This window comes from Phyllobacterium myrsinacearum, from assembly GCF_002980555.1.
GTDB lineage: Bacteria > Pseudomonadota > Alphaproteobacteria > Rhizobiales > Rhizobiaceae > Phyllobacterium > Phyllobacterium myrsinacearum.
The window spans coordinates 280,296-329,919 of record NZ_PVBT01000007.1 but is presented as its reverse complement, the minus strand read 5'-3'; the positions used below and the strand labels follow the sequence as shown (position 1 = coordinate 329,919).

Annotated in this window: 51 protein-coding genes (1 of these 51 running past the window's edge); 27 read left to right on the top strand and 24 right to left on the bottom strand. The window is 58.6% G+C overall.

Features of this window, described 5'->3' with window-relative positions:
• From C5750_RS21990 to C5750_RS21965, 6 genes are all read left to right on the top strand, one after another.
• A partial coding sequence (locus C5750_RS21990; RefSeq protein ID WP_105736807.1) for a helix-turn-helix domain-containing protein occupies positions 1-382 on the top strand: 382 nt, incomplete at its 5' end.
• Positions 383-546: 164 nt separating this feature from the next.
• A complete protein-coding gene (metK, locus tag C5750_RS21985) occupies positions 547-1,812 on the top strand; it encodes a methionine adenosyltransferase (protein ID WP_199537979.1) in 1,266 nt (421 codons plus the stop codon).
• 22 nt (positions 1,813-1,834) lie between these two features.
• Positions 1,835-2,542: a tRNA (guanine(46)-N(7))-methyltransferase TrmB gene (gene trmB, locus C5750_RS21980; protein WP_105736805.1), complete on the top strand. Its 708-nt coding sequence runs from the start codon at positions 1,835-1,837 to the stop codon at positions 2,540-2,542.
• Positions 2,543-2,778: 236 nt separating this feature from the next.
• A complete protein-coding gene (locus C5750_RS21975) occupies positions 2,779-3,729 on the top strand; it encodes a Bug family tripartite tricarboxylate transporter substrate binding protein (protein WP_105736722.1) in 951 nt (316 codons plus the stop codon).
• Positions 3,726-4,208: a tripartite tricarboxylate transporter TctB family protein gene (locus tag C5750_RS21970; protein WP_105736720.1), complete on the top strand. Its 483-nt coding sequence runs from the start codon at positions 3,726-3,728 to the stop codon at positions 4,206-4,208. Before C5750_RS21975 ends, C5750_RS21970 begins: the two co-directional genes overlap by 4 nt.
• A 14-nt stretch (positions 4,209-4,222) precedes the next feature.
• The gene (locus C5750_RS21965) at positions 4,223-5,740 is read left to right on the top strand and encodes a tripartite tricarboxylate transporter permease (protein WP_105736718.1); all 1,518 of its coding nucleotides are present in this window, start codon (positions 4,223-4,225) and stop codon (positions 5,738-5,740) included.
• Between the two features lie 28 nt (positions 5,741-5,768).
• On the opposite strand, the gene C5750_RS26665 is transcribed toward C5750_RS21965, so the two are convergent.
• Positions 5,769-5,933: a hypothetical protein gene (locus tag C5750_RS26665; RefSeq protein WP_165403430.1), complete on the bottom strand. Its 165-nt coding sequence runs from the start codon at positions 5,931-5,933 to the stop codon at positions 5,769-5,771.
• A gap of 412 nt (positions 5,934-6,345) precedes the next feature.
• On the opposite strand from C5750_RS26665, the gene rimP reads away from it, so the two are divergent.
• The 6 genes from rimP to truB all read left to right on the top strand — a co-directional run bounded on the left by rimP (position 6,346) and on the right by truB (position 13,654).
• The gene (gene rimP / locus C5750_RS21955) at positions 6,346-7,008 is read left to right on the top strand and encodes a ribosome maturation factor RimP (protein ID WP_105736714.1); all 663 of its coding nucleotides are present in this window, start codon (positions 6,346-6,348) and stop codon (positions 7,006-7,008) included.
• Positions 7,009-7,071: 63 nt separating this feature from the next.
• Positions 7,072-8,673 carry a transcription termination factor NusA gene (gene nusA, locus C5750_RS21950; protein WP_105736712.1) on the top strand — a complete coding sequence of 534 codons (1,602 nt, stop codon included), beginning with the start codon at positions 7,072-7,074 and terminating at the stop codon, positions 8,671-8,673.
• Between the two features lie 31 nt (positions 8,674-8,704).
• The gene (locus tag C5750_RS21945) at positions 8,705-9,346 is read left to right on the top strand and encodes an RNA-binding protein (RefSeq protein ID WP_105736710.1); all 642 of its coding nucleotides are present in this window, start codon (positions 8,705-8,707) and stop codon (positions 9,344-9,346) included.
• Positions 9,343-12,114: a translation initiation factor IF-2 gene (gene infB / locus C5750_RS21940; RefSeq protein WP_105736708.1), complete on the top strand. Its 2,772-nt coding sequence runs from the start codon at positions 9,343-9,345 to the stop codon at positions 12,112-12,114. The genes C5750_RS21945 and infB overlap by 4 nt, the downstream gene beginning before the upstream one ends.
• A 94-nt stretch (positions 12,115-12,208) precedes the next feature.
• Positions 12,209-12,679, top strand: coding sequence for a 30S ribosome-binding factor RbfA (gene rbfA / locus C5750_RS21935; RefSeq protein WP_105736706.1), 471 nt, complete (start codon positions 12,209-12,211; stop codon positions 12,677-12,679).
• The gene (gene truB / locus C5750_RS21930) at positions 12,680-13,654 is read left to right on the top strand and encodes a tRNA pseudouridine(55) synthase TruB (protein WP_105736704.1); all 975 of its coding nucleotides are present in this window, start codon (positions 12,680-12,682) and stop codon (positions 13,652-13,654) included.
• Here truB and C5750_RS21925 read toward each other — a convergent pair.
• Together C5750_RS21925 and C5750_RS21920 are read right to left on the bottom strand one after the other, a co-directional pair.
• Positions 13,651-13,998 carry a gamma-glutamylcyclotransferase family protein gene (locus C5750_RS21925; RefSeq protein ID WP_105736804.1) on the bottom strand — a complete coding sequence of 116 codons (348 nt, stop codon included), beginning with the start codon at positions 13,996-13,998 and terminating at the stop codon, positions 13,651-13,653. The genes truB and C5750_RS21925 overlap by 4 nt on opposite strands.
• Before the next feature lie 38 nt (positions 13,999-14,036).
• Positions 14,037-14,804 carry a class I SAM-dependent methyltransferase gene (locus tag C5750_RS21920; protein ID WP_105736702.1) on the bottom strand — a complete coding sequence of 256 codons (768 nt, stop codon included), beginning with the start codon at positions 14,802-14,804 and terminating at the stop codon, positions 14,037-14,039.
• Positions 14,805-15,110: 306 nt separating this feature from the next.
• Here C5750_RS21920 and rpsO point away from each other — a divergent pair, with 306 nt between their 5' ends.
• The 3 genes from rpsO (at position 15,111) to C5750_RS21905 (ending at position 18,892) form a co-directional block, all read left to right on the top strand.
• Positions 15,111-15,380 (top strand): 30S ribosomal protein S15, encoded by a 270-nt coding sequence (gene rpsO / locus C5750_RS21915; protein ID WP_105736700.1) that lies wholly within the window; start codon positions 15,111-15,113, stop codon positions 15,378-15,380.
• A 215-nt stretch (positions 15,381-15,595) separates the two neighbouring features.
• Positions 15,596-17,740 carry a polyribonucleotide nucleotidyltransferase gene (pnp, locus tag C5750_RS21910; protein WP_105736698.1) on the top strand — a complete coding sequence of 715 codons (2,145 nt, stop codon included), beginning with the start codon at positions 15,596-15,598 and terminating at the stop codon, positions 17,738-17,740.
• A 132-nt stretch (positions 17,741-17,872) separates the two neighbouring features.
• Complete coding sequence (locus C5750_RS21905; protein ID WP_105736802.1) at positions 17,873-18,892, top strand: class I SAM-dependent methyltransferase; 1,020 nt, start codon at positions 17,873-17,875, stop codon at positions 18,890-18,892.
• Here C5750_RS21905 and C5750_RS21900 read toward each other — a convergent pair whose 3' ends face one another.
• From C5750_RS21900 to fabA, 4 genes are all read right to left on the bottom strand, one after another.
• Entirely contained in the window at positions 18,893-19,246 is a 354-nt protein-coding gene (locus tag C5750_RS21900; RefSeq protein ID WP_105736695.1) for an NIPSNAP family protein, read from the bottom strand. It abuts the gene before it with no gap.
• Between the two features lie 108 nt (positions 19,247-19,354).
• The gene (fabI, locus tag C5750_RS21895; protein ID WP_105736693.1) at positions 19,355-20,170 is read right to left on the bottom strand and encodes an enoyl-ACP reductase FabI; all 816 of its coding nucleotides are present in this window, start codon (positions 20,168-20,170) and stop codon (positions 19,355-19,357) included.
• An 11-nt stretch (positions 20,171-20,181) separates the two neighbouring features.
• Positions 20,182-21,411, bottom strand: a complete 1,230-nt coding sequence (fabB, locus tag C5750_RS21890; protein WP_105736691.1) for a beta-ketoacyl-ACP synthase I — start codon at positions 21,409-21,411, stop codon at positions 20,182-20,184.
• A gap of 37 nt (positions 21,412-21,448) precedes the next feature.
• Complete coding sequence (gene fabA / locus C5750_RS21885) at positions 21,449-21,964, bottom strand: 3-hydroxyacyl-[acyl-carrier-protein] dehydratase FabA (protein ID WP_105736690.1); 516 nt, start codon at positions 21,962-21,964, stop codon at positions 21,449-21,451.
• A 223-nt stretch (positions 21,965-22,187) separates the two neighbouring features.
• Between fabA and irrA the strand changes: the two genes are divergently transcribed.
• Positions 22,188-22,619, top strand: a complete 432-nt coding sequence (gene irrA / locus C5750_RS21880) for an iron response transcriptional regulator IrrA (protein ID WP_105736688.1) — start codon at positions 22,188-22,190, stop codon at positions 22,617-22,619.
• 75 nt (positions 22,620-22,694) lie between these two features.
• Here irrA and C5750_RS21875 read toward each other — a convergent pair whose 3' ends face one another.
• Positions 22,695-23,252: an SH3 domain-containing protein gene (locus tag C5750_RS21875; protein ID WP_425350503.1), complete on the bottom strand. Its 558-nt coding sequence runs from the start codon at positions 23,250-23,252 to the stop codon at positions 22,695-22,697.
• Between the two features lie 185 nt (positions 23,253-23,437).
• On the opposite strand from C5750_RS21875, the gene C5750_RS21870 reads away from it, so the two are divergent.
• Positions 23,438-24,439 (top strand): 2-hydroxyacid dehydrogenase, encoded by a 1,002-nt coding sequence (locus C5750_RS21870; protein WP_105736798.1) that lies wholly within the window; start codon positions 23,438-23,440, stop codon positions 24,437-24,439.
• A 26-nt stretch (positions 24,440-24,465) separates the two neighbouring features.
• Here the strand turns inward: C5750_RS21870 and C5750_RS21865 are convergent, their stop codons facing one another.
• From C5750_RS21865 to C5750_RS21795, 15 genes are all read right to left on the bottom strand, one after another.
• On the bottom strand, positions 24,466-24,879 hold the full coding sequence (locus C5750_RS21865; RefSeq protein WP_105736686.1) for an aconitase X swivel domain-containing protein: 414 nt from the start codon (positions 24,877-24,879) through the stop codon (positions 24,466-24,468).
• Entirely contained in the window at positions 24,876-26,132 is a 1,257-nt protein-coding gene (locus C5750_RS21860; protein WP_105736684.1) for an aconitase X, read from the bottom strand. The genes C5750_RS21865 and C5750_RS21860 overlap by 4 nt, the downstream gene beginning before the upstream one ends.
• A 21-nt stretch (positions 26,133-26,153) precedes the next feature.
• On the bottom strand, positions 26,154-26,936 hold the full coding sequence (locus tag C5750_RS21855) for a molybdopterin-synthase adenylyltransferase MoeB (RefSeq protein WP_105736682.1): 783 nt from the start codon (positions 26,934-26,936) through the stop codon (positions 26,154-26,156).
• Positions 26,937-26,985: 49 nt separating this feature from the next.
• Complete coding sequence (sugE, locus tag C5750_RS21850; RefSeq protein ID WP_105736796.1) at positions 26,986-27,300, bottom strand: quaternary ammonium compound efflux SMR transporter SugE; 315 nt, start codon at positions 27,298-27,300, stop codon at positions 26,986-26,988.
• Positions 27,301-27,580: 280 nt separating this feature from the next.
• The gene (locus tag C5750_RS21845; protein WP_105736680.1) at positions 27,581-28,285 is read right to left on the bottom strand and encodes a glutathione S-transferase N-terminal domain-containing protein; all 705 of its coding nucleotides are present in this window, start codon (positions 28,283-28,285) and stop codon (positions 27,581-27,583) included.
• Between the two features lie 140 nt (positions 28,286-28,425).
• A complete protein-coding gene (gene recF / locus C5750_RS21840) occupies positions 28,426-29,589 on the bottom strand; it encodes a DNA replication/repair protein RecF (RefSeq protein ID WP_105736794.1) in 1,164 nt (387 codons plus the stop codon).
• Positions 29,590-29,609: 20 nt separating this feature from the next.
• Positions 29,610-30,728 carry a DNA polymerase III subunit beta gene (gene dnaN / locus C5750_RS21835; protein ID WP_105736679.1) on the bottom strand — a complete coding sequence of 373 codons (1,119 nt, stop codon included), beginning with the start codon at positions 30,726-30,728 and terminating at the stop codon, positions 29,610-29,612.
• Positions 30,729-30,913: 185 nt separating this feature from the next.
• Complete coding sequence (gene dnaA / locus C5750_RS21830) at positions 30,914-32,464, bottom strand: chromosomal replication initiator protein DnaA (RefSeq protein ID WP_105736792.1); 1,551 nt, start codon at positions 32,462-32,464, stop codon at positions 30,914-30,916.
• An 865-nt stretch (positions 32,465-33,329) separates the two neighbouring features.
• The gene (rpsT, locus tag C5750_RS21825) at positions 33,330-33,596 is read right to left on the bottom strand and encodes a 30S ribosomal protein S20 (protein WP_105736677.1); all 267 of its coding nucleotides are present in this window, start codon (positions 33,594-33,596) and stop codon (positions 33,330-33,332) included.
• 156 nt (positions 33,597-33,752) lie between these two features.
• Positions 33,753-34,526, bottom strand: a complete 774-nt coding sequence (locus C5750_RS21820; protein WP_105736675.1) for an enoyl-CoA hydratase — start codon at positions 34,524-34,526, stop codon at positions 33,753-33,755.
• 13 nt (positions 34,527-34,539) lie between these two features.
• A complete protein-coding gene (gene mutM / locus C5750_RS21815; RefSeq protein WP_105736673.1) occupies positions 34,540-35,433 on the bottom strand; it encodes a bifunctional DNA-formamidopyrimidine glycosylase/DNA-(apurinic or apyrimidinic site) lyase in 894 nt (297 codons plus the stop codon).
• On the bottom strand, positions 35,426-36,661 hold the full coding sequence (locus C5750_RS21810) for a phosphopentomutase (RefSeq protein WP_105736671.1): 1,236 nt from the start codon (positions 36,659-36,661) through the stop codon (positions 35,426-35,428). The genes mutM and C5750_RS21810 overlap by 8 nt, the downstream gene beginning before the upstream one ends.
• Before the next feature lie 99 nt (positions 36,662-36,760).
• Positions 36,761-37,348, bottom strand: coding sequence for a TadE/TadG family type IV pilus assembly protein (locus tag C5750_RS21805; RefSeq protein ID WP_158531259.1), 588 nt, complete (start codon positions 37,346-37,348; stop codon positions 36,761-36,763).
• 80 nt (positions 37,349-37,428) lie between these two features.
• A complete protein-coding gene (locus C5750_RS21800; RefSeq protein WP_105736667.1) occupies positions 37,429-38,028 on the bottom strand; it encodes a TadE/TadG family type IV pilus assembly protein in 600 nt (199 codons plus the stop codon).
• Positions 38,029-38,167: 139 nt separating this feature from the next.
• The gene (locus C5750_RS21795) at positions 38,168-38,560 is read right to left on the bottom strand and encodes a pilus assembly protein N-terminal domain-containing protein (RefSeq protein WP_105736665.1); all 393 of its coding nucleotides are present in this window, start codon (positions 38,558-38,560) and stop codon (positions 38,168-38,170) included.
• A gap of 319 nt (positions 38,561-38,879) precedes the next feature.
• On the opposite strand from C5750_RS21795, the gene C5750_RS21790 reads away from it, so the two are divergent.
• The 9 genes from C5750_RS21790 to C5750_RS21750 all read left to right on the top strand — a co-directional run bounded on the left by C5750_RS21790 (position 38,880) and on the right by C5750_RS21750 (position 47,823).
• The gene (locus C5750_RS21790) at positions 38,880-39,089 is read left to right on the top strand and encodes a Flp family type IVb pilin (RefSeq protein WP_245421200.1); all 210 of its coding nucleotides are present in this window, start codon (positions 38,880-38,882) and stop codon (positions 39,087-39,089) included.
• Between the two features lie 61 nt (positions 39,090-39,150).
• Positions 39,151-39,675 (top strand): A24 family peptidase, encoded by a 525-nt coding sequence (locus C5750_RS21785; protein ID WP_105736661.1) that lies wholly within the window; start codon positions 39,151-39,153, stop codon positions 39,673-39,675.
• A gap of 189 nt (positions 39,676-39,864) precedes the next feature.
• Positions 39,865-40,665, top strand: coding sequence for a Flp pilus assembly protein CpaB (gene cpaB / locus C5750_RS21780; RefSeq protein WP_105736659.1), 801 nt, complete (start codon positions 39,865-39,867; stop codon positions 40,663-40,665).
• A gap of 25 nt (positions 40,666-40,690) precedes the next feature.
• Positions 40,691-42,226 carry a type II and III secretion system protein family protein gene (locus tag C5750_RS21775; protein WP_105736790.1) on the top strand — a complete coding sequence of 512 codons (1,536 nt, stop codon included), beginning with the start codon at positions 40,691-40,693 and terminating at the stop codon, positions 42,224-42,226.
• Positions 42,223-42,921 (top strand): CpaD family pilus assembly protein, encoded by a 699-nt coding sequence (locus C5750_RS21770; RefSeq protein ID WP_245421199.1) that lies wholly within the window; start codon positions 42,223-42,225, stop codon positions 42,919-42,921. The genes C5750_RS21775 and C5750_RS21770 overlap by 4 nt, the downstream gene beginning before the upstream one ends.
• Before the next feature lie 40 nt (positions 42,922-42,961).
• Positions 42,962-44,245 carry a CpaE/TadZ family protein gene (locus C5750_RS21765; RefSeq protein WP_105736657.1) on the top strand — a complete coding sequence of 428 codons (1,284 nt, stop codon included), beginning with the start codon at positions 42,962-42,964 and terminating at the stop codon, positions 44,243-44,245.
• Between the two features lie 18 nt (positions 44,246-44,263).
• A complete protein-coding gene (locus C5750_RS21760) occupies positions 44,264-45,739 on the top strand; it encodes a TadA family conjugal transfer-associated ATPase (RefSeq protein ID WP_105736655.1) in 1,476 nt (491 codons plus the stop codon).
• A 27-nt stretch (positions 45,740-45,766) separates the two neighbouring features.
• On the top strand, positions 45,767-46,780 hold the full coding sequence (locus C5750_RS21755) for a type II secretion system F family protein (RefSeq protein WP_105736653.1): 1,014 nt from the start codon (positions 45,767-45,769) through the stop codon (positions 46,778-46,780).
• A 14-nt stretch (positions 46,781-46,794) separates the two neighbouring features.
• Positions 46,795-47,823, top strand: coding sequence for a type II secretion system F family protein (locus tag C5750_RS21750; protein WP_245421198.1), 1,029 nt, complete (start codon positions 46,795-46,797; stop codon positions 47,821-47,823).
• 63 nt (positions 47,824-47,886) lie between these two features.
• Here the strand turns inward: C5750_RS21750 and C5750_RS21745 are convergent, their stop codons facing one another.
• Positions 47,887-48,714, bottom strand: a complete 828-nt coding sequence (locus C5750_RS21745; protein ID WP_105736649.1) for a tetratricopeptide repeat protein — start codon at positions 48,712-48,714, stop codon at positions 47,887-47,889.
• Positions 48,715-48,860: 146 nt separating this feature from the next.
• Here C5750_RS21745 and C5750_RS21740 point away from each other — a divergent pair, with 146 nt between their 5' ends.
• On the top strand, positions 48,861-49,624 hold the 5' portion of the coding sequence (locus tag C5750_RS21740; protein WP_105736647.1) for a leucyl aminopeptidase family protein. Its footprint extends 610 nt past the window's final position; only the first 764 of its 1,374 coding nucleotides appear in the window; the start codon lies at positions 48,861-48,863; its stop codon lies beyond the right edge, outside the window.

The window sequence follows — 49,624 nt, the reverse complement described above, 5'->3', positions numbered from 1 at the left end:
CCACGTGGGCGCCCGAATCCGTCTGCGCCGGAATATGGTTGGCCTCAGTCAGGAACGACTAGGCGATAGCCTGGGAATTACATTTCAGCAAATTCAAAAATACGAGAAGGGTGTCAACCGGGTCGGTACCAGCCGTCTGCAAGCGATTGGTAACGTTCTCAATGTTCCCGTCACGTTTTTCTTTGACGATATGCCTGATCAGCCGGAGAAGGTGCCGGGGTTTGAGGAAGAAAGCGACAACACATATGTTGTGGGCTTTCTCAACAGCTCCGAGGGAATTCAGCTTGCACGCGCATTCGCCAAAATCGGCGATCCGAAGATCCGCCGCAAGATTCTCGATCTGGTCAGGACATTGAGCCACGAGGAAGATCCCGAAGGCTGAATTCTGCCGGACTGCCGGTCTTTCCGCTCAAACAGCAGAAAAATTCTCCCAATGCTGTTTGTTTGAAAACGAAAGCAATTGACTGAATCCTTGGACCTTGGCAAACACTACGCAGGCTCATTTCCCGTGGAATGAGTGCACGTTTGTTTCAAGAGGGGTTTCCCGTGACACGCAGTTCCTATCTTTTTACCAGTGAGTCTGTATCGGAAGGTCATCCAGATAAGGTTTGCGACCGCATTTCCGATGAAATCGTCGACATGATTTATAAGGAAGCAAAGAAAACGGGCGTTGACCCGTGGACGGTGCGTATTGCTTGCGAAACCTTGGCAACGACCAACCGGGTCGTTATTGCCGGTGAGGTGCGTGTCCCCGACACGCTGCTCAAGAAAGACAAGAACGGCGCCGTGGTTCACGACGCCAAGGGTCATCCGGTCATCAATCCCTCACGCTTCCGCGCTGCCGCACGCCGCGCGATCCGCGATATTGGGTATGAGCAGGACGGGTTCAGCTGGAAGACAGCGAAAATCGATGTGCTGTTGCATCCGCAATCAGCCGACATCGCACAGGGCGTCGACAATGCGTCTGACCGTCAGGGCGAAGAAGGCGCGGGCGACCAGGGCATCATGTTCGGTTATGCCTGCCGCGAAACACCGGACCTGATGCCGGCTCCGATCTATTATTCGCACAAGATCCTTGAACTTCTCGCGGCTGCCCGCCACAAGGGCGAAGGCGAGGCCGGACGGCTTGGCCCGGATGCCAAGAGCCAGGTGACGGTTCGTTACGTCGATGGTGTTGCGGCGGAAGCAACCCAGATCGTTCTTTCCACACAGCATCTGGATGCCAGCTGGGATTCCAAGAAGGTTCGCAAGGTCGTTGAACCCTACATCCGTGAAGCGCTGGGCGATCTCAAGATTGCCGACAATTGCGTCTGGTACATCAACCCGACCGGCAAGTTTGTCATCGGCGGACCGGATGGTGACGCAGGCCTGACAGGCCGCAAGATCATCGTGGACACCTATGGTGGCGCGGCTCCCCATGGCGGCGGCGCGTTCTCCGGCAAGGACACCACCAAGGTTGACCGCTCGGCTGCCTATGCGGCACGCTACCTCGCCAAGAATGTTGTTGCGGCCGGCTTTGCCGATCGCTGCACGATCCAGCTGTCCTATGCCATCGGCGTAGCCCAGCCATTGTCTGTCTATGTTGACCTGCACGGGACAGGCAAGGTGAATGAAGATGCCGTGGAAGCTGCCCTGCGCAAGGTCATGGACCTTTCGCCGACGGGTATCCGCAAGCATCTTGACCTGAACAAGCCGATCTACGCCAAGACCTCCGCCTATGGCCATTTTGGCCGTAAGCCCGGTCGTGACGGCTCGTTCTCCTGGGAAAAGACCGATTTGGCCAAGCAGTTGAAGAGTGCGCTGGCTGCGTAAGCGGCCGGTGTGATTGATGATGATGACAGATACAGAAGAGCCCAGGCGCGAGCGTTCAACGGAAGCTTTTTTCGGCAGACGCAATGGCAAGACGCTGCGGCCCCTGCAACGCTCAATCCGTGACGAGTTGCTGCCGCTGCTGAAACTGGATCTGTCGGAACCTGCACCCAGCGACCTTCGCAGTCTTTTTACTGCGGAGGTCGACAAGGTCCGGCTGGAAATCGGCTTTGGCGGCGGCGAACATCTGCTGCATGAAGCTGCCCGGTTTCCCAAATCCGGTTTTATCGGCGTCGAGCCCTTCGTCAACAGCATGGCAAAGCTCGTCGTCGACCTGCATGAAAATCCCCTGCAGAATATCCGCCTGTATGACGATGACGCAACGCAGGTCCTGGACTGGCTGCCGGACGCGTCACTCGATGGTATCGATCTGTTTTATCCGGACCCTTGGCCGAAAAAGAAACATTGGAAGCGCCGTTTCGTCAGCCAGAAGAACCTGGACCGTTTTGCCCGTGTGCTGAAGCCGGGCAGCCCGTTCCGTTTTGCATCGGATATCGATACTTACGTCAACTGGACATTGCAGCATTGCCGCGCTCATGGCGCGTTCGCCTGGCAGGCTGAAACATCCGCCGACTGGCATACGCCCTATGAGGCCTGGCCCGGCACCCGCTATGAGCAGAAAGCGCATCGCGAAGGGCGTGTCGGCGCTTACCTGACTTTTTCACGCTGCTGATGCGCCAATCCGGCTGATATTGGCCGGTCTTCCCCGATACGTGACAGCTTCCAGACAGTTTTCTCCTGTCAATCTGAGCATGAGGAGACCGCTGGGAGGCTGTCCTATAGTTTATGGGTATACGTTGAATTGCGCGCTTGGCGTCAATTCATGGCTTTGACTGTTGCCGCCTCCCGGCTTCTTCAAAGATCCAGCAAAAACAGACGGCGGAATGCTGTCACGGGAGGATTTCTACAATGCGTAAAATGTTGCTTGCTTTCGCTGCTGCCGGCGCGATGATTGTGTCGGGTTCGGCCTTTGCTGCCGATTACAAGATCATGGCACCTGCTGCCCCTGGTGGCGGCTGGGATCAGACCGCCCGCACCATCCAGTCCGTGCTGCAGGATGAGAAGATTTCCGGAAGCGTTCAGGTGGTCAATGTTCCCGGCGCTGGCGGCACCATTGGTCTTGCCCAGTTTGCCAATTCGGCGAAAGGCGATCCGGCGCAGCTGATCGTTGGCGGTTACGTCATGGTCGGCGCCATCCTGACCAACGCGTCGCCAGTCAATCTTAGCCAGGTTACCCCCATTGCCCGCCTGACCGGTGAGTTCGAAGCACTGGTTGTCCCCGCCTCGTCGCCGATCAAGAGCATGGCCGATCTTGTGGAAAAGCTGAAGTCCGATCCGGGTTCCGTATCCTGGGGCGGCGGCTCGGCTGGCGGGACGGATCACATCACCGCCGGCCTGATCGCCAAGGCGGCGGGGGTTGATCCGACCAAGGTCAATTACATCGCTTTCTCCGGTGGCGGTGAAGCGCTGGCTGCCATTCTCGGCAATCAGGTGACGGTCGGGATTTCCGGCTATGGTGAATTCGAATCGCAGATCAAGGCTGGCACGCTGCGCATCATCGGTATTTCCAGCGATGCGAAGGTCGAAGGCGTTGATGCGCCGACATTCAAGGAAGGCGGCGTTGACGTAGCGATCCAGAACTGGCGCATGGTTGCTGCGGCCCCCGGCATTTCCAAGGAGCAGGAAGCTGCCATCAGCGCCGATGTCGAGAAGATGGTGAAGTCGAAGGCGTGGCAGGATCAGCTTGCCACCAAGGGTTGGGCCGATACCTATCTTGCCGGTGATGCGTTCAAGACGCAGCTGGCGAAGGATACCGAAGCAACATCGGCAATCCTGAAAGATATCGGCCTGGTAAAATGACAAACACCGTGTCTACATCCGCAACGCGCCGCCCTGACAGGGCGGCGCTTGTCATAGCCGTCGTTCTCGCTCTGGTTGCAGCTGTTATCGTCTACAGCACTGCGACTGCCCACGGTGGAAGCACCACGCGCATCGGCCCCGGCGCGTTTCCCTACGCCATATCCGGCTGTCTTTTCGTGTTGTCCGTCTGGACCGGCATTGAAGCCTGGCGCGGGGATTTCCCCGAGCGCGAAGCGCAGGAATTTGGCCCTGTCATCTGGATTGTCGGCGGGCTTGCCGCACAGATGCTGCTCCTGAACACGGTCGGCTTTTCCATCGCAACCGGCATATTGTTTGCAGCGACAGCCCGCGGTTTTGGCAAAAGGCCGCTGTGGATGACCATTCCAATCGGGATCGTCCTGTCTTTCGTCGTCTGGATCATTTTCGCCAAGGGGCTGCAACTGTCGCTTCCTGCCGGGCCGCTTGAGCACCTCATTTAAAAGGCATCACAGCCATGGATACATTTACACTCCTCGCCCACGGCTTTCTGGTCGCGTTGGAGCCGATGAACCTGTTTTATGCGCTCGTCGGCGTCACGCTCGGTACCGCTGTCGGCGTTCTGCCCGGCATCGGGCCGGCGCTGACGGTGGCGCTGCTCTTGCCGGTCACCTACAAGCTTGACCCGGCGGGCTCACTCATCATGTTTGCCGGTATTTACTATGGCGGCATGTATGGGGGATCGACCACGTCGATCCTTTTGAACACGCCGGGGGAAAGCGCTTCCATCGTCACGGCGCTGGAAGGCAACAAGATGGCCCGGGCCGGGCGCGGAGGGCCTGCGCTGGCAACGGCCGCCATCGGCTCCTTTGTTGCCGGTCTGATTGCAACGCTTGGGCTCGCGCTGATTGCGCCGACAATCGTCAAATTTGCGCTGTCGTTCGGCCCGGCCGAGTATTTTGCCCTGATGATCCTGGCATTCATGACGGTATCTGCCGCCTTCGGTGATTCAACCCTGCGCGGGCTGACGGCGCTCTTTCTCGGCCTTGCCCTTGGATTGGTTGGCATCGACCTGCAGACGGGGCAGGCGCGGCTGGCGTTCGGTATTCCCGACCTGCTGGATGGCGTGGAGGTCACCACCCTTGCCGTCGCCCTGTTTGCAATCGGCGAGACCCTCAGCGTCGCGGCTGCCCGTTACGGCGGGGATGAAAAGATCGAGCCGGTCAAGGGATCGGTGTGGATGAACAGGGAAGACTGGTCGCGGTCGTGGAAACCATGGCTGCGCGGCACGATCATCGGTTTTCCCATCGGCGCGATGCCGGCGGGCGGCGCCGAGATCGGCACATTCCTGTCCTATTCGGTGGAGAAGCAGCTGGCGAAGAAACCGGAGGAATTCGGCCATGGCGCCATTGAAGGTGTTGCAGGTCCGGAAGCTGCCAACAATGCGTCGGCCGCCGGAACGCTGGTTCCGCTTCTGACGCTTGGGTTGCCGACCACGGCAACCGCAGCCATCATGCTGGCCGGTTTCCAGCAATTCGGTCTGCAGCCCGGACCGCTGCTGTTTGCCACGAACCCACAGATTGTCTGGGGGCTCATAGCCAGCCTTCTCGTTGCCAATTTCATGCTGCTGGTGCTGAACCTGCCGATGATCGGGCTCTGGGTGCGCTTGCTGTCCATTCCGAGGCACTGGCTCTATGCCGGGATTCTCGTGTTCGCCACGCTTGGCACCATCGGCGCCAACCCGTCGACATTCGAGCTTGGCATGCTGCTGGCATTCGGTGTCATGGGGTATATTCTGCGCCGGTTCGGTTATCCGATTGCGCCGGTTGTGGTCGGCCTGATCCTTGGGCCGATGGCCGAGCAGCAATTGCGCCGTGCGCTGGCTATCAGCCAGGGCGACGTTACCGTGCTGGTCGGGTCGCCCATTGCGATCATTCTGCTTGTTTTGGCGGTCTGTGCCGTGGTCGTGCCACTGATCTTGCGGGCACGGGGCAAAGGCAAGGTGCTGTCGCAGCTTGCCGCAAACGAAGACTGATCAGCGATCAGCCCAGTCCACCGGGATATTAATTCCGGTGGATTGTGCTGAACTGAACAGGGTCAATGCCAAGATTGCGCAGATCCGACGGGATCGGCTGATGACCGAGGCGTGTTGCAGAAGCAACAGCAACGGCACTGCCGAATACGTTGAGAAAGCGGCTGATCTTGTAAGGCATATGTCTCTTGGTCATGGCTCATTCCTTTCGCAGTTATGTTGCGATGCAGCATAGATAGGCGAGTTAACTCGAAAGGGTTAGGTCCTGCAGCGCACGGCAGCCATGCGAAAATGCATTGCGGCAGCATGAATTCGGCATTTTCGGCCCTTATAAAAGCCTGAATCCGTTTGTCTGGATGATTTTTGACCAGCTCGGCATATCGCAGGTTGAACGGCCGGCTCTTGCCAGGCGGGAAGCGGTATGTGCGGCTGCATGCGGCGCTGAAATCGCAGAACTGCTGCAGACGCGCAGAAATTCGTCACAGAGCTTGAAACTCTCCCCTCATTTCGATATATAGAAGTCATATTCTTGGTCGATAGAACAGGGGTGGGTCCACACAGGTCCCGCTCTTTTTTGTTTCTTGGGGCCGAAACAGGGAAAATTCTGCGTGACAGACGGCACCAAAACAGAACACCAGGCGGTTGAAACAACCGCGCATGAAGAGCGCATTATCACCGAGACGGGCGTCGATGCCCGTATTGCCGGTATTATCGAGCCAGTGCTGGAATCCATTGGTTTCCGCCTTGTGCGTGTTCGGCTTTCCGGACTGAACGGCCTGACCTTGCAGATCATGACTGAACGCTTCGATGGCACCATGACCGTCGAGGATTGCGAACTGGTCAGCCGGACGATGTCGCCGGTTCTCGATGTGGAAGACCCCATCGACCGTCACTATCATCTGGAAGTATCATCGCCGGGTATCGATCGCCCGCTGGTGCGCAAGTCGGATTTCAACACGTGGTCCGGTCATATCGTCAAAGTGGATACCTCTGCCGTTTTGAACGGACGCAAGAAATTTCGCGGCCGCATCGCTGCTGTTACCGATGACAGTGTCACGATAGAAAGCGATCAGGCGAGTTATGGTGATGAGCCTGTGATTGAGGTGCCATTCGAGTTGATCTCGGATGCACGGCTCATTTTGACGGACGATCTTATTCGCGATGCTTTGCGCCGCGACAAGGACTTACGCGAAGGACGGATTCCCGAGGAGGGCGCTGCATCGCCTGACGACACCGAATCCGCTGAGCGGGAACAGACAAAACAGGACTGATCTTCATACGCCGCGGGAGAAGCGGTGCGATGAACCCTCAAGGGGAATTTCAAGGAGAAAGACATGGCAGTCAGTGCAAACAGGCTAGAACTTCTGCAGATCGCCGATGCGGTGGCCCGCGAGAAGTCGATTGACCGCGAGATCGTGATTGCGGCAATGGCCGATGCCATTCAGAAAGCCGCGCGTTCGCGTTACGGTCAGGAAACCAATATCCGCGCCGATATCAATGCCAAGACAGGCGAGATCAAGCTGCAGCGCCTGCTGGAAGTCGTCGAAGATGTCGAAGACCCGGTGACGCAGATCAGCATGGATGCCGCGCGCGACCGCAATCCCGATGCGCAGCCCGGCGATTTCCTTGCCGATCAGCTGCCGCCGATGGATTTCGGCCGTATTGCCGCCCAGTCCGCCAAGCAGGTTATCGTGCAGAAGGTGCGTGAAGCCGAGCGTGACCGCCAGTATGACGAATACAAGGACCGTGTCGGTGAAATCATCAACGGCAGCGTCAAGCGCGTTGAATACGGCAATGTGATCGTTGATCTCGGCCGTGGCGAGGCGATTGTGCGCCGCGACGAACTGATCCCGCGCGAGACATTCCGCTACGGTGACCGCGTTCGGGCCTATGTCTATGACGTGCGCCGTGAACAGCGCGGCCCGCAGATTTTCCTGAGCCGCACCCATCCGCAGTTCATGGCGAAGCTGTTCACCATGGAAGTGCCTGAGATTTACGACGGCATCATTGAAATCAAGTCGGTTGCCCGTGATCCGGGTTCCCGCGCCAAGATTGCCGTGATTTCGCGTGATTCCTCGATCGATCCTGTCGGTGCCTGCGTTGGTATGCGCGGTTCACGCGTTCAGGCGGTTGTCGGCGAACTCCAGGGCGAAAAGATCGACATTATTCCGTGGTCGCCGGAACCGGCGTCCTTCATCGTCAATGCGCTGCAGCCGGCGGAAGTCGCCAAGGTTGTGCTTGATGAAGATGCGGAACGTATTGAAGTTGTGGTTCCGGATGACCAGCTATCCCTGGCAATCGGCCGCCGCGGCCAGAATGTGCGCCTTGCATCGCAGCTGACGGGCTGGGATATCGATATCCTAACCGAACAGGAAGAATCCGAGCGCCGTCAGAAGGAATTCGTCGAACGCTCCAACCTGTTCATGGAAGCGCTTGATGTCGACGAGATGGTCGGTCAGGTTCTTGCATCGGAAGGTTTTGCCAGCGTCGAGGAAATCGCCTATGTGGATGGCGATGAAATTTCCTCCATCGATGGTTTCGATGAGGAGACGGCGAGCGAAATCCAGCAGCGCGCCCAGGAATATCTCGGCCGCATCGAAGCTGAACGCGATGCCCGCCGCAAGGAACTGGGTGTTTCGGATGAGCTGCGCGATCTGCCTGGCATGACGAATGCCATTCTGGTTGCCGTTGGCGAAGACGGTGTCAAGACGGTTGAAGATTTCGCCGGTTATGCGGTGGATGAACTGACCGGCTGGCGTGAGCGCAAGGATGGTGAGACAATCAACCATTCCGGCATTCTCTCGGCCTTCGAAGTCAGCCGTACCGATGCGGAACAGATGGTTCTGACCGCGCGTCTCAAGGCCGGCTGGATCACCGAAGACGATCTGGTTGCCGTTGAAACGGATGAAGTGCCGGACGAAGAGGTCGCTGGCTGAGAGCGAGAGACCTTTGTACGTGGAACCGGAAATGAATGACAGGACATGCATTGTCACGCGCGAAGGCGGTTCTGTCGATGACATGATCCGGTTTGTCGCAAGCCCGGACGGGGCGGTTGTCGCTGATTTGAAGCGCAATCTTCCCGGGCGGGGGTGTTGGGTGAAGGCCCAGCGGCGTTATATTGATGAAGCGGTCAAGCGAAAGCTCTTTCCGCGTGCATTGAAAACCAATGTGACTGTCCCGGATGATTTCGGGTTGGTTGTCGATCAGATGCTGGTAAAATTCGCGCTTGGCAGTTTTGGGTTGGCGCGCAAGGCCGGTGTTGTGGTAACAGGGGCCGCAAAAGTGGACTCCGCTATCCGCAACGGCACCGCAGCGCTGGTTCTTCATGCCCGTGAAGCCGCCGAAGATGGCGTCCGCAAGCTTGACCAGGCCCGCCGTTCGGTAGTTTATGCCGGCGGACCGGAAATTCCCGCCCTTTCATTGTTCGAAAGCAGTGAAATGGATTTGGCATTAGGCGGGGTAAATGTGATACATGCTGCCGTACTCAAGGGGAAGGCAGCTGCCGGGTTCGTCGAGCGAGCTTGGCTGCTACAGCATTTTCGCGATGGCCGTACGGATCTGGCCGACGCTAAAGCGGCATCTGCCGCGAAGGAAACGGAAACGGAATGAGCGATACAAAATCGACAGACGACAAGACGCTTGGCGTCAATAAAAAGACCCTGACCCTGAAGCGGCCTGGCGTTGAACAGAGTACTGTGCGTCAGAATTTCAGTCATGGCCGCACGAAGTCTGTTGTCGTTGAAACCAAGAAGCGCAAGTTTAGCCTTCCGGATCAGAAGCCGGAGGTAACGCCTCCTGCTGCGCCTGCACCGGCAACACCGGCGCCAGCATCTGCGGCACCTGCTCCTTCTGCACCGGTTGTGCGCCCGGCGGCTCCCCAGCCGGCCCCTGCACCCGTACAGGCGGCAACACCAAGTGCTGCGCCTGCGCCAGCGCCGCGTCCGGCGGCTCCTGCGCAAGGTGCATCGGCTGGTTCTGCGTCCGCGAGCGCGCGTCCCGCTGCTCCGGCGCATTCGCAGCGGCCTGCCCAGCAGCCTTACCGTTCATCGCGTCCGAACGACCGTTCGGGCATGGTGCTGAACACATTGTCGTCAGCCGAGCTTGAAGCCCGCCGCAAGGCACTTGAGGGTTCAAAAGTTCGTGATGCGGAAGATCGTGCGCGTGCGGCTGTCGAAGCTGCGCGCCGTGCAGAGGAAGATGCTTTGCGTGCCAAGGAGCGCGAAGAATCCGCCCGCCGCCAGGCCGAAGAAGAAGAGCGCCTGCGCAAGGAAGCTGAAGCCAAGCAGCGTTCGGAAGAAGAAGCCCGCAAGCGCCAGCCTGACACCGCGAAAGCGGCCGAAGAAACCACTGCGCCGAAGGGTCCGGTGCGCAAGGCTGCCGCTGACGAAGAAGAAGAACGTCGTGGTCCTGCAGGTGCCCGCCGTGGCAGCAGCGCTGCTCCGGTCAAGCCGGAAGTGCGCACGCCCAAGGTCGTCAAAGGGGAAGATGAGCGCCGTCGCGGCAAGCTCACCCTGGGCACGGCATTGAACGATGAAGGCCGCAGCCGTTCACTGTCCGCGATGCGCCGCCGTCAGGAAAAGTTCAAGCGCGGCATGCAGCAGGATACCCGCGAGAAAATCGCACGTGAAGTCATTCTGCCGGAGACCATCACCATTCAGGAGCTTGCACAGCGTATGGCCGAGCGTTCGGTCGACGTCATCAAGTTCCTGATGAAGGAAGGCCAGATGATGAAGCCCGGCGATCTGATCGACGCCGACACGGCTCAGCTGATTGCCGAAGAATTCGGTCATACGGTTCGCCGCGTTGCGGAATCCGACGTTGAAGAAGGTATCTTCAACGTGCAGGACGACGAAGGCGCGTTCGAATCCCGTCCGCCTGTTGTCACGATCATGGGTCACGTCGATCACGGCAAGACATCGCTGCTCGACGCCATCCGCAAGGCCAACGTTGTGTCCGGTGAAGCCGGTGGCATCACCCAGCATATTGGCGCCTACCAGGTCGAGCAGAATGGTCACAAGATCACCTTCATCGATACGCCGGGTCACGCCGCCTTTACGGCGATGCGCGCCCGCGGTGCACAGGCAACGGATATCGCTATCCTTGTCGTTGCCGCCGATGACAGCGTGATGCCGCAGACCATTGAATCGATCAACCATGCCAAGGCAGCGGGTGTTCCGATCATCGTGGCGATCAACAAGATCGACAAGCCATCCGCCGATCCGCAAAAGGTCCGCAATGGCCTGTTGCAGCACGAAGTCTTCGTGGAATCGATGGGCGGTGAAACGCTCGACGTGGAAGTGTCGGCGAAAACCGGTGCGGGCCTCGACAAGCTGCTCGAAACCATTCTGCTCCAGGCGGAAATTCTCGACCTGAAGGCCGATCCTTCGCGGACGGCCGAAGGCGTGGTTATCGAAGCCAAGCTCGACCGGGGCCGCGGTTCGGTTGCAACCGTTCTCGTCCAGAAGGGCACATTGCGTCCGGGTGACATCATTGTTGCCGGCAGCGAATGGGGCCGTGTCCGCGCCCTCGTCAATGATCGCGGTGAAACGGTCAAGGAAGTCGGTCCGGCAACGCCGGTCGAGGTTCTGGGTCTTCAGGGCCCGCCACAGGCTGGCGATCGCTTTGCCGTGGTGGAAAACGAAGCCAAGGCCCGCGAGATTTCCGAGTACCGCACGCGTCTTGCCCGTGAAAAGGCAGTGGCCCGTCAGGCTGGATCGCGCGGCTCGCTCGAACAGATGATGAGCCAGCTGCAGGTCACCGGCCTGAAGGAATTCCCGCTGCTCATCAAGGGCGACGTGCAGGGTTCCATCGAAGCCATTGCCGGCGCACTGGACAAGCTTGGAACCGACGAAGTCCGGGCTCGCATCATCCATTCGGGTGCTGGCGGCATCACCGAGAGCGATATTGCTCTTGCCGAAGCCTCCAATGCTGCGATCATCGGCTTCAACGTGCGTGCCAACAAGCAGGCGCGTGACCTGGCTGAGCGTGAAGGCATCGAGATCCGCTACTACAACATCATCTACGATCTGGTGGATGACGTGAAGGCAGCCATGTCCGGCCTGCTGTCGCCGGAACGCCGCGAAACCTTCCTCGGCAATGCGGAGATCCTCGAAGTCTTCAACATTACCAAGGTCGGCAAGGTTGCAGGTTGCCGCGTCACGGAAGGCAAGGTCGAACGTGGTGCGGGCGTGCGCCTCATCCGCGACAACGTTGTCATTCACGAAGGCAAGCTCAAGACGCTCAAGCGCTTCAAGGACGAAGTGTCCGAAGTGCCTGCGGGTCAGGAATGCGGTATGGCGTTCGAGAATTACGACGATATTCGCGCAGGCGATACGATCGAAGCGTTCCGCGTCGAACACATTACCCGCACACTTTGATGCCAAGCCCTTGCGAGGGCAGCATTTAGATCATCGATAACAGGATCGCCGGACCCAAAACCGGCGATCTCCTGTATCTTGGGATACGATAAATATGTCTCGTTTTGCCTCATCGTCCGGCCCTTCACAACGCCAGTTGCGCGTCAGTGAACAGGTGCGTCACGCCGTTTCTCAGGTGCTTCAGCGCGGTGACGTGCGCGATGACACGCTGGAAAACGCCGTTGTCGCCATTTCTGAAGTCCGCATGTCGCCGGACCTCAAGATCGCCACCTGCTTTGTTTCGCCCATCGGCGCGAAAGACAGCGACGCGGTGATTGCGGCCCTGAACCAGCATGCAAAATTCATCCGCGGCCGGGCAGCAGCCTATCTGAAGCAGATGAAATACATGCCGGAATTCCGGTTCCGCATCGACTCGAGCTTTGACAACTACGCCAAGATCGATGCGCTGCTGCGCAAGCCAGAGGTGACCCGCGATCTCGATGATCATCACGATCATGATGATCATGACGATCCCAACCCCGGCGATGTGCCGGGCCATGGCCCCGACGGCAACGGAAACAATTGAATGTCGAGACAGCGCAAGAAAAAAGGCCGGCCCGTATCCGGCTGGCTGATCTTTGACAAGCCGAAGGGCATGGGCTCGACCGAAGCCGTCTCCAAGATCAAGTGGCTGTTCAAGGCTGAAAAAGCCGGGCACGCCGGCACGCTTGATCCGCTCGCATCCGGCATGCTGCCGATCGCGCTGGGCGAAGCGACGAAGACCGTGCCCTATGTCATGGACGGCGCCAAGATCTACCGCTTCACCGTCACCTGGGGGGCTGAACGCACCACCGACGACATGGAAGGCGAGATCACAGTCACATCGGAGCAACGCCCGGACGAGGCATCGATCAAGGCCATTCTTGCCAGATATACCGGTGTGATTCAGCAGATTCCGCCAAAATTCTCCGCCATCAAGATTGCCGGCGAGCGCGCCTATGACCTGGCGCGCGGCGGCGAAGAGGTTGAAATTCCGGCACGGGAAGTCGAAATCGACCGTCTCGAACTGATTGGGCAGCCTGACGCATCCACCGCGATTTTCGAAGTCGAATGCGGCAAGGGCACCTATGTCCGCTCACTCGCCCGGGACATGGGGCGGGATCTCGGCTGCTACGGTCACATCTCCGATCTGCGCCGCATTGAAGTTGCGCCCTTTGACGAGCAGGATTTCGTCACGCTCGAGGAATTGGAAGCGGCCCACCCGCCGGCCCCTGCCGAGGGTGAGGAAGGCGAGGACCGCTCCTACGAAGCCATCGAGGCGCGTTTCTCGGTGATGGATGCATTCCTGATTGATACCGGCGCGGCATTGGAGAGCCTGCCGCAGGTCGCCCTCTCCGACGATCAGGCGCACCGCATCCGCATGGGCAACCCGGTCATCCTGCGTGGCCGCGACGCGCCGGTTGAGGCTGACGAAGCCTGTGTAACGAGCAAGGGCAAGCTTCTCGCCATCGGCTTCATCGAACAGGGCCAGTTCAAGCCCAAGCGCGTTTTCACCGCTTAAGCTTTCACGTAAACCCAGGCATCGATTCCCGATTTCAACCGCACTTCGACGCGCTTGTAATCCGCCACTTCATAGGCGTCCGCTGCGGCGAGTTCACTCACCGTGATCTTGAAAACGGTTCCCGCGACCTCGTCGCCGGAATCGCTGCTTGGCACGACGATGGGATGGAAATTGCTGCCGCTGGCACGGATGACATCGGGATCGGTGATTTCGATCATCGATTTCCTGAAACCTGGCATCGCATCCGGCGTGCCTTGCAAAAGGCGGCCGAAGGAAGACAGCTGGACACCCTCCTGCTGCAGGGTTCCATAGGAAAACAGATGGATCGCCGGTGTGTCATTCATGCTGAGCTCCTCTGGCGCTGCGTCCTTGGTGGCGAGTATCATTCCTTGATGCAACTGTAGGCCGCCGTGTCGTAGGGCAGGGTGACCTCCGTTCTTCCGGCGAGTGTCGGTTCGTTTGCGATAAGGGCGCGAACATCGGCGGCAACCTGTTCCTGTTTTTCCGGCGGCAGGGCGGCGATGAAGCTGGTCGACAGCACGCGGTTGACGATGACATCTTCCGGCGCACCGGTATGGTTGTTGGAAAAATGGTGTTCTCTCAGTGCGCTGAAGCCATTGAACGGAAACGGTTTTTTCCAGTCTCCGGTATGGTGCCGCGGCGTGTCGCCTTCGTAGGGTGCAAAGATATCCGCCAGTTTTGCCACCCAGGGAATGCGTGCATCCCGCGTGTTCCACACCAGCCCGAGGCTGCCGCCCGGCTTGAGGACACGGTGAATTTCCGTGAGTGCGGCCTCGGTGGCAAACCAATGGAATGCCTGCGCACAGACGACCGCGTCCACGGACGCGTCGGGAAGAGGGATCGATTCCGCGGTGCCTGATTTGGCCGAAATCTCGGGATATTCACCGGTGAGTTTTTGCAGCATTTCGGCAACGGGTTCAACGGCGATGACCGCAGCGCCCGTTGTCATGAGCCGGCGCGTAAACTTGCCGGTTCCGGCGCCAAGATCGACAACGGTCTTACCGGGTTCCAGATCCAGTTCATCGCGCAACCATGCATCGAGTGCCGGCGGGTAGTCCGGACGGCCAAGAACATAATTGTCGGCCTTCGCGGCAAAGCCCGCGGCAGCGGCGTGATGAATGGTGTTCATGATTTCACTCCGGATCATTGGCCCCAAACCAGTATGGAAAGGCGGATTGGCGGAATAGAGGCGGGCAGGGGCATGCCACGCTCGTGCCGCAGTTCATTTCTAAGGTAAGATGGCAAAATGAATATGACCGCTTTGCCCCGGGTTCGACAACTGAAAAGCGAGCGAATCATTTGCGGCTGGTAATTTGTCACATTTTCGACTATACGGCCCGCAGCGATAGGCTTTCCCTAGCGCTTTAACCGGCCCCCGCTGGACGACATCCCGGCCGTGGGCATCCCGTTTTCCCTTCAAAAGAAAGGACATACGATGTCGATTACCGCTGAACGCAAGCAGGCACTGATCTCTGAATACGCAACGAAGCCAGGCGACACCGGTTCCCCGGAAGTCCAGGTTGCTGTTCTGACAGAGCGCATTGTCAACCTGACCGAGCACTTCAAGGACCACAAGAAGGATAACCATTCCCGCCGTGGTCTTCTCAAGCTCGTCTCGACGCGCCGCAGTCTCCTTGACTACCTCAAGGGTGTAGACGAGGGCCGCTACCAGACGCTGATCGAAAAGCTCGGCCTGCGCCGCTAACAGATTGGACCGGCGGGTGCGCTCAGTCGCCCCGCCGGTCTCTGTTTATCCCGACAGGGATGAACGCTACCATGAGGCAGGTCATGGGGCAGGATTGCAGGCAGCTCGGCCATACGAGTTGCACGTTGTCTTGCCCGTGATTGGTCTGAAACGAAACGGGCGAAACATGCTGCTATCCAAAGGGATGCGCGTATTTCCCCACTGAAGGACAAGATATGTTTAATCAACACAAAGTTGAAATCGAATGGGGCGGCCGTCCGCTCATTCTGGAAACGGGCAAGATTGCCCGCCAGGCCGATGGCGCAGTTCTCGCCACCTACGGCGAAACCGTGGTTCTCGCCACCGTTGTTTCCGCCAAGGAACCAAAGCCAGGTCAGGATTTCTTTCCGCTGACCGTAAACTACCAGGAAAAGACCTACGCAGCCGGCAAGATCCCAGGTGGCTACTTCAAGCGTGAAGGCCGTCCGAGCGAAAACGAAACACTGGTTTCGCGCCTGATCGACCGTCCGATCCGCCCGCTCTTTGCCGATGGCTACAAGAACGACACACAGGTTGTTCTGACAGTTATCCAGCACGACCTCGAAAACAACCCGGACATCGTTTCGCTCATCGGTGCTTCCGCAGCACTGACGCTGTCCGGTGTTCCGTTCATGGGTCCGATCGGCGGTGCACGCGTCGGCTATATCGGCGGCGAATACAAGCTGAACCCGACCATCGATGAAATGGTTGAGTCGAGCCTCGACCTCGTTGTTGCCGGTACCGGCGAAGCCGTTCTGATGGTCGAATCGGAAGCCAAGGAATTGGCCGAAGACATCATGCTCGGCGCCGTGATGTTTGGTCACAAGAGCTTCCAGCCGGTTATCGACGCGATCATCAAGCTCGCTGAAGTTGCTGCAAAAGAGCCGCGCGACTTCCAGGCAGAAGATCTTTCTGCTGTTGAAGCTGCGGTTCTCAAGGTTTGCGAAGCCGATCTGCGCGCTGCCTACAAGATCACCGACAAGCAGCAGCGTTATGCCGCTGTTGATGCGGCCAAGGCAAAGGTCAAGGCACACTTCTTCCCGGAAGGTGTTGAAGAGCCGGAATTCTCCGCCGAACAGATCGCAACGGTGTTCAAGTCGGTTCAGGCGAAGATCGTTCGCTGGAACATCCTCGACACGGGCGGCCGTATCGATGGCCGCGACCTCTCGACGGTTCGTCCGATCGTATCGGAAGTCGGCCTTCTGCCGCGCACCCACGGTTCGGCCCTGTTCACCCGCGGTGAAACACAGGCCATCGTTGTTGCAACGCTCGGCACCGGCGAAGACGAACAGTATGTCGACTCGCTGACCGGCATGTACAAAGAAACCTTCATGCTTCACTACAATTTCCCGCCCTATTCGGTCGGTGAAACAGGCCGCATGGGTTCGCCCGGCCGTCGTGAAATCGGTCATGGCAAGCTCGCCTGGCGCGCCATCCATCCGGTTCTGCCTGCCAAGGAACAGTTCCCCTACACGCTGCGTACGGTTTCGGAAATCACCGAATCCAACGGCTCGTCCTCAATGGCGACCGTTTGCGGCACATCGCTTGCGCTGATGGATGCCGGTGTTCCGCTGCTCCGTCCGGTTGCAGGTATCGCCATGGGCCTGATCAAGGAAGACGAGCGCTTTGCTGTTCTGTCCGACATCCTCGGCGATGAAGATCATCTCGGCGACATGGATTTCAAGGTTGCCGGTACTGAAAGCGGTATCACTGCCCTGCAGATGGACATCAAGATCGACGGTATCACCGAAGAGATCATGAAGGTTGCTCTGGGTCAGGCCAAGGACGGCCGTCTGCACATCCTAGGCGAAATGGCCAAGGCCATCACCGAAGGCCGTTCGGAACTCGGCGAATTTGCACCGCGCATCGAAGTCATGAACATCCCGACCGACAAGATCCGTGACGTTATCGGTTCTGGCGGCAAGGTCATTCGTGAAATCGTCGAAAAGACCGGTGCGAAGATCAACATCGAAGATGATGGCACGGTCAAGATCGCGTCCTCCTCTGCCAAGGAAATCGAAGCCGCCCGCAAGTGGATTCATTCGATCGTTGCCGAGCCTGAAGTTGGTGAAATCTACGAAGGCACGGTCGTCAAGACCGCCGACTTCGGCGCATTCGTCAATTTCTTCGGCCCGCGCGATGGTCTGGTCCATATTTCCCAGCTCGCTTCCGAGCGCGTTGCCAAGACCTCCGATGTGGTCAAGGAAGGCCAGAAGGTCTGGGTCAAGCTCATGGGCTTTGACGAGCGCGGCAAGGTTCGCCTGTCGATGAAGGTTGTCGACCAGGAAACCGGCAAGGAAATCGCTCAGGAAAAGAAGCAGGCTGAAGAAGACGCTGAATAAGCCTCCTGCTTTGACGTGATGAAAGCGCGCCCCCGTGGCGCGCTTTTTTCTTGGCGGGGTTCGATTGGCATGGAAGGTTGCCATTCCAGTCGGTCCCGTTTCAGACAGACCTATTGATGGATGGACATTGCCATGGCCAACGGCGCACTCAAGACGCTCTTTCTGCCCTTTGAAGACGGGATATTGCCGGTTCCAGACGCGGGCAGCGCATGGCTGTTCCTCGGCGCCGAGGTGGAGCGCGATATCGATCCCGCATGGAAAGACGCGCTGACAGCGCTCCAGCCGTTCCGGCCGGATTACAACGCCTTGCAAAAAGCAGGTTTCCAGGCTGTTTCCCGGCTTGAGGGCGGGGAACGCTTCAAGGGGGCGCTGATCCTTCTTGGTAAGCATCGTGGGCGCAATGAGGCATGGTTGGCGCAGGCCTTGCGCCACGTCGAAGCCGGCGGCCTGATCGTGGTGGGCGGGGACAAGAAGCTCGGCATCGACAGTTTCCGCAAGACGGTCGAACGATTTGCGCCGATTACCGACCGGTTGTCCAAGCACCATGCGGTGGCTTTCTGGTTTACCCGGCCCGAGGCTGTCGATGAAGCGCAAGCAGAAGCGCTTGTGGCCGAACCGACGCTGGTCGACGCGCGCTTTACCACTGCCCCTGGCATGTTTTCGCACACGGCCATCGACAAGGGATCGGCGCTGCTGGTGAAGCATTTTTCCGGCCGCATCAGCGGCCATGTCGCCGATTTCGGGGCCGGTTGGGGTTATCTTGCCAGCGAAGTGCTGAAACATCCCGACAAGCTCAAATCACTGGCGCTCTATGAGGCGGATTTTGAAGCACTCGAAGCGGCAAAGCTGAACCTTGCCGGTGCAACCGAACTGCCACTGTCATTTCACTGGCACGATGTGAATGGCGAAGCCATCGCCGAGATCTACGACACCATCGTCATGAATCCGCCGTTCCATGCGGGGCGCAGTGCCGACCCGACCATGGGGCAGGGGTTCATTGCCGCCGCCGCCAAGCGCCTGAAGCCGGGCGGCAGGCTGCTGCTGGTCGCCAACTGTCAGATGCCCTATGAGGCGGGCCTGAAGGCGCTGTTCCGCTCCGTCCTGCCGATCGAGGATACTGCCGGTTACAAGATCATCGAAGCGAAAAAATAGTCAGTTCAACCGCCGCCGCCGGATACCGCACAACCGGGTTTCTTCGATGGCCGCCTCGCTCATCCATGCCATGGATTTGAGGCTGACCACGATCCGTTGCAAAATGGCGGGACGTGGTCCCCTGCGCCAGATATCGCTGGTATAAAGCGCTTCCTGCGAAGCGTTGAGGTGATCGAGATTGTCATAGGCGCGCACGAGGAAATAGGCATCGGGGTGATGTTCCGATTGGCCGAAGTCGACCACGTCCATATCGATGGACTGGTGTATGGGCAGGCTTTCCTCGCACACCAGTCTGTGGAACTCGGCTCCTGTTCCCGGGCTCAGGCTGTAGATAAGCGTTTCAACGAGGCGCATGGTGGGTCTCCTGACATTCCTGACGAAAAAGGGAGGCCCACTTTCAACAAAAATCCCGCAAAACCAAGCCTGGTCTCACGGGACTGCTGTCAATTCTGGCAGGAGGATTTATTCCTTGCCGTCGTCGGATTTCTTCAGTTCTTCAAGCGTTGGCATCGATACGATGTTGTAGCCGGAATCCACATAATGGATTTCGCCGGTCACACCGCTCGACAGATCCGAGAGAAGATAGAGCGCCGAGCGGCCGACATCTTCAATATCAACGGTGCGGCGCAGCGGCGCGTTGCGCTTCTGATAGGAGAACATGGCGCGCGCATCGCCAATGCCGGCGCCAGCCAGCGTGCGGACCGGACCCGCCGAGATCGCGTTGACGCGGATGCTTTCCGGGCCGTAATCGGCGGCGAGATAGCGCACCATGGCTTCAAGGGCAGCCTTGGCCACGCCCATGACGTTGTAGTTCGGCATAACGCGGGTCGAACCGCCATAGGTCAGCGTCAGGATGGAGCCGCCGTCCTTCATCAATTTTGATGCGCGCTGCGCCACTTCCGTGAAGGAATAGGCTGATATCACCATGGTGCGGCTGAAATTGTCGCGCGTGGTCACATCGGCATAGCGGCCCTTGAGCTGCGACTTGTCTGAAAAGCCAATGGCATGCACGACGAAATCAATCGTGCCCCATTCTTTTTCGAGGGTCTCGAACACCGCATCGACCGTTGTGATATCCTCGACATCACAGGGAAGCAGCAGCTTGGAGCCGAGCTGTTCCGCGAGCGGCGCAACGCGCTTGCCGAAGGCATCGCCCTGATAGGTGAAGGCGAGTTCAGCGCCGTTGTCGGCCAGTTCCTTGGCAATACCCCAGGCAATGGAATGGCTGTTCGCGACCCCCATAATGAGACCGCGTTTGCCTTTCATCAGTTCACCCATATTCTTCCCTCTCAACCCTGGAAACGCTGGAACACCAGCGTTGCATTGGTGCCACCAAATCCGAAGGAATTGGTCAGCACCGTATCCAGTTTGGCATTGTCGATCCGCTTGCGCACAATAGGCATGTCCTCGAATGCCGGATCGAGTTCTTCAATATTGGCGCTTTCGGCGATGAAATTGTGATTCATCATCAAAAGCGAATAGATTGATTCGTGCACGCCGGTGGCACCCTGCGAGTGCCCGGTCAGTGACTTTGTCGCCGAGATTGGCGGGCAGCCGGCCTCAGCCGTGCCGAACACCTCGCGAATGGCCTCGATCTCCTTGAGATCGCCGACCGGTGTCGAGGTGGCGTGCGGGTTGATGTAATCCACCTTGCCCTTCACGTTCTCGATTGCCATCCGCATGCAGCGGGCGGCACCTTCACCGCTTGGCGCAACCATGTCGGCGCCGTCCGATGTCACGCCGTAACCGACGATTTCACCGTAAATCTTGGCGCCGCGTGCCTTGGCATGTTCCAGCTCTTCCAGAACCAGCACGCCAGCACCGCCGGAGATGACGAAACCGTCGCGGTTCTTGTCATAGGCGCGCGATGCAACCGAAGGCCGGTCATTGAACTTGGAGGACATGGCACCCATGCCGTCGAAAAGCACGGACAGCGTCCAGTCGAGATCTTCGCAGCCGCCGGCAAACATCATGTCCTGCTTGCCGTACTGGATCATCTCGAAGGCATTGCCGACGCAGTGATTGGAGGTCGCGCAGGCCGATGAAATGGAATAGTTGACGCCCTTGATCTTGAACCAGGTGGCAAGCGTTGCCGATGCGGTCGAAGACATGGCCTTCGGCACGGCAAACGGGCCGACCTTCTTGGATGAGCCCGATTCGCGGGTTTTGTCGGCAGCTTCGACAATGGTGCGGGTGGATGAACCGCCGGAACCCATGATGATGCCGGTGCGCTCGTTGGAAATCTGGCTTTCATCGAGACCGGCATCGGCGATGGCCTGGTCCATGGCCACGTGATTCCATGCGGTTCCCCCGCCATGGAAGCGCATGGCGCGCCGGTCGACCAGCGTTGCCGGATCAAGCGTGGGAGCGCCGTGCACCTGACTGCGGAAACCGTATTTTGCATAGTCTTCGGCGAAGACGATGCCCGATTTCGCTGCACGCAGGGATTCCAGCACCTCCTGCACATTATTACCGATAGAGGATACGATACCCATCCCCGTCACAACCACTCGCCGCATTGCGATCTCCTTGAAGGTGCTGCGCTGACCGATAGGGTCAGGCAGCGCTTTCCTTGAATAGGCCAACCCGCAGGTCGGTTGCCTTATAGATAGTTTCGCCGTCGGCTTTTAGCCAGCCGTCCGCAATGCCCAGCACCAGACGACCGCGCATGACGCGCTTGAAGTCGATGCCATATTCGACGATCTTGGTCTTCGGGGTAACCATGCCGGTGAACTTGACCTCGCCGGTCGACAGCGCGCGGCCCTTGCCAGGTTCGCCGAGCCAGCCCAGATAAAAGCCGGTCAGCTGCCACATGGCATCGAGACCAAGGCAGCCCGGCATGACGGGATCGCCAATGAAGTGACATGGGAAGAACCACAGGTCCGGCTTGATGTCGAATTCGGCGCGGATATAGCCCTTGCCGTTTTCGCCGCCGGTCTCGGAAATCTCTGTAATGCGATCAAACATCAGCATGGGTGGCGCGGGCAACTGGGCATTGCCCTGACCGAACATCTCTCCGCGGGCGCAAGCAAGGAGCTCTTCATACCCGTAGCTTGATTTCTGTTCTGGCATTCTGTCTCCCATCAATTGCTTCAATGCTGGCGCTTTTGCGCGGGCGGACCCTATCACAGAGTGTTTCTCGCTGAAAACGGTCTGTTGGCTTATCCCTAACGGAATGGCTGAATTGCGGCCTATTGATCGATTTCGCAAGACGGCATATATCAATGATGTAACACGATAGACAACAGTCTATGGTGAGACTTTTGATATCATTTAACGGAGTGGCAGACGGGCCATGCATATTTCTTATGAGATTGATGCCGACGTACCCTTGCAAGAGCGCCTGCGCTTCGCGGGTTTGCGTCCCACCCGTCAGCGTGTAGCGCTTGCCAGTCTGATCTTTGCCAAGGGCGATCGTCATCTTTCGGCGGAAGAACTACATGAAGAAGCGCTTGGCGCCAATGTGCCTGTCTCGCTTGCAACGGTCTACAATACCCTGCACCAGTTCACCCAGGCAGGCATGCTGCGTATCCTTGCGGTTGAAGGCGCGAAAACCTATTTCGACACGAATGTTTCCGACCATCATCACTTTTTCGTCGAAGGCGAGAACCAGGTGATCGACATTCCGGATGGCTCGGCCATGGTCGGCCATCTTCCGCCGGTGCCGGAAGGCATGGAAATCGTCAACGTGGACATCATCATCCGCCTGCGCAAAAAACGCGGCTGATCCAATCGCATATCAATGATGACGGATTGTGCAGTCTGACGGGCATGTGAGGCTAGCCCGCCCGGATTCTATGGATCAATCAAACTTCTCGCCGGGATAGGCACCCCAGATATCCGATTGGCGCATCCAGCCGCTGGCGCCGCTGAATATCAGCCGGCACCAATCGCCATTGCACATCTTCAGGGTTGCAAGGACGCCGGGCTGCACCTGCGCCACGATGCCTGCCTTGTCGTCGGCGCTGCGATAGACATTCAGCATGACATTGTCCTTGTCGCGCTGCCACGGGGCGGTCATCGCGGTGCGCTTGCCGGAGAGAAGCGACTGATAGACCCAGCCTTCGGTTCCCTCGGAATCGCGAATGCGCCGCCAGTTGTCATATTCCTGGACGATTTCGACCGGCAGGCCGGATTTCAGAAACAGCCATGTCACGGCGTAATCGCGCCCCGGTCCGACGCGCAAATTGACGCGGCCGGGTTTCAGGCTGACAAAACGCGGCAATGGCAGGCCGCTGGGGCCAACCTGTTGGGCGGCATGAGCCGTGGCAATGCCGGGAATCGCCGCGGGAACGGCCAGAGAAAGGGCCGACGCAATACCGGCGGTCAGTGCGAAAGAACGAATAAATGAGATGCCCAACAAAATCAGTCCTTCATCGTTCTGAGCTCTTTTCCGGCAATTATGCGGTTGAACAAGGAACGATCCCTATTTTTCTTTGTCTTTGATGCGCCGCCTTGATAGACAAGTATCGGAGCTCAAGAGCGATTGCAGTTTGCAATGACTTGGTTAAAGAGGTCTCAATATCACCGGAAAAAGGGAGGGGAATATTGGTTAACAAAAAGCCTCTGGTCGTCATCACCCGAAAACTGCCCGATTCCGTTGAGACGCGCATGCGTGAACTCTTCGAAGCACGGTTGAATGTCGATGACCGGCGGTTGTCAAAGGCGGAACTGATCGAAGCCGTCCAGCATGCCAATGTTCTGGTACCCACCGTCACCGACCGTATCGATGAAGAGATCATCAATGCAGCCGGTCCCAACCTCAAGCTTATCGCCAATTTCGGCAACGGTGTCGATAACATCGACGTTCCAGCCGCTGCCAAACGCGGCATCACCGTCACCAATACGCCCAATGTCCTGAGCGAAGACACGGCCGACATGACCATGGCCCTGATGCTGGCCGTGCCGCGGCGGTTGGTGGAAGGCGCATCCATTCTTCTCGATGACGGCAAATGGGAGGGCTGGGGCCCGACCTGGATGCTGGGGCGGCGCATCTGGGGCAAACGCCTCGGCATTGTCGGCATGGGCCGTATCGGTACCGCCGTTGCCCGCCGCGCCAAGGCTTTTGGCCTGTCGATCCATTATCACAACCGCAAGCCGGTCAGCCCCAGGACGGAAGCCGAGCTGGAAGCAACCTATTGGGACAGTCTCGATCAGATGCTGGCCCGGATGGACATCATCTCGGTCAACTGCCCGTCCACGCCCGCCACGTTCCATTTGCTCTCGGCGCGGCGGCTGGCGCTGATGCAGCCTTCCGCTTTCATCGTCAACACGGCGCGCGGCCAGATCATCGATGAGCAGGCGCTGATCGCCCAGCTGGAAACCGGGAAACTCTCCGGCGCGGCGCTTGATGTCTTCGAACACGAGCCGGCGGTCAATTCAAAGCTGCGCAAGCTGGCCAAGGCGGGCAAGGTCGTCATCCTGCCGCATATGGGGTCGGCGACGCTGGAAGGCCGCATCGACATGGGCGAGAAGGTCATCATCAACATCCGCACCTTCATTGACGGGCATCGCCCGCCGGACCGTGTGTTGCCCAACCTCGTTTAGGCTGGTGTCGCCGCCGGCGACGCGAACTATTGAACGCTGACCATTCCAGTGCCGTCAATCGCCAGCCGTTGGTCAACCAGCCGGGGAAATTCCTTGCGGTCGAGTTTGACAGCCATGGGCGTTGCGTGGCCCATCTCCTGCGCGACAATCAGGCCCAGGAGGAGAATGGCGTCGGGTTCATGCAGGATGATGGCAGCGGGTGCGAGACCTGCAGAAACGAGTTCCAGAAGCACGGCCGCCGCCGATGACGACCCGATGGTTCCCGGCAGGCACAGAACCTTTCCGCTGATGGAGACACCGTGCTGCGGATGGCGCACGTCGGCAATCCGTCCTGTCCTGGGATTAACGCCGCCCCAGAAACTGATGGGGGCTGTCAAAACCAAGGCGTCCGCCAGAGCTGGCTGACCCTCCACAAGGATTTCAGCTTGCAACCGGCTCATTCGGCGGCTCCAAACACCGGATGCCCGGTAACGGCACTTTCCACGCATTCGGCCATGGAACCGTAAATAACGCCATAACCCGTATTCCCTGGGGCATAATGGGCAAACTTTCCCGAATTGGTCATCAGCACGGCATTGTCGATATCGGGCAGGATCGGCGTGACGACGACGCAGGTATCGGCGACGATAATGACGCCGCTGCGTTCCAGTATCTGGCGCTTGCCGCTGCTTTCCAGCGCGGCGAGGGCATGGCGGCCGGTGCATGCATAGAGCGGAACATGGAGACGACGTCCAGCGATCAGCCGCTCTAGGCGATCAAACTCGGCGCCGGAAAGATGCGGGCTGCCGATAGCCACGGCATGGATGGATTCGGCACCGGCCGCTGTGGACAGCCTGCGCCGGGAATCCCCGATCATGTCGGTGGTCACCTTGATCACTGCCTCCGGCGCCTGATGCTGCAGGGCCGTGGCGAGGTCCGGCGCTTCGGGCGTAACGCCGGCCACGTGGAAGAGCCCGACGGCACCGGCAGAGGCCGCCGCTGCACCAAAAGCTTTCAGCGCATCTTCTCCCGGATGATGCTCGATACCGGCGACAACACCCACGGCGTCGCCCATTTCCCGCCCGTAAAGACTGCCAAGGATCGGCCACGCGGCCTCGGATGCCAGGAACTCCACGTCCAGCCCCGATACATCGAAGACGATTCTGGCCCGGCGGTTTTCCGCGAGATGAAATCCGTAGTACGGGGCGTAGCCTGCAATGGCGCAGGCGATATCGAGAAAGTCGCCATAGCGGTTGGTCCGCGCGCCGAAGACGGAATTGCAGAAGACCACCGCATTGGATTCGCCCCAGGCGACGTCGCTGCCATAGGCGGGGCGGTGCCCGGCCTGATAGGGTGCGCATGTCCATGTCGGTTCGCAGCCGAGCGTCCGGTAGGCATCCATCATCCGCCGGGCCATGCCGCGCTCATGCGGCTCCAGCCGGTTCTTCGAACAGCCGGTCAGGTCAAGTGAGCCGACATTGAGCGTGGCTCTCACGGCAACCCTTGCCCCGCCTTCAACCAGCTTTTCGGCAAACAGCGTGCCGGAATCCCCGTGATAGAGCGCGCCGTCAATATGGGCGGAGGCGATGGGAATGAGCGATGGGGCGCCCATCAATCGGGCTGTGGCCGCGACAATGCGCAGAGCCATCGCCGCACCCTCGCCGCGTGCACCACTGGCGATCGCCCTTTGCTCCGCTGTCAGCTCAAGCGCCATGATGAAAGGCCTTGTCTGCGCTCACGCTGCGGCTCCGGCAGTGTTTGCCTTGTATTTGATCGTCTCGAAGCGCGAGCTCAGTGCATCGTAAAGCAGCAGCCTGCCGATCAACGGCTCGCCGATGCCGGTGATCAGCTTGATGACCTCTGTCGCCTGCAAGCTGCCGATAACACCCGGGAGAACACCCAGAACACCGGCTTCCGCACAGGCTGGAACCAGACCCGGCGGTGGCGCGGAAGGAAAGAGATCCCGATAGGACGGGTTTTGCTCACCCTTGCCGTTCCGTTCATAGGGTTTGAGTGTCGTCAAAGAACCGTCGAACCGTCCGAGCGCTGCGGAAACCAGCGGGCGTTTTCCCACAGCGCAGGTATCGGCGAGCAGATAGCGTGTGTCGAAATTGTCCGAGCCGTCGACGACGATATGGTAACGGCTGATGAGATCGGCGGCATTATCGGGCGCGATGCGCGTTTCGTGGGCTTCAACCGTGACATGCGGATTGATCGCGGCAATGGCGCGGACGGCGCTTTCGACCTTGGGCGAGCCAACGAGGTCGGTGTCGTGAATGACCTGCCGCTGCAGGTTGGACAGAGAAACCCGGTCATCATCGACAATGCCAAGCGTACCGACGCCTGCCGCTGCCAGATATTGCAGCACCGGCGCGCCCAGCCCGCCTGCGCCCACGACGAGTACGCGGGCGCGCTTGAGCTTCTGCTGACCGGGGCCGCCGATCTCCGCCAGGATAATATGGCGGGCATAGCGTTCGAGCTCGGCGGGGGTAAAAGCGGGTTTTTCAGGGTCGGTCATGGCTCTACATTAGAACAAGATGGAACCCGAATGCAGCATCCGATTTGTCTCAGGCAAGAAATTTCAACCCGGCAATACCAGAGACAATCAGGCCGATGCAAACGAGACGGATAACTGTTGCCGGCTCTCCGAAAAGATACATGCCGAGCAGGGCGGTACCGACGGTGCCAATGCCGGTCCAGACCGCATAGGCGCTGCCCACTGGCAGTTCACGCAAGGCAAGGCCCAGCACGAGAACGCTGATGACCATGCTGGCACCGGTCAGTACCGACGGCGTCAGCCGGGTAAAGCCATCGGTATATTTGAGCCCGATGGCCCAGCCGATTTCAAAGAGTCCTGCAACGACGAGATAAATCCAGGCCATGACGACCATCCTTTTCCATGCGCGGGCCGTCCCGGCTTATGTTCAGACGCAGCCTCTTGCGGCGGCGTGGAGGTCGTCCTCCAAAGCCCTATCTAGGCTGGCGGAAATGCCGGGGCAAGTTTTTGGCCGCTGAGTAATTTTGGTGTTTAACATCAAGCGGAATGAAGGAGGATCACCTCCAGGAGCACCAGGGATATCGCCGCGCAACCGGGTGCAGGCAAACGCCGCCAAACCGGCGGCGTTCAGAGCTTCGCCACGGGGAATCGAAAGAACCGGGGCTTTATGGGCGCTGGGGTATATCGAGACCGCGCTGCACCGCCGGGCGTGCAAGCCCGCGTTCGAGCCATGCCGGGACGTTCTTCAGGCTGGCATAGTCGACCAGATCACCTGCCCCATAGAAACCGATCAGGTTGCGCACCCAGCCAAGCGTGGCGATATCGGCGATCGTATACTCGTCATCCATGATCCATTGACGGCCTGCAAGATGGCTCTCGAGCACACCGAGCAGACGTTTCGATTCGTTGACATACCGCTCAAGCGGCCGTTTGTCCTCATACTCGCGGCCGGCAAACTTATGGAAGAAGCCGACCTGACCGAACATCGGGCCAATGGCAGCCATCTGGAAGAACACCCACTGGATGGTCTCGTAGCGCCGGGCCGGATCGGTTGGCAGGAATTTGCCGGTTTTCTCGGCGAGATAGAGCAGGATCGCGCCGGATTCAAACAGCGGCAGGGGCTTGCCGCCCGGACCATCCGGATCGATCATCGCGGGAATCTTGCCATTGGGGTTCAACGACAGGAATTCCGGCGTCCAGCTTTCATTCTTGCCGATATCAACGAGATGGGTCTCGTATGGCAGCCCGATCTCCTCCAGCATGATGGATACCTTCACGCCATTGGGCGTCGGCAGCGAATAGAGCTGAAGACGGTCGGGGTGCTGTGCCGGCCAGCGTTTGGTAATGGGAAAGGCAGAAAGATCAGACATAGGGGTTCCTTTGTTGGATCAAGGCACCGGGCGACAACAGCCCTGTGTCCATGGAGGCCTTATTTCATGGGAGTGTTGCAGAAAGAATTCGATTCTCCGGCATGCTAACACGGCCGCCGGTGGGCTCGCCATCACCCGCTTTACCGGGCGTGCACTTCTCCGTGCGACACGTCAAAAAACTGCGCGCGGCCGGCAAGGCTGGAAAACAGCGAGCGGTCTGTACCCGTCATGAAGGCCTGCCCGCCAAGGTCTTCGATGATGTCAAAAAGTGCGGCGCGGCGGCCTTCATCAAGATGTGCGGCGATTTCATCGAGGAGCAGGATGGGTGCCATGCCCGCCAATTCTCCCGTGAGGCGCGCATGGGAGAGAATGAGGCCGATAAGCAGCGCTTTCTGCTCGCCGGTCGAGCAGAGTTCGGCAGGCATGGCCTTGGGCCGGTGGCGTACCAGAAGGTCGGAGCGGTGGGGACCGTCCAATGTGCGTCCCGCCGCCCGGTCACGGCTGCGCCCATCATGCAGTGCCCGGCGAAAGGCCTCCTCAACGTCAGTTGCCGATTCGATGCCGATGCGCGCTTCCAACGCGCCGTCGAGCATGCAGTCGGCCTTGGGGAAGGGGCTATCGTCCGGCAGCCGCTCGATCATGCCGTTGATCAGGCGCATGAGTTCGGCCCTTGCGGCGGCGATTGCGATACCGAGCTCTGCCATGGGGGTTTCAATGGCATCGAGCCAAGCGCCGTTGCTGCGCTCTTCCGTCAGCAGGCGGTTGCGGCTGCGCATGGCCTTCTCATAGTCAAGCACACGGCGGCCATGCGCGGGATCGATGGCCAGCACCATCCGGTCGAGAAAACGCCGCCGGTCCCCGGCGGCACCGGTAAAGAGGCCGTCCATCGAAGGCACCAGCCAGAGGATGCGGGAATATTCCAGAAGATCGTCGGCACTGGATGCGGTGACGCCATTGATGCGCACCCGCCGCGCGGTATCGCCCGGTGCATTGCCGGCAAGTCCGGTACCGACATCCACGGAGCCTTCCCCGGTTTCGATGGCGGCATGGATGGCAAAGCCGTCGGGCGCGTCATTGCGGGTGACATCCGTATAGGTGGCGCGGCGCAAACCGCGGCCGGGAGAAAGAAACGAGACGGCTTCGAGCAGATTGGTCTTGCCCGATCCGTTCTCACCGGTCAGCACCACATGCGACGGGCCGAGCCGCAGTGACAGGTTTTCATAATTGCGGAACTGTGCAAGCTTCAACCGGCTGATCGAAACGCGGGCCGGTTTGCCCGCGTCCGTTCTGGGATCATCGGTCACAGCAGAATTGTCCGTTTGCGTCAAACCCGCATCGGCATGAGCACGTAGAGCGCATTCGCATCACCCGTATCGCGCACCAGTGTCGGCGAGCCGGCGTCGGCCAGCATGAAGATGGCTTCGGAGCCGGAAAGCTGAGCCGTTATATCGAGAAGATATTTGGCGTTGAACCCGATCTCGATCGGATCGGAGTCATAATCAGCCGCAAGTTCATCCGTGGCGCTGCCCGAATCCGGATTGTTGACCGTCAATGTCAGCTGACCATCGGCAATCGTCAGCTTGACGGCACGGCCGCGCTCACTCGAAATCGTCGAGACGCGATCGACGGCAGAAGCGAAACTCTGGCGGTCGATGGTCAGTTTCTTGTCATTGCCGGATGGAATGACGCGCTGGTAGTCGGGGAAGGTGCCGTCAATCAGCTTGGAGGTCAGAACCACCGAGCCGATGGTGAAGCGGATCTTTGTGTCAGACAATTCGATGGTCACGGCAATGTCCGGATCGTCGACAAGCTTCTGCAGCTCGGCAACAGTCTTGCGCGGGATGATGATGCCGGGCATGCCTTCGGCACCGGAAGGTGCTTCCAGCTCAGCGCGGGCCAGACGATGTCCGTCCGTGGCCACGGCACGCAGCTTCAGCGAGCCCTCGCTCTCGATGGCATGGAAATAAATGCCGTTGAGGTAATAGCGGGTTTCTTCCGTGGAGATGGCGAATTGCGTCCGTTCGATCAGGCTCTTCAGTGCCGTGGATGTAATGCGGAACGTGTGCGTGAACGACCCGGCGGTCAATTCGGGGAAATCCGATTGCGGCAGGCATTGCAGGCGGAAATTCGACCGGCCGGAGGTCACGGTCATGGAGTTGCCGTCGGCATTGGTTGCCAGCATCACTTCCGCCCCGTCAGGAAGTTTGCGGACGATATCATAGAGCAGATGCGCCGGGACGGTGGTTGCACCGGACTGCTCGATTTGCGCGGCAGTGGCTTCGGTGACTTCAAGGTCAAGGTCCGTGGCCTTGAGGGCAAGGCTTGCGCCCTCGGCTTGCAGAAGAACGTTCGAAAGAATCGGAATGGTGTTGCGCCGTTCGACCACGCGATGGACATGGTTGAGCGACTTCAGAAGATTGGAACGTTCAAGAGTTACACGCATGATAAACCGGTCTCACTGTCTTTTTCGACCCAAAGCCCCTGAGGGCCTGCGGCGCTTTTCTGGCGAGAGGGCGAAGTTCCCCCAAGGTCAAGCAAATTGGCAGAAAGTCACCCTAAAAAGCAAGCCTGCGGCTGGTTGCAACGCACCATACCGCAGGCTTTCTGTTGATAAGTGGCGAAGTGCCCTTATTGGGCCTGATCGTTGATCAGGCGCTTCAGGAGCTCGAGTTCCTGCGACAGTTTCTGGTCCTTGCCGACAATATCTTCGATCTTGCGCACCGCATGCAGAACGGTTGTGTGGTCACGTCCGCCGAAGCGCCGGCCAATTTCCGGCAGCGAGCGGGGTGTGAGCATTTTGGCAAGATACATGGCGATCTGGCGCGGCTTGACGATGGTGCGCGTGCGGCGGTTGGACAGAAGATCCTGCTTGGAGACGTTGTAATGGCGCGCAACGATGCGCTGGATTTCTTCGATGCGGATGCGCTTGGCTTCCCCGCCGCGCATCAGATGGCTGAGCAGTTCATCGACCCGGTCGACCGACAGGTTCGGCTCGAACGTCTGGCGGAACAGCAACTGGTTGAAAGCGCCTTCCAACTCACGGCCGCTTCCGGTGACGGATTGGGCGACGTGATCGAGAATCTCCGGCGAAATATCCAGGGACTGGTCTTCCTGCTGGGCGGCAACCAGGCGGCGCTTGAGAATCTCCAGGCGCATCGCATAGTCCGGTGAAATCATTTCAAGGGCAACGCCGCCCTGCAGGCGCGAACGCACGCGCGCATCGAGCGATTCCAGCTCTGACGGCGGACGGTCTGCGGCCACAACCACCTGCTTGGCGCTGTCGAGCAGCGTGTTGATCAGATGGCAGAATTCGTGCTGGATCGATTTGCCCTGCAGGAACTGCATGTCGTCGATGATCAGCAGATCGATATCGCGCAGCTGTTCCTTGAATGAAAGCGCGTTGTTGTCGCGAATGGCCGTTGCAAAGCGCCACATGAAATATTCGGCGGTCAGGTAAACGACGCGGGCGCGCTCCGAGCGTTTCAGGGCGTCGGCGGCGATGGCCTGCAGGAGATGCGTCTTGCCGAGGCCGACAGAGGCGTGAATGAACAGCGGATTGAAGCGAACGGCACTGGCACCCGCATCGGCAATGGTGCGCGCGGCGGCGAGCGCCACCCGGTTCGGCGTGCCGTCAACAAAGGTCTCGAAGGTGTAGCGCGGGTCCAGCGGCGAGCCGAACACGGAGTTCTGTCCGGGGCGATCAGTGGCACGGTCGGCAAAATGCGCCGGTGCCTTCTTGTCCTGGGACGTATTGCCGACGGGAAAAACCGGCTTGTCGCGCGAAATCGCCCGCTGGTCGGCCCGCAGGGCAGGCTCTGCCTCAAGCGAGGGGCGGCTGGCGCGGCTGGCACTGCGGAAGACAATCTCCACCTTCAGAACCTGCTCGTCCTCTTCACGCCACAGCGTGTTGATCATGTCCGAGTAGTGGTTGTTGATCCAGGAACGAAGAAATGCGGTCGGCACGGAAAGGCGAACAATACTCTTGGAGGTTTCATCCAGTTTCAAACGGCCGAACCAGCTGGAGTAAACTTCATTTCCGAGTTTGGCCTTGAGTTTGGTCTTGACCCTCTCGAAAATCGTCTCGCCCTGGCTGCCGGCCGATACCATACTTTTCCCTTCGTCCATATGGAGCGGGACCATGGCTGCATTCGTGCCGTTTTCCATTATTCCGCTGGTCATTGTCATTGCCTCATCCTGATATTTATCTGTTCGAGCTTGATAGTGCTCGTGTTCGCATGCGTGCCGGTCCATGACCGGCTTCAGTCTTCAAGAGCCGGTCACCCCTATGGCCGGCCTTCAATCTCCTGGAGCTAATTGTTGGATAAGGTTAGGGACGCGTAATACAGGTCTGAACAATCTCGCACCGAAATTCTAAAAACCGCCACGTCCATATCCCTTTCAACTTTGGCGCAAAAAGACTCACGCCCGGCTGATGCCAGCGCCGCCAACTTGCTTCTTTTCTGAAACGATCCAGGTTCGTACAACCCGGATACCCGACAAAAACTTACTCGTTACGCAAACAAAAAATCTGCGTCCGAACCCACTAATTTGATAAGCCTGTTAAATGGGTTTTTGCCCACCCCTTCGATGTCTGGACCTTACAAAAACCTTTGCGGGGAGGGCAAGGGCAGGCGCGCCGCTTTTTTAGTGAATTAAAGGTTAACGCTTTTGCGTTTTTTTTAACTACCTCCGGTTGGACGGGGAAAAAGCCTTCGGATTCAAAGCCTTTTTTGGAATGCCGATTTTGCTGCACTGCGGAGTCACGCGATCAAAAAAAAATATTAAATTATCGCTTGACATAGGCTGGGGTGACAGATTCTTCCGGCTGGGGTCTGGCGATTATGGCTACCTGCCGTAAGTTATTGAAATTAAATGAGAAATGATGGTTGTCGCTTTTTGTATGAAACTATTTATGACCGGCATATGTCAGGGTTTTGATATGCCACAATCTTTTTCATCGGAAACGAATTTGTGCCCAAAAAAATGGCAAATAAAAAACCCGGCTAAGGACCAGCCGGGTTTAAAATAGACTATTCTTGTCTGATTAGGCAGACATGCCCTTAAGGCGCTGTGCGAGACGGGAAACCTTCCGGGATGCCGTATTCTTGTGCACGACACCCTTTGTGGCGGCGCGCATCATTTCCGGTTCAACAGCCTTGAAGGCTACGGAAGCGGCTGCCTGATCACCGCTTGCCACCGCATCTTCGAACTTGCGAAGGAAGGTGCGCACGCGCGAGCGGCGGGATTTGTTTACTTCGGTGCGGGCTTCGATCTTACGCGCCGCTTTCTTGGCCGAAGGAGTGTTGGCCATGATGCCTCTCTTTTCTGTCAGCTACTCGGCAGCTTCAACGCGGCCGTCACAAAATAATAGGGTGGCCGAGGGGCCACCAAACGTTGTCGGGCTTATAGATGACGTTTCCGATTGCGTCAACGTGGAATCGTCGCCTTGCCGGTGGATATTTCAGCCTCAGCGATTCTTGAAATTCGGCGGGCGTTTTTCGGCAAAGGCCGTCATCCCCTCCTTCTGGTCTTCCAGCGCGAACATCGAATGGAAGACGCGCCGTTCAAATCTCAACCCTTCCGACAGGGTGGTTTCATAGGCCCTGTTGACGGTTTCCTTGGTCATCATGGCGACAGGCAGCGAGAAGGAGGCAATCTTTCCAGCAGCCTTCAACGCTTCCGCTACAAGCTCGCCCGCAGGGACGACACGCGCGACAAGGCCGCAACGCTCCGCTTCCGCCGCATCCATCATGCGCCCGGTCAGGCACAGGTCCATCGCCTTGGATTTGCCGACGGAGCGTGTGAGCCGCTGTGAGCCGCCCATTCCTGGCATGACACCCAGCGTAATCTCCGGCTGGCCGAATTTGGCGGTATCCGCCGCAATGATGAAATCGCACATCATGGCGAGTTCGCAGCCGCCGCCCAGCGCATAACCGGCGACGGCCGCAATCAGCGGCTTGCGCAGGCGCGTGACCCGCTCCCACTCGCTGAAATAATCGCCGAGATAGGCGTCGGCGAAATCCAGTGTCTGCATCTCCTTGATGTCAGCGCCGGCGGCAAAGGCTTTTTCCGAGCCGGTAAGGACGATGGCGCCGATGCCGTTGTCCTTGTCAAACGCCTCAAGAGCAGTGCTCAGCTCGGCAAGCAGGGCAGAGTTGAGAGCATTGAGCGCCTGCGGGCGGTGAAGCTGGATGAACCCAACTTTCTCACGCGTTTCCACAATGATGTTTTCGTAGGCCATCCGGATATTCCTCCTAATGCTGGCAGATCGGGCAGAAAAACGTCGAGCGCCCGCTTTGGACGATGCGGGCTATCGTGCCATCACAGGCAGGACGCGGGCAAGGCTCACCTTCACGGTCGTAGACAGAAAAAGAATGCTGGAAATAGCCAAGCTCCCCGTCGGCCTGCCGGTAGTCCTTCAGGCTGGAGCCGCCTGCCGCGATGGCGTCTGCTATGACGGAACGAATGGATGTGGCAAGCCGGTCCGCCATGGGCGTGGGGTCGCCGTTCTCTTCAGCGATCGTGCCGGCCGCTCGCAGGGGCGATAGCCCGGCCCGCCAGAGCGCTTCGCAGACATAGATGTTGCCAAGACCGGCAATCAGCTTCTGGTCCAGCAATGCCGCTTTCAGCGGCGCGTTCCTGGCGGCGAAGAGCGTGGCCAGCAGCGTGCCGTCCAACCGGTTGCCCGTCGGTTCGATGCCAAGATCCCGGATCAGTTTGTGGGTATTGAGCCCGCCCGGTTCGGCAAACAGCATGAAGCCGAAACGGCGCGGATCGTTGTAGATGATCCGGCTTCTGATCCGGTCCGCCGATTCCACATGGATCACCACGTGGTCATGGGTCGTGTTGCGTGACCGGTCATGGTGGAAGACCCCGGGCGCCGTGTCCGCGTGGTCCTGTTCAATGCGATAGGAACCGGACATGCCGAGGTGGCTGATCAGGCCCAGCCCGTCATCCATATGCATGATGAGGTATTTGGCGCGGCGCTCCAGTGATGCGATCGTGCGACCGGTCAGCCGTTCGGCAAACCGGTCCGGAAAGGGAAAGCGCAGATCCGCGCGGCGCTGTTCGACCCGCGCAATGGTTGCGCCCTCCATGAAAGGCTGCAATCCGCGGCGGACGGTTTCGACTTCGGGAAGCTCAGGCATGGGATGCCGTGCCCCGCAGGAAACTTTTCCCGTGCAGGCCAGGCGCAATGCCGAGATGGGCTGCGACTGTCTCACCGATATCGGCAAAGGTGGTCCGGATACCGAGCGACCCATGCGGCAGGTCGGGTCCGAAGCAGAGTACCGGAACGCGTTCACGCGTGTGGTCGGTTCCCTTGAAGGTCGGGTCGCAGCCATGATCGGCTGTCAGGATCAGAAGATCGCCCGTCCGCAATTTTGCCATGGCTTCCGGCAGTCTCCTGTCGAAAGCCTCAAGCGCGGCGGCATAGCCGGGCACATCCCTGCGATGCCCGTAGAGCATGTCGAAATCCACGAAGTTGGTGAAGACCAGATCGCCGTCCTGCGCATCGTCCATGGCAATCAGTGTTTCATCGAACAAGGCCATATTGCCGTTGGCCTTGCGCACCTGAGACACGCCTTTGTGCGCGTAGATATCACCAATCTTGCCGATTGCGATGACAGTCCGGCCCGCATCCGTAAGCCTGTCGAGCAAGGTCGGTTCGGGCGGCGGTACGGAATAGTCGCGCCGGTTGCCGGTGCGCTCGAAGGTCTGCCTGGTTTCCCCGACAAACGGGCGGGCAATGACCCGGCCGATATTCAGGGGGTCGACCAGTTCACGGACAAGCGTGCACAGAGCATAGAGGCGGTCCAATCCGAAATGCTGTTCGTGCGCCGCGATCTGGATGACGGAGTCGGTGGACGTGTAGAAGATCGGCTTGCCGCTGCGAATATGCTCTTCGCCATATTCCTCAATGACCTCGGTGCCCGAGGCATGCTTGTTGCCCAGCACGCCCGGCAGACCGGCGCGCCGCACCGCGTCGGCAATCAATGTCTCCGGAAATGTCGGGATCGTCCTGGGGAAATAGCCCCAATTGAAGGTGACCGGCACACCGGCAATTTCCCAGTGTCCGGACGGCGTGTCCTTGCCATTCGAAACTTCCTCAGCAGCGCCCCACAACCCGATGGGAGCGGCGACGGACGGCGGGATTTTGACGCCGGAGGCAAGATTGGCCGCGTGAACGAGACCCAGCGACGTTAAATTTGGGAGCATCAGCGGTCCGGCGCGCAGGCCGTCCTTGTCACCGCGCCCGTCGGCGCAGGCGTCGATGATGTGACCGAACGTCGTCGCACCTGCATCGCCGAAAGCGGCAGCATCCGGCGCGCCGCCTATGCCAAAAGAATCGAGCACAAAAAGAAAAGCGCGGGACATGCCTCACTCCATCAGAACCAGAATCCACAGATAGGTGAAACTGACGCTGATGACAAACATCATGTGCGCGGGGCGGCTGTTAAGGCTGGCGCCGATGTTTCAGCAATTGGTGCAAGCCACCGCATCTCCCTGGCGGATCCGGCCATAGATCATCTTGCCCATGGCGATACCCGGCCCGCTGGTGCCTATTGAAGTTTTCACGGTGTCTTTCATTGTCCAGGCAATGAGCGGGATATAGGCGATGCTGGTTTCAACGCGAACAAAGTTTGACGTGGGAATCTTCAGGTTGGGATCGATGGTGATGGCGCTGCCCTTGGTATAGGGCGTTGAGATGGCCTGACCCTGTTTGCGCTGCGACCAGGCAACCGTGGCGTTGCCGTTCGCGTCGACAGTGATGGACGCAATGGTGATGGTCGGCAGGTCGCGGCGATAGGGCAAGAGGATGGAGGTCCCGATTTCCATGATATCGGCGATCTTTTCCTTGGTGATGGATTGTTGCTGCGTGACCAGATCGCCCACCATCGCTCCGGCCCGCGCCAGCTTCTTGTTCACGTCGAAACCGTTGGTGATTTCAATGCTCCCCAGAAGAAGCATGATCATCACCGGCGCGATCAACGCAAATTCCAGCGCGGCAATACCCCGGCGGTCTTTGCCGAACGCAACCAGGTTACGCGTAGAAGCAGCCATTTTTTCACGTATTTTTTTGAATGCCGGCATGGCAGAAGCCTTCGCGGAAGAAAACAGATGATCGGTTGCTTGGCGGCGCATCAGAGGTAAGGCTCATTTTGCCAGGTGACGGTGGAGAACAGCAGGGTTTTGCCCTGACTCTGTATGCTTGCGATACGGGTCTTCATCAAATCGGTCAAAATGGGCCAGCGGTAGAAAATCCGCAGCTGATTGATCGTACCAGCACCGCCCGGATTGACTTTCAGAGCGCTGACATCGACGTCATTGTCCGATTTGAGCGGGATTGTCGTGGGTACGGTTTTGAACGTCGCATAGGTCTGCAGATCAACCTCGAGATCGGGGCAGGGCGTGGCGGCCATGAACAATTGGGGGCAAATCCGCGCTTTCAGTTTTGTGGCGTCGCTGACATCCGTTGTCTTCAATTGCCCGGTGCGCAGCTGGCGCGAAATATCGTCAACGGCGTTGGACATGACCTGTTCGGCGGTGAAGCTGAGGGTGACTTCGACAACGGCAAAGATCAGGAGAAAGAAGGGAAGGGCGATCATAGCAAATTCAATGGCGACGCTGCCGCGATTGTGTTTGCAGAACCGCGCGGGCAGCGAGCCTTTTCCGGCGGGACGCCTGCTTTCCGGCAAATCGGAATTTCCGCGTGGTTCATCCCTGACTGCTGCCTTCATCATCACTGGACCTTCTCCGTCTCCCCGCAACGGACACAGCTCTATCAGGCAGATATTAGAATCTCGTGTGAAGGAAAGTGCAAATTGTGATGCCTGAATTCACGCTTTCTCAACCGTGATGCAAGCGGTCACGACAAGCCGGTCAGTTCCCGCCGATTTCCGTGTCGGATTTCTTTTCCGCATTCGTCTTCTGGGATATCTCGCAGAAGGGAGAGCAGGAGAGTGTTTGCACATAGGCGCGCCGGTAAACGCGCACGGTATTGGCAACACTGCGGCTGACCAGAACCTGATCGTCAACGATCGCCCCGCCTTCAGCGTCCATGATCACGATATTGGTCATGCCAAATCCCTTTCCCGTCAACACGACGGTTCGGGAATCCTTGACAACGGCATCCGCTATTTCAGGATCGCCGACCACGACCGTATCGGCGGGACGGGCAAGTTTCAGCACGGTTGCCTGGTTCATGACCACGTGAATGCCCGTATCGGCCTGCGCCCTCCCGGACAGGACGGCCGCGAGCATGAGTGCGATCATTGTTGCATGCCGACCGAAACGTCGTTGGCCGTTGTATCGAACCATGGGAGTGCCCTTCGCAAATCGTTGGATGAACGATGCCGATGATTGGTGAAAGAAGGCTTAACCCCGTGAACTTATCGTTAAGTATAATTGCCTCGTGGGCACCATCCGTGGCGGCGGAGCGGCCGGGCATGGCGAAACGCGGGATTTTACGGTTCGCCTTCATCTTTTCCTAACGGTCTTTCTTAAGCTGAAAGCAATGCGCAGCGGATATTGTCGAGGACATCACGTTACGAAGTCAGCCACTGTCAAGGATAGCAGGCATGCGGGGGAGATCATGATGTTCAATGCAAGGCGCCTCGCTCCGTCAGATGGCAATGTATTCACGGATTTTCCCCGGAACCGGTCGGGCGCGACAGCCATAGAATATGCGTTGATTGCCGGTATCATTTCCCTTGGCATCGTCGCCGGCGCCGGTGCGCTCGGGACCGCAGTACAGACAACCTATGATGGCGTTGCGACAACCGTAGGCAATGCGAGCAAATGAATGTCCTGGGTGGTGTTGATATGTGGAACGCTTCCGCCACCCGGTTTGATGGAACGGCGCGATGATTGAAGCTGCGATATTGATCGTTTTCCCCTTCGCCATGGCCTTTGCCGGGATATCGGATCTTTTGTCGATGACGATCCAAAATCGTGTATCGCTTATACTCCTTGCCGCCTTTGCCGTTCTGGCGCCCATGACCGGAATGCCCTGGGATATTTATGGACTGCATTTTGCCGCCGGAGCCGTGGTGCTTGCCGTCACGTTCCTGCTGTTTGCAATGGGAACGATGGGCGGCGGCGATGCCAAGCTCATGACCGCCACGGCGGTCTGGATGGGTTGGAATGTGGAATTGGCCGGCTACCTGCTTTTCATGTCGCTGCTCGGCGGCGCGCTTACCCTGGCCATCCTCAAATATCGCAGCTCGCATTTCGCTATCGCATATGCCGGCCGCTTCAACTTCATGCACCGGCTGGCACAGAAGAACGAAGGTGTTCCCTACGGTGTTGCCCTTGGCGCTGCCGGCCTCATCATGTTTCCGTCGTCACCCCTGTGCGTCTGGGTGATAGACCGGTTGGCCCATGCCTGACGGCGGGCCTTCCCCGTTCACCGATCGATTTACCGTGAAAACAGTGCAGCTTCCCTGCAGGCGGTACAACCGAATGCCGGCGAGCGTCGTTTTTTGTCCTTTTAAGTAAACTGTTAACCATAATTACACGATTGCCAAGTCAAGGTGCAACCCTGGGTAAATTAGACAAAAGTCTATTGGGGTTCATCGATGCAAAAGGCACGCGTTGTTATTCTCATCGTGGCGATTTCGGCCGCCGGTGCGGCTGGCTATATCGCGACGAATATGAAGCCCGATGTGCCGGTCGTCGTGCAAACGGTTCCGCTACCTCAGATTGAATTACAGGACGTGCTGGTTGCCACGGACGGGCTTGGTGTCGGCGCCGAAATGCGAAACCAGATGCGCTGGCAACCCTGGCCGGTATCTGCCCTGGCCGATGGCTACATCAAGCGCGCGGACCGGCCCAATGCCGAGGAAGAATTGCGCGGCTCCACCGTGCGGTTGCAGATATTTCCGGGAGAACCCATTCGGGAAGCCAAGCTGATCGGCAAGGGCCAGAGTTTCATGTCCGCGCAGTTGCCATCCGGGATGCGCGCCGTGGCCACGCAGATTGCTGCGGATACGTCGGCGGGTGGCTTCATCCTGCCCAATGATTATGTCGATGTGATCATGATCCGGCAGATCGAAGGCGAACAGAAGCAGTTCGCCACCGAGACCATTTTGAGCAATGTCCGGGTTCTCGCCATCGACCAGACTATCCAGGAAGACGAAACAGGCCAGAAGAACAAGGTCGGATCCACGGCAACGCTCGAGCTCACGCCGCAGCAGGCGGAGATACTGGCAGTGGCCCAGCAGATGGCCAGCCGCATGACATTGGTGCTGCGGTCCCTGCAGGATGCACAGGAGCCGACGGGGCCGGGTGCGGAATATCTCGTCAATTCACCCGGCCGGGCCGGGAACGTCAAGCTGATCAAATCCGGGACTGTCACTGAAATATTGGGGCGCAAATAAAATGGGTTTCGGAGCAATGTTCACAATGGGGCAACCTGGCCATCGCGCACACCGGTATTGGAAAGCCGGACTTGTCGCTGTTGGCTGCAGCATTGCTTCCTTGCCGATTCAGACAGCGGCCGTGGCGCAAAGCAACATCGTCAAGTTGAACCAGGGGCAGGGCGCGACAAAGCGGATCAATCTTGCGCTCAACAAATCCCTGGTGGTCGATCTTCCGGCGGATGCTTACGATATCCTTGTCGCCAATCCGACCGTGGCCGATGCAGTGACCCGGACGGCGCGCCGCATCTATCTCTTCGGTAAACAGGTCGGCCAGACCAATGTTTTCGTCTTTGGGCCGAACGGCGAACAGCTGGCCAGTTTCGATCTGGTGATCGAACGTGATGTCGCCGGCCTTGAGGGCAGCCTGAAAAAATATATCCCGGATTCCGATATCAAGGTCGAACTGTTGAACGACAATGTGATCCTGACCGGAACGGTGCAGACGCCGCTTGACGCCAAGCGGGCCACGGATCTTGCGACCCTCCTGGTCACCGGCGGTGAAGCGACCACGGGCCAGTATCAGCAGAATGCGGCTGGCGGCGGCAACGGCAATACCAGCGTTGTCATTGGTGACCCGAATGAGGCGCGGCAGAAGAGCAAGATCGTCAATCTGATCCAGATCGCCGGCGAAGATCAGGTGACGCTGAAGGTCACGGTTGCGGAAGTCAGCCGTTCCGTGATGAAACAGCTCGGCGTCAACATGGTTGGATCCACGAAATCCGACGGCATCCTGTTCGGCTCGGAAAATTTGGCCTCCCTTGTCGGGAAGGGCCTGAGCAGTTCCGGTGCAAGCATTCCCATTTCGATCGGCAGTGCCACGATCGACTCCTATATCAATGCCATGGAACTGGCTGGCGTGATGAAAACGCTGGCGGAACCGACGCTGACGGCGATCTCGGGGGAAAAAGCCACGTTCCGTGTCGGCGGCGAATACAACATGATCAATGGCTCGGATGTCGATGACAAGGGAAAAGTCACCTACAACATCGGCAAGATCGACTACGGCATTGGCCTTGAATTTGTTCCCGTGGTTCTATCGCCGGGACGGATCAGTCTCAAAGTGCGTACATCTGTTTCCGAACCGACACTGGAAGGATCGGCATCCCTGAGCGTTGGGCAACGAAAACCTTCGACCAACGTCATATCCATCCGCAAGCGCCTGGCTGACACGACTGTGGAGCTTCCCTCCGGCGGATCCATGATGATTGCCGGCTTGATGCGGGATGATGCGCGACAAGCTATCTCAGGCCTTCCCGGGCTGTCCAAAATACCGGTCCTCGGCACGCTGTTCCGCAGCCGCGAATTCGTGCGCAACGAGACGGAACTTGTCATCATTATCACACCCTATCTGGTACGGCCGGTTGCCCGGACCGCCCTTGCCCGGCCTGATGATAATCTCAATCTTGCCAGCGATGCGGCCGGCATGTTCCTCGGTAAAGTCAACCGGGTCTATGGAACGAAAGCGGCCACCCCGCCGGCCGGCCGGTATGAGGGCGTTGTCGGATACATCTACAAATGAGCAAGGACCCCGCCATGTCAGCCCTCAGGAAATCCAAGCCGGTGAAACCGGTGCTTGCCCTTCTCGCCGTCGCTCTGCTTGCGGGATGTGCAGACCGCAGCACAACCGTCGGGAGCATCCCCGACGACTATCGGACCAACCATCCCATTGTCATCTCTGAAAAAGAGCAGGTTGCCGACATCCCGGTGGGTCATGCCGACAACAGGTTGTCGATCACCCAGCGCAGCATCGTGCAGAATGTTCTGACCAATTATCATGCCAACGGTTCGGGCGTCATTCACATACTGCTGCCGTCGGGCACGCCAAACGAGCACGCTGCGGGCCGCCTGCGCGAGGACATTGTTGCCGTGTTGCGCCGGAGCGGGGTCAAGCCGTTCAATATCTCCAGTGAGCGGTATCGGGCTGCCTCGGATGAATCGGCGCCTATCCGTTTGTCCTACTCGGCCATGACGGCCTCGACCGGGCCGTGCGGCCAGTGGCCCAAGGATCTGCTCGATACGGCGGAGAACAAGCACTATGCCAATTTTGGTTGCGCCAGCCAGAACAATCTGGCGGCGCAGATAGCCAACCCCGCGGATCTCCTCGGGCCAAGGGCGACAACGACGATCGATGCGGAGCGTCGCGGCAAAGTGATCGATGCCTACAGAAATGCCACGCCTCCCACCCCGATCATCAGGCAGGAAGTCCAGTACTAATTGCTGAAAGAGACCTTTCGACAAAACACGGAATTCTACGATGAGCCAGTTGGCCTTTGAAACAGACAATCAATTCGGGGATGGCGATGGCCGGCCGGCTGGTGCGGGCCTGCACGCTTTCCGGCCAATTCCCCGAATTTCAATACAGGCATTTTGCGAGAGCGATGCTGTTGCACAGCAGATATCGCATGCAAGCGAAGACCGCCGCATGGCGAAAACACATGCACAGCTTCACATGGGTGGAATAGCGACAGCAGTTGAACTCTTTCAGACGGTGCCGACACCCAATCTGATTGTTCTGGAATCATCGGCTGCCCCGCGCGACATGCTGGAACAGCTCACCGCCCTGTCCGAGGTTTGCGATCCAAGCACCAAAGTGGTGGTCATCGGGCATTACAATGACGTTTGGCTTTACCGCGAACTGATGCGCAATGGCATTTCGGAATATATGGTCGCACCGGTTAATCTGGCCGATATCATTGGCGTGATCGGCGGTCTTTTTGTCGATCCCGACGCAAAGCCGCTGGGAAGCTCCATTGCGTTTATCGGCGCAAAGGGCGGCGTCGGCGCTTCGACGATGTCGCACAACATCGCATGGTGCATCTCCTCGCTTTTCAAGAACGAGGTGGTCATTGCCGATATGGATCTGCCCTATGGCACTGCCAACATCAATTTCGACCAGGACCCGCCGCAAGGCATAGCGGAAGCAGTATTTTCACCCGAACGCATCGATGACGTTTACCTGGACCGGCTGCTGGCGCAATGCGCTGAAAACCTGTCACTGCTGGCAGCGCCATCAACCCTGGACCGCGTGTTCGATTTCCGCGAGGATTCCTTTGCCCATCTGATCGACGTGGCTCAAAGGTCCGTGCCGCATGTCATTCTGGATATTCCCCACACCTGGAACGGCTGGACCCGCACAACCCTGGCGCGTGCAGATGAGATCGTGATCGTCGCATCGCCGGAATTGGCGAATCTGCGCAACACTAAAAACCTGCTGGACACCTTGAAACAGCTGCGCCCGAACGATGGACCGCCGCGTCTCATTCTCAATCAGGTCGGAATTCCCAAACGGCCGGAGATCGCGCCTGCCGATTTCTGCAGTCCGCTGGGAATCATGCCGATCGGCGTCATTCCTTTCGAGCCTGCATTGTTCGGGAACGCGGCAAACAACGGACGGATGCTCGCCGAGACCGATTCCGCCAATGCGATTGTCCAGAACATCAATGAGATTGCCCACATCCTGACGGGACGGCTGGAGCTGAAGGCCAAGCGGAAGCCGGTGCTTTCCGCGGTTTTGTCCAAGCTGAAGCGCAAGAAATGACGATGAAGGAATAGAGCCATGTTCGGCAAACGCGGCAGTACGGGCGAAGGGCGCCCTGTCCAGGAGTTCCGGGCGCTTGCGCTTGAGACGGCGTTGCCCATGGGTCATGCTCCGCTTGCCGCGGAAGCGGCAAAGCCGCGGGATATTGGCGAGGTAAAGCGTCTGGCGGTCGTCGACCAGGCGCCCAAGCCGGTCGCACCGCAGCGTGAAAAGAACGAGAGCTACTACGACACAAAATCGCAGGTTTTTACGGCCCTGATCGACACGATCGATCTCTCTCAGCTGTCCAAACTTGATCCGGATGTGGCGCGCGAGGAAATTCGCGATATCGTCAACGATATCATCGCCATCAAGAATTTTGCCATGTCGATCGCCGAGCAGGAGGAATTGCTCGACGATATCTGCAATGATGTGCTCGGCTATGGTCCGCTGGAGCCTTTGCTCGCCCGTGACGATATCGCCGACATCATGGTCAACGGTGCGCGCAAAACCTATATTGAAGTGCTTGGCAAGGTCCAGGAATCGGGCGTCCGCTTCCGCGACAACCAGCAGCTTCTGAACATCTGCCAGCGCATTGTCAGCCAGGTTGGCCGCCGCGTCGATGAATCCAGTCCCATATGCGATGCGCGCCTTCCCGATGGCTCGCGTGTAAATGTCATCGCGCCGCCTCTTGCGCTCGATGGGCCGGTGCTCACCATCCGCAAGTTCAAGAAAGACAAACTGACACTTGATCAGCTGGTGCGCCTTGGTGCGATTTCGCCGCCGGGTGCCGAGCTGCTTCAGATCATCGGACGCGTTCGCTGCAACATCGTCATCTCCGGCGGCACCGGTTCGGGCAAGACCACGCTCCTGAACTGCCTGACGAATTATATTGACCGGGATGAGCGCATCATCACCTGCGAGGATTCGGCCGAACTTCAGCTGCAGCAGCCGCATGTGGTGCGCCTTGAAACCCGTCCTGCCAATCTGGAGGGTGAGGGTGAGATCACCATGCGTGACCTGGTCAAGAACTGCCTGCGCATGCGTCCCGAGCGGATCATCGTCGGCGAAGTCCGCGGACCGGAGGTGTTTGATCTTCTGTCGGCCATGAACACCGGTCATGACGGGTCGATGGGCACCATCCACGCCAACAGCCCGCGCGAATGTCTCAGCCGCATGGAATCCATGATCGCCATGGGCGGGTTTGCGCTGCCGCAGCGAACGGTGCGGGAGATCATCGTTGGTTCTGTCGATGTGATCATTCAGGCCGCCCGTTTGCGCGACGGCACGCGCCGCATCACGCATGTGACCGAAATTGTTGGCATGGAAGGGGATGTCATCATCACCCAGGACCTCATGCTTTACGACATCGACGGCGAAGATGCGAATGGCCGGCTGATTGGAAAACATGTCTCAACCGGCATAAGCCGGCCGAAATTCTGGGATCGCGCCCGCTATTACAATGAGGAACACAGATTGGCCAAAGCCATCGATGCGATGGAATTGCAATCATGATCCATATGGCACGGCGGGAGAGCAATCATGTTCGGGCTTGATCTTGAACAACTCGCCTTCGTGCTGTTGGCAACGATTGCCGTTGCCGCGCTTGCCTACTTCTTTGTTTTTGACAGCATCGAACAGCAGAAAAAGTCGGATGACCGGTTGAAATCGGTCAAGCTGGCCGCGACGGACGGTTTGACCAAGTCAACCGCCAGGGACAAGCAGGCTGAAGCGACGAGACGCCGCAAATCGGTCCAGGATACGCTGAACGATATCGATCAGCGGCAGAAACTGCGCGACAAGAACATCAAGTCACCGCCGCTGAAAATGCTGTTGCAGCAGGCGGGCATGAAAGTGACCGTGAAGCGCTTCTACATTTATTCCGGTGTTGTTGGCCTGGTTCTGGTGCTGCTGCGCACCTTCTTCGGCGCACCGCTTTATCTGGCTCCGGGCTTTTTCCTGATTGGTGCGCTGGGGCTGCCGCGCGCCTTCGTCTATTTCCGGCGCCGGCGGCGGGTGGCGGCATTCCTGCACGAATTTCCCAATTCCATCGATGTCATTGTGCGCGCCATCCGATCCGGTCTGCCGCTCAATGACGGTATCCGGCTGATCGCGCAGGAAGCGCAGGAACCGGTTCGTACCGAGTTTCGCCGGATCGTTGACATGCAGCAGGTTGGGGTGAGCATTCCGGAGGCGGCCATGCGGATGTCGGAATACATGCCCTGTCCGGAAGCAAGCTTCTTTGGCATCGTCATTCAGATTCAATCGCAAGCAGGCGGCAATTTGTCGGAAGCCCTTGGCAATCTTTCCCGCGTGCTGCGCGACCGGAAAAAGATGAAAGCGAAGGTTCAGGCCCTGTCGATGGAAGCCAAGGCCTCCGCCTATATCATCGGCGCCTTGCCGTTCGTCGTTGCGGGCCTCGTCTACCTGTCCAGCCCGCAATACATCATGGTTCTGTTCACAACCGATATGGGCAAGATGATCATGGTGTGTTCCGGCATATGGATGTCCATTGGCATCGCCGTGATGCGCAAAATGATCAACTTCAAGTTCTGAGCGGAGTAAGCGCGGTGTTTTCTTCCCTTCTCAAGGCCGTGCAGGACAATCCGGATACAGTCCGGACGGTCCTTGTCGCAATCTCAGCGTTTGCAACGGTGGTAACGGTTTTCCTGCCGAAGCTTCGGACCTCCGTGCTGAAGACGCGGATGAAATCCGTGGCGCTGGAGCGTGATCAGCTGCGTGCCAAGGACCGGACCCGCCTCGCCACGGAAAGCATCAGCCGCCACAAGGCTGCGTCGCAGGGTAGCCTGCGCATGGTGCAGAGGCAGGGTGTTCGCCAGTTCGTGGAAAAGCTGGATCTGCAGCGGGCGCTGGCCGATGAGAAAACACTGGCCTCTCTGCGCACCGCCGGATTTCGCGGGCAGAATGCCTTGAATTTGTTTTTGGCGGCGCGCTTTGGTCTGCCGTTCCTGACGCTCAGCCTGACCGCCTTCTGGGTGTTCGGCATGAATGGCCTGATACAATATCCGACAATGGTCCGAATACTCGTCTGTCTCATCGGCGGCTATGTGGGCTTCTACGCGCCCAATCTCTATGTGAGCAACGCAGGCAGCAAGCGCAAACATTCGATCCAGATGGCATGGCCGGACTCACTTGATCTCATGCTGATCTGCGTTGAATCCGGAATGTCCATCGAAGCTGCCTTCAAGAAGGTCTCCGAGGAGATCGGGGTCCAGTCGACAGCTTTGGCGGAAGAGTTCGTCCTGACGAATGCGGAATTGTCCTTTCTGCCCGAGCGGCGGCAAGCCTATGAAAATCTAGCCACGCGAACGGGACTTGAATCGGTCAAGGCCGTGGTCCAGGCACTGACGCAGTCGGAGCGTTATGGTACGTCCATTGGCGGCGCATTGCGTGTCTTGTCCGATGAGAGCCGTGAAGCCCGGTTGAACGCGGCGGAAAAAAAGGCCGCGGCCCTGCCGCCCAAATTGACGGTTCCTATGATCTTGTTTCTCTTGCCTGTGCTTTTTGCCGTCATTCTCGGGCCGGCTGTGATTCAGGTCTCGGCGCAGGGCGGGCTATTCGGGACAGCCCTCAAATAGGATCGGGATCCGCACATAGTTCCAGAAAATGGCCGCCAGATCAGAGCGGCCTTTTTCGTTTTATCAGCTATTGGGCTTCTTCTTGTCCTTCAGCATCGTCCAGGAGTTTTGCTGGGCGAGCATGGAGCGCAGATATTTGACGTTGGCTTCCGCCTGTTGCGGCGCGAGCTCCTGTTTGGCAATCGTTTCGGCTTCCGAAAACCGTCCCTGAAGTCCTACCACAAGCGCCAGGTTCTGCCGGACCCGGCTGTCGGCTCCCTGCGCGCTGGCTGCCCTGCGCATGTAGGTTTCGGCCGTATTCAGTTCGCCCGACAGCACATAGGACATCCCGAGATTGGAAAGAAGCGATGCTTCGTTCGGGTTGAGATCCATGGCTTGCTTGTAGATGTCACGGGCCTCGCCGGTTTTGCCCAGCTGATCGAGGATCGCGGCTTCGGCGGAAAGCAGCTTCCAGTCCGGATATTCGGGCGTCTGGGCACGGCGGATTGCGCCAAGCGCCGCTTCGAACTCACCGCTGCTCGCCAAGGCCTTGCCATAGGCGGCCAGAACCTCACGGTCCTTCGGATAGGCGATGGCAAGGCTGCGCATGACTGCCAGCGCCTGATCATTCCGCCCCATCATGCGCAATACCCCGGCAAAATTCATTGCGGTGGTTTTGTCCTTCGGATTGCTTTGGTACCGGGCGCCGAGGCTGGTGGAGGCCTGCGCCAGCTGCTGCGCGTTCATCTGGTCAAAATTGCCGGTGGGAACCGCTGTCGAAGCGGCGGGCGCAATGGAGCCGGTGGTTGTCTTATCGGTGGTGGCGCAGCCGGAAATGCCGATTGCAACGGCAACCATGGCCACGGAAAAAATGAGCCGGCGGTTGCGTTGAATAATCCCTGCGCTTGTCATAATTTGCCCCGTCCGATCCCGCCGCACATCATTGGTGCGTTAACCAATCCCATGTGAAAGAAATATTCTGTTAACCCTAACGGACCGTTAATGACGCCGCCTTCGCTGGCGCAAAAGCAGAAAATTGACCCGAGGAGCAAACGACCATGCCAGCCGAAATCACCAAGCAGAAATCATCGGACAGCAAGCCTGTCTGGTTTGTACCGAAGGGCGGGCTGGAGGCGCTTGTACTCGATCCGGCAGCGCTTGCCTGGGCTGAGGCAAACGGGTTCGAGGGGCAGGCCGGCCGATTGCTCATTGTTCCCGGCGAAAAGGGCGGGATCGCTGGCGCATTGCTCGGGACCGGCAAGGACGACAATCCCCTTGCGACAGGCAAACTGGCGCAGGCTTTGCCGAAAGGCGCCTGGCATCTGGCAGGCCCCGTCAGCGCGCCCGATCTGGCTGCTCTCGGTTTCCTGCTCGGCGGCTACAAGTTTACCCGGTACACGAAGAAGGACGACGCAAACGTCACGCTGACGTTGCCGGAAGGTGCTGACAAAGCCGACGTGAAGCGCCAGGCGAGGGCGGTTACGCTTGCGCGCGACCTCATCAATACACCTACCAACGATATGGGCCCCGAGGCGTTGGAAGCCGCCGTGCGCGCGCTGGGCGATGAGCACAAGGCGGCTGTGTCGGTGATCAAGGGCGATGCGCTGCTCAAGAAGAATTTTCCGATGATCCATGCCGTCGGCCGCGCTGGAAGCGAGGAACCGAGGCTGATCGACCTGCAATGGGGCAAGAAGGATGCTCCCAAGGTAACCCTGGTGGGCAAGGGCGTCTGCTTCGATACGGGCGGCCTTGATATCAAGCCTGCCAGCAGCATGCTTCTGATGAAGAAGGACATGGGCGGTGCCGCCAACGTGCTGGCACT

Bases quoted from the DNA above. Each gene is read 5' to 3' on its own strand.
- trmB (WP_105736805.1), top strand. From the start codon at position 1,835: ATGACAGATACAGAAGAGCCCAGGCGCGAGCGTTCAACGGAAGCTTTT.
- C5750_RS21975 (WP_105736722.1), top strand. From the start codon at position 2,779: ATGCGTAAAATGTTGCTTGCTTTCGCTGCTGCCGGCGCGATGATTGTG.
- C5750_RS21970 (WP_105736720.1), top strand. From the start codon at position 3,726: ATGACAAACACCGTGTCTACATCCGCAACGCGCCGCCCTGACAGGGCG.
- C5750_RS21965 (WP_105736718.1), top strand. From the start codon at position 4,223: ATGGATACATTTACACTCCTCGCCCACGGCTTTCTGGTCGCGTTGGAG.
- C5750_RS26665 (WP_165403430.1), bottom strand. From the start codon at position 5,933: ATGACCAAGAGACATATGCCTTACAAGATCAGCCGCTTTCTCAACGTA.
- nusA (WP_105736712.1), top strand. From the start codon at position 7,072: ATGGCAGTCAGTGCAAACAGGCTAGAACTTCTGCAGATCGCCGATGCG.
- C5750_RS21945 (WP_105736710.1), top strand. From the start codon at position 8,705: ATGAATGACAGGACATGCATTGTCACGCGCGAAGGCGGTTCTGTCGAT.
- infB (WP_105736708.1), top strand. From the start codon at position 9,343: ATGAGCGATACAAAATCGACAGACGACAAGACGCTTGGCGTCAATAAA.
- rbfA (WP_105736706.1), top strand. From the start codon at position 12,209: ATGTCTCGTTTTGCCTCATCGTCCGGCCCTTCACAACGCCAGTTGCGC.
- truB (WP_105736704.1), top strand. From the start codon at position 12,680: ATGTCGAGACAGCGCAAGAAAAAAGGCCGGCCCGTATCCGGCTGGCTG.
- C5750_RS21925 (WP_105736804.1), bottom strand. From the start codon at position 13,998: ATGAATGACACACCGGCGATCCATCTGTTTTCCTATGGAACCCTGCAG.
- C5750_RS21920 (WP_105736702.1), bottom strand. From the start codon at position 14,804: ATGAACACCATTCATCACGCCGCTGCCGCGGGCTTTGCCGCGAAGGCC.
- rpsO (WP_105736700.1), top strand. From the start codon at position 15,111: ATGTCGATTACCGCTGAACGCAAGCAGGCACTGATCTCTGAATACGCA.
- pnp (WP_105736698.1), top strand. From the start codon at position 15,596: ATGTTTAATCAACACAAAGTTGAAATCGAATGGGGCGGCCGTCCGCTC.
- C5750_RS21905 (WP_105736802.1), top strand. From the start codon at position 17,873: ATGGCCAACGGCGCACTCAAGACGCTCTTTCTGCCCTTTGAAGACGGG.
- C5750_RS21900 (WP_105736695.1), bottom strand. From the start codon at position 19,246: ATGCGCCTCGTTGAAACGCTTATCTACAGCCTGAGCCCGGGAACAGGA.
- fabI (WP_105736693.1), bottom strand. From the start codon at position 20,170: ATGGGTGAACTGATGAAAGGCAAACGCGGTCTCATTATGGGGGTCGCG.
- fabB (WP_105736691.1), bottom strand. From the start codon at position 21,411: ATGCGGCGAGTGGTTGTGACGGGGATGGGTATCGTATCCTCTATCGGT.
- fabA (WP_105736690.1), bottom strand. From the start codon at position 21,964: ATGCCAGAACAGAAATCAAGCTACGGGTATGAAGAGCTCCTTGCTTGC.
- irrA (WP_105736688.1), top strand. From the start codon at position 22,188: ATGCATATTTCTTATGAGATTGATGCCGACGTACCCTTGCAAGAGCGC.
- C5750_RS21865 (WP_105736686.1), bottom strand. From the start codon at position 24,879: ATGAGCCGGTTGCAAGCTGAAATCCTTGTGGAGGGTCAGCCAGCTCTG.
- C5750_RS21860 (WP_105736684.1), bottom strand. From the start codon at position 26,132: ATGGCGCTTGAGCTGACAGCGGAGCAAAGGGCGATCGCCAGTGGTGCA.
- C5750_RS21855 (WP_105736682.1), bottom strand. From the start codon at position 26,936: ATGACCGACCCTGAAAAACCCGCTTTTACCCCCGCCGAGCTCGAACGC.
- sugE (WP_105736796.1), bottom strand. From the start codon at position 27,300: ATGGCCTGGATTTATCTCGTCGTTGCAGGACTCTTTGAAATCGGCTGG.
- C5750_RS21845 (WP_105736680.1), bottom strand. From the start codon at position 28,285: ATGTCTGATCTTTCTGCCTTTCCCATTACCAAACGCTGGCCGGCACAG.
- dnaN (WP_105736679.1), bottom strand. From the start codon at position 30,728: ATGCGTGTAACTCTTGAACGTTCCAATCTTCTGAAGTCGCTCAACCAT.
- dnaA (WP_105736792.1), bottom strand. From the start codon at position 32,464: ATGACCAGCGGAATAATGGAAAACGGCACGAATGCAGCCATGGTCCCG.
- rpsT (WP_105736677.1), bottom strand. From the start codon at position 33,596: ATGGCCAACACTCCTTCGGCCAAGAAAGCGGCGCGTAAGATCGAAGCC.
- C5750_RS21820 (WP_105736675.1), bottom strand. From the start codon at position 34,526: ATGGCCTACGAAAACATCATTGTGGAAACGCGTGAGAAAGTTGGGTTC.
- mutM (WP_105736673.1), bottom strand. From the start codon at position 35,433: ATGCCTGAGCTTCCCGAAGTCGAAACCGTCCGCCGCGGATTGCAGCCT.
- C5750_RS21810 (WP_105736671.1), bottom strand. From the start codon at position 36,661: ATGTCCCGCGCTTTTCTTTTTGTGCTCGATTCTTTTGGCATAGGCGGC.
- C5750_RS21805 (WP_158531259.1), bottom strand. From the start codon at position 37,348: ATGGCTGCTTCTACGCGTAACCTGGTTGCGTTCGGCAAAGACCGCCGG.
- C5750_RS21800 (WP_105736667.1), bottom strand. From the start codon at position 38,028: ATGATGAAGGCAGCAGTCAGGGATGAACCACGCGGAAATTCCGATTTG.
- C5750_RS21795 (WP_105736665.1), bottom strand. From the start codon at position 38,560: ATGATCGCACTCATGCTCGCGGCCGTCCTGTCCGGGAGGGCGCAGGCC.
- C5750_RS21790 (WP_245421200.1), top strand. From the start codon at position 38,880: ATGATGTTCAATGCAAGGCGCCTCGCTCCGTCAGATGGCAATGTATTC.
- C5750_RS21785 (WP_105736661.1), top strand. From the start codon at position 39,151: ATGATTGAAGCTGCGATATTGATCGTTTTCCCCTTCGCCATGGCCTTT.
- cpaB (WP_105736659.1), top strand. From the start codon at position 39,865: ATGCAAAAGGCACGCGTTGTTATTCTCATCGTGGCGATTTCGGCCGCC.
- C5750_RS21775 (WP_105736790.1), top strand. From the start codon at position 40,691: ATGGGGCAACCTGGCCATCGCGCACACCGGTATTGGAAAGCCGGACTT.
- C5750_RS21770 (WP_245421199.1), top strand. From the start codon at position 42,223: ATGAGCAAGGACCCCGCCATGTCAGCCCTCAGGAAATCCAAGCCGGTG.
- C5750_RS21765 (WP_105736657.1), top strand. From the start codon at position 42,962: ATGAGCCAGTTGGCCTTTGAAACAGACAATCAATTCGGGGATGGCGAT.
- C5750_RS21760 (WP_105736655.1), top strand. From the start codon at position 44,264: ATGTTCGGCAAACGCGGCAGTACGGGCGAAGGGCGCCCTGTCCAGGAG.
- C5750_RS21755 (WP_105736653.1), top strand. From the start codon at position 45,767: ATGTTCGGGCTTGATCTTGAACAACTCGCCTTCGTGCTGTTGGCAACG.
- C5750_RS21745 (WP_105736649.1), bottom strand. From the start codon at position 48,714: ATGACAAGCGCAGGGATTATTCAACGCAACCGCCGGCTCATTTTTTCC.